We start from the raw sequence: 56192 nt of genomic DNA on the forward strand, positions 1-56192 counted from the left end.
CGCCAAGGCGGTGAAGGACGGCAAGCGCATGGTCAAGGAGCGCTTCGGCGTGGATGAGGACGTCTGCACCGGCGATCACGCCTGCATCCGCCTTTCCGGCTGTCCTTCGCTGTCGGTCAAGCATACCGACGATCCGCTGAAGGACGATCCGGTGGCGGCGATCGACAATAATTGCGTCGGCTGCGGCAATTGCGGTGAGGTCTCGGAGGCGGCGGTGCTCTGTCCCTCCTTCTACCGGGCCGATATCATCCATAACCCGACGGGCTGGGATCGCTTTGTCGCTCGCATGCGTTCCGGCGTCATCGGTTGGCTGCAGGCACGCCGCCGCGCCGGCCGCATCGTCTTTTCAGATTGAGAGGGCGAGATGAACGAGCATGTGAGCATGAGTGATCTCGGCGCTGCCAGGCTTTCGACGGACAAGCCGCTGTCGCTTGCCATCCTCGCCATGGGCGGGCAGGGCGGTGGCGTCCTGGCCGACTGGATCGTCGGACTTGCGGAAGCCGAACGCTGGATGGCGCAGACGACGTCTGTGCCGGGCGTTGCCCAGCGTACGGGCGCGACAATCTACTATATCGAGATGCTGCCGGCGAAGGATGGTCACGAGCCGATCTTCTCTCTGATGCCGACGCCGGGTGATGTCGATGTCGTCATGGCGGCAGAGCTGATGGAGGCTGGCCGCTCTGTGCTGCGCGGCCTCGTCACCCCGGACAAGACGCTGCTGATCGCCTCGACGCACCGTTCCTTTGCGGTTGCGGAAAAGGAAAAGCCGGGTGATGGCATCGGCAATGCCGAGGTGGTGGTCGATGCTACGGATTTCGCCGCCAAGCGCACCATCGCTTTCGACATGGAAACGATGGCCGTCAGGAACGGCAGCGTGATTTCGGCCTCCATGTTCGGCGCGCTGGCCGGCTCCGGTGCGCTGCCGTTCGGCAAGCAGGCTTTCGAAGCGATGATCCGCGCCGGCGGCAAGGGCATCGAGCCCAGCCTGAAGGCGTTCAATGCCGCCTTCGACCGCGTCAAGGAAAAGCCGCGCGATGCCGTTTCGGCAACGCCGCCCAAGCATTTCGATGCGCTGCCTGAAACCGCCGGCCATCCGGCGCTCGATCGGCTGGTCAATCGCATGCGTTCCGAATTTCCGGAAGTAGCCTGGCCGCTGCTGTTTGCGGGCGTCAAGAAGCTGACCGATTATCAGGACCCGGCCTATGCCGACGAATATCTGAGCCGTGTCGCGGCACTTCATGCGCTGGATCGCAAGGCTGGCGGCGCAAGCAAGGATTTTGCCTTCACCGTGCAGGCGGCGAAGTATGTCGCAGTCGCTATGGCCTATGACGACGTCATTCGCGTTGCCGATCTGAAGGTGCGTGGCTCGCGCTTCGAGCGCGTTCGCAAGGAGGTCGGCGCCAAGGACGATCAGATCGTCTACATGACCGAATACATGCATCCGCGCATGGAGGAGATCTGTGGCACGATGCCGAAAGGAATGGGTCTCTGGATCGAAAACCGGCCGCGCCTGTTTGCCCGGCTCGACCGCTTCGTCAACAAGGGGCGTCGCGTTCAGACGGGTACGCTGTTCTGGTTCCTCGGCCTCTATATGGTCTCGGCGCTACGCCGCATCCGTCGCGGCACGCTGCGGCATGCCCGCGAAGTCGAGCATCGCGAGGCCTGGCTTGCAGCGGCCTCCAATCTGCTGGCCGTGAATTACGATCTCGCCGTCGAGGTGCTGGGCAATCGCCGCCTCGTCAAAGGTTATTCCGATACGCATGCGCGCGGGCTATCCAAGTTCGATCGCGTCATGTCGGCGCTGCCGCTTCTTCGCGACCGCGACGATGGAGCTGCGTGGATGAAGCGGCTGCGCCAGGCGGCGTTGCTGGATGAGCAAGGTACGGCGCTCGATGGCGCATTGAAGACTGTAGCGACGCTTTGAGGTTCCCGCGAGCGCGGAATCTTATCTCGCCCTTGGCGGGATAAGCGTTGCCTCAGATCTCGTGCTTCCTGATATTCTGCAGCACCTTGTGCAGGGTCGAGATGAAGGTGCGATATTCGGCCTCGTCGACGCCATCGAACATTTGCAGGAAGAGGTCGTACATGGTCGGCCACACCTTCTCGAAGGCGGCGCGGCCTTCCTCGGTGATCGAGACGTCGCGAATGCGCATGTCTTCGGCGCGGGGTTGGCGGCGGATGTAGCCCTGCTGTTCGAGCGAGTCCAAGGTGCGGCTCATCGTCGACTGCTCGGTCACGGCGAAGACGGAGAGCTCGTTGATCGTAAGGCTGGAAGAGACGCTGAGAACGGCGAGCGTCCGCATCTTCGCAGTCGTCATATCGTATTCGCGCAGCTCCTCCAGCAGATTGGCGTTCCAGCGCGCCATCAGCCGGTTCATCAGATAGGGCGCGAAGTGATTGAGGCCGATTTCGCCCATGGTTGGACGTTTTGCGTTCTCATCTCGATTGCGCCGCAAAACGGTGCCTGAAAACCGCTCCTCCATCGACGATGTTCCTCCGGAAACTTGTTATTTCAGCGATGCTGCGAGCAGGAAGCCGGAGCCCCCACCAAGGCCTGGACCGGGATGCGCGGAAGCGCCGATGTGGTAAAGGCCGGATATGTGGGTGCGGTGGTTAACAGATGACTTGAAGGGACGCCAGATGAAAAACTGGTCGAGGCCGCAATAGCCCCCGTAGGGATCGCCACCGACGAGGTTCATGTTCATCGCTTCCAGATCCGCCGGAGAGTAGGCGCGGCGCGCGAGCTTGACGTTTGCAAAATCCTCGATATGGCTCGCAAGCAGAGCTTCGATGCGGTCGGCGTAGCGCTCGCGCACCTCTTCCGTCCAGCGGCCGTCTTCAGGCGTTTCGATTTCGCCCGCGGCATCGCCCTTGATGCGGCGTGGAGCTTCAGGAAGTTGCAGCCAGAGGATCGATTTACCTTGCGGGGCGCGGGTGGGGTCGAGTGCGACGGGCTGGCCCACACAGACGGTGGGTTCGGCGGGCAGAAGCCCGCGTTCGCATTCATTGGCGGCGCGCGAGACGCCGTCGAGACCTGGGGTCAGGTGCAGCAGCGCCACCTTGCCGAGTTCGGCGTTGGCTTTCCAGCGCGGCGGCTCGGAAAGCGCGTAGTGTATCTGCATGTCGCCCTTGCCGTAGCGATAGCTGGCAACGCCCGATTTGACCTCCGGCGGCAGCGGATCCGGCCAGTCCTTCATCAGCCGTTCGTAAAGCTGGTTGGGCGTTGTCGAGCAGATTACCCCCGCCTTCGCCTTCAATATTTCGCCATTCGCAAGACGCACGCCATCGGCGCTGCGATTATGGTCCGGAATGATGGCCGCGACATCCGCGTTCACACGAATTTCACCGCCATGATCGGTAATCAACCGTTCGAAGGCCGTGAGCAGTTTGTCGGCGCCGCCCTTGACGATCGGCGCGCCGCCGAGTTCCAGCGCGAAACCGATCACCTTCAGCATCTCGGCGGAATAGGCGCTTTCCGGGCCGAGGCCGCAGTGGAGCACCCAAGGCGCCCAGAGGGCATGAATATCCTCGGACCTGTAACTGGTTTCGAGATAGCCGCGCGCTGGCGTCAGGGCCTCGCCAAACCATGCCGCGAGCTTCCGCAACCCGCGGCTCCAGCCTTGCTTTGCAACGGTCTTCAGGGTCGATCCCGACCATAGCGCACCGCCAAGCAGGGAAAACAGGAATGGCGCGTCGGCCGCAAGGGCTTCCATCTCACGGGAAAAGGTTTGCCCGTCACCAGGCGACAATTTGTCGAAAGCGGCGATATTTCGCTGCCTGTTCTTGGAAAAGATCACATGCGAACCGTCGGGACGGAGCACGCCCGTGGGAAGGTCGGCATGGGCGAATTCCAGGCCTCGCGCCTCAAGATCCTTGCCGATGGCGCCATAGGCCGGCGAGGTGAGGAACAGCACCATGGTCGTTGCCATGACATCATGGATGAATCCGGGCTCGGTGATCTCCTCGGTGCGCAGGCAACCGCCGATGCGGTCGTTGCGCTCAAGGATGAGTACCTTGTAGCCCTTCTTGCCAAGCATTGCTGCTGCGACAAGCGCATTTATGCCGCTGCCGACAATGATGTAATCATGTTCGCCCATTGCTGCCGCCCCTCGCTGACAAGATGAACGGAAAGGTGGAGCCTGCCCTCAAGGCTCCACCTTTCCAGCCAATCATGCAATCAATGCCAGTGCGCGAACCGGCGAGCCGGTGCCCTTGACGAACTTCAGTGGGGCAGCGATCAGCACGGCGCCCTTGGCAGGAAGCTGGTCGAGATTCGAGAGGCTGGCGAGGCCGTACCGGTTGGCCTTGTGCATGAGGTTGTGTGCCGGGAAAGGCGGGTTCATGCCGCCGGCAGATCCGGCATCGGTGCCGATCGTTTCGGAACCCCAGCCGATGATGCCCTTGGTGAGCAGGTATTCGATCGCTTCCGCCGTCGGGCCGGGAGAGTGCGGGCCGTTTTCATCAGCGTTCAGGAAGGTTTCCGTCGAACCGTTGCGCTTGTACCAGTCGGTGCGCAGCAGCACCCAGCTGCCGGCCTCGATTGCGCCATGCTGGGCTTCCCATTCCTTGATGTTCTCGACCGTCAGCAAATAATCGGGATTCGCGGCGGCTTCCTTGGAGCGGTCGATGACATTGACCGGTGCCACGAAGTTCTGCGGGGGGATGGTGTCGGTCGTGTTGTTCGGATTATCTTTGCCGGTGATCCAGTGGCAGGGCGCATCGAAATGTGTGCCGGTGTGCTCGCCGAGCTCCAGCCAGTTCCAGGCCCAGAACGGGCCGTCCTGGTTGTATTCGGAGATGGTATGGACCTTGACGCTGGGCGTGTTCTTACCGAACTGTGGCGGCAGGTAGAGCACCGGTGTGTCGGGTCCGAGCGGCGCGGTGAGATCGACGACCTTGACGGAGCCCGAAAGCAGGGCCGAGGCGAGGCTGGCGAGTGTGGTAGCGGTCATTTTTTGAGTTCCCCTTGTTGTTGCAGGATCCCGTGCGAAGAGCCTTTTTGCAGGTCTTTTGCTTAGGATCAGGCATGAAATCGACATCGCCAGACGCGGGTGCCTTTCCTCCTGGCACCGGGTCCGCGCGGCGGCGGAATGAAGGGAGCCTATGTCACAATATATGATATTGCAAGCATTCGGCTGGGGTTCGCGGCGCCAATTTTGACATAAAATCGGCGGCCATCATGAGTTTGTAAGCTACTGAAGCAAAACGGTATTCCTCGACGTAATTCGATGAAATGCTATCAATGGTTGCTTGCCTATCTTGCGATTCGCGCCGGCAGATACTTGAAGCTTAAAACTCAAAATGTATGCATGTGATAATAATAATCACAAATCAAAAAGGGGCAGATGATGAGCTATGATGCAATCATAGTGGGGGCCGGTCACAATGGCCTGGCGGCGGCGGTGCATCTGTCTGCCAAGGGCTGGAAGGTTGCCGTCATCGAGGGAAATGCGGAGCCAGGCGGCGCCGTTAAGACCCGCGAGGTGACGTTGCCCGGCTTCCGGCACGATCTTTGCGCGATGAATCTCTCCATGTTTGCCGGCTCGGCTTTCTTCGCGCAGTATAAGAACGAGCTATCGGCCGAAGGGTTGGACTTCGTGCCTGCCGCGGATTGTTTCGCCAGCGTCTTTCGCGACAACACCTATCTCGGCGTCAGCACCGATCTGGAAAAGACAGCAGGCGCTATCGCCGAGATCTCGCCGCAGGATGCTGCCGCCTGGCGCACTATGCTTTCTACGTTCGGTGCGGATGCCCCGCATATTTTCGGCCTGCTCGGCTCGCCCATGCCTTCGATGGCCGCCGCCAAGGTCGTCTGGAAAGCCTGGCGCGAGAAGGGGATGGGGTGGGTTTACGATACCGCGCGCATGCTCTTTGCCTCGCCGCGCGATTTTCTCGATGGGCGTTTTCAGAATGCGAAGCTCAAGACGATGATGGCCGCCTGGGGGCTGCATCTCGACTTCGCGCCCGATGTCGCCGGCGGTGCGCTGTTTCCCTATCTCGAATCCATGGCCAATCAGGCATTCGGCATGGTGATCGGCAAGGGCGGTGCCGATACGATCATCAAGGCTATGGCGGCCGTGCTGAAAAACAAGGGCGGCGAGCTGATGCTTGGCACGCGCGTGGACAAGATCACGACCTCGGGCGGCAAAGCGACGGGCGTTGTGCTGGCCGATGGACGACGTTACGAAGCGAAGCGTGCGGTCATCGCCAATGTCCATCCGCAGATCCTGTTCGGCAAGCTTCTGGATCAGGATCCGGCGCGCCAGGAGTTTGACGGCAAGATCAAGCGCTTCCGCGCCGGACCGGGTACGATGATGATCCATCTGGCGCTGTCGGGCCTTCCGGATTGGACGGCGGGCAAGGCGCTCCAGAATTTTGCCTATGTGCATATCGCGCCGGATCTCGAAATGATGTCGCGTGTCTATGCCGAGGCCATGGGCGGGCTGCTGCCGGCTGAACCTGCCCTGGTGGTAGGCCAGCCGACAGCCATCGACCCGTCGCGCGCGCCGGACGGGCAGCATGTGCTTTGGATACAGGTGCGTGTCCTGCCGGCGGAATTCCATAGTGATGCCGCCGGTCAAATCAGCGGCGCGGGCTGGGACGAGATCAAGGATATCTATGCCGAGCGCGTTCTTGATATCGTCGAACGTTATGCGCCCGGCTTGCGCAGCAAGATATTGGGGCGCTCGGTCTTTTCGCCCGTCGACCTGGAGCGAGAGAACCCGAATCTCATCGGCGGCGACAATCTCTCCGGCAGCCATCATCTCGACCAGAATTTCCTGTTCCGCCCGGTTGCCGGCTATTCGCGATATAAGACGCCGGTGGCATCGCTCTACATGTGTGGGGCCTCGACATGGCCTGGCGCGGGAACGGGTGCAGGTTCCGGTTTCATGCTGGGGAAAATGCTGGCCAAGTGAACGCCATATGACTTGACGTTCAAACCTTTGACATTTCAAATATCGTCCCCTAGATCGCTGGGATTAGCGGTGCGGAACGATAGGCCGAGGCGACGTTATGACAGAGTCCGAGAGTGCAAGCGTTGATCTGGAGATCATCGTTCAGGGCGCGCAAGAAGGCAAGAAGCTCGAACTGCGGCTCTGGCTGCGCATGCTGTCGACGACCAAGCTGATCTCGCAGGAAATCCGTCGCCGGCTGCGTAACGAGTTCGGCGCGACCCTGCCGCAATTCGACCTGATGGCGCAGCTCTATCGCGAGCGTGAGGGCTTGCGCCTCGGGGAGCTTTCGAAGCGCACCATGGTCACCAACGGCAATGTCACCGGACTGGTCGAACGGCTGGAGGCGGATGGCCTTGTGTTGCGCGTAACACCCGATGGCGACCGGCGCGTCACGGTCGCGAAGCTGACGGAAAAGGGCGAGACCCAGTTCAGCGCCATGGCAGCCGCCCACGAAGGCTGGCTGCGCGACATGATGGCGGATGTGGAGCCCGCGATCGTCAGCGAGCTGTGGCGGGATATCGGCGCGGTGAAGTCATCGGTAAGCAATCATCTTTCAGGCACCGATTTCGATTGATGGTAAAGCATGTCGCGCAAAAGTGTGTAGCGGTTTTGCGGTGGCGACATGCGTCAACGAGGAACTATCTCGCCCGCTCGTCCTTGAACTTCTTTTCGAGCACGCTGACGAGGCGGACCATTGGCCAGAGCAGGATGATGTAGATCAACGCGGCCATGATGAGCGGCGAGGGGTTGGCGTAGAAGCCTTGAGCGTTCTGTCCTTCCTTGAGCAATTCGGGAAGGGCGACGGTCGAAGCGAGCGACGTATCCTTGAACATCGACACGCAGTTGCTCGTCGTCGGCGGAATGACGATACGCACCGCCTGCGGCAGCACAACCTTGTAGAGGGTGATCAGGAAGGGGATGCCGAGGGCTGCGGCCGCCTCGAATTGCCCGCGCGGCACACTTTCGATCCCTGAGCGAAAGACTTCGGCCGAATAGGCGGCAAGCACGACCGAGAAGCCGAGGATCGCCGACCACCACGCGGAAAAGCTGATGCCGACGAAGGGTAATGCGTAATAAATCAGGATCAGCACGACCAGCATGGGCATGGCGCGCATGATGTCGATATAGGCAATCGTCAGGAGCTGCAAAGGTTTGGGAGCATAGAGGCGGATCAGGCTGATGACAAGGCCGCCGGTCACGCCGATCAGGATGCTTACCACGCCGAGCGCGATGGTCATCCAAAGCCCGCGTAGCAGCTGCGGAAAGGCCGAGATCATGACGTCGGAGTTAAGGAAGGTGTCGACGAAAGACATTGGCACTCCCGCGTGCGAAACGAAGACGAGGTTTCTTGCATCCACGCCGGTCGTTGCGACCGGCGTGGTTTTATTTCGATAATGATCTTTTGATCATGCCTTGGGGATAGGCAATTCGGTGACGGTGGAGGAGCCTGCCGGCGCCTTGCCGCCGAACCATTTCTCGTGGATCTTTTCCAGCGTGCCGTCCTTCTTCATCGCGGTGATCGCATCGTTGATCTTGGCGACGAGCGGCGAATCCTTGGTCATCATCAGGCCGTATTGTTCGCCTGTCTTGATGCGATCCTTGATGGCAAAGCCCTTGGTCTTGACGAAGAGATACTGCATGCCCGGAATATCGCTGACGACGGCATCGATACGGCCGGCGCCGAGATCGAGGAACATATCCTGCTGCGAGTTGTAGCCCTTGACGTCGGCAAAGCCTTGAGCGGCCTTGTTGTCGTTGGCCCATTTTTCACCCGTCGAACCCGAAAGCACGCCGATAGTTTTGCCTTTGAGATCGGCAAGCGCTTTGATCGAGCTGCCGTCCTTGGCGGCGACGCCCATATCGGAATCGTAATAGGGCTGGGTGAAGGACTGCGATTTCAGGCGTTCCGGCGTAATCGTGATGGACGAGATCGCCACGTCGATGCGCTTGGAACTGGTTGCCGCAAACAGGGCCTGAAAGCCGTAGTCGGCGATATTGGTCGTCATGCCCGCGCGCTTGGCCGCTTCGTTGACGATATCGACCTCGAAGCCTTCGAAGCCGCCATTCGTGGTCTTATATTCGAAGGGCGGGTTGTTGGGGTAGGAGCCGACGTTCAGCACATCGGCGGCATAGGCAAAATGGCTTCCGCCGGCGAGGCCGACGGCGGTCGCCAGGATCAGCAGACTGCGACGAGTAATGGGCATTTTCTTGGTCTCCCTCTGGTTATGACTGCGGGCTTTTCCTCTCACCCGCGGGGGTATTCCGTCCGCCCGACCGGCGGCCGTCTCATGTCATCGCGTTGACCATGCGATCGAGTGCAATGCGCATCTGTTCGGTTTCGCGGAAGGTGCACATGCGCAGGAAGGCGCGCGATGCCTCGCCGAAGTGATATCCTGGCGCCAGGCCGACGCGGGCTGTCTCCAGGATGCGCTCGCAGAGTGCCGTCGCATCGGGCTCGCCCTGCAGCGCGAAGAAGGCATACATGCCGCCGCGCGGCTTTTCCGGCAGGATGATGCCCGGTATCTTCGGCAGCTTCTCATAGGCCAGATCGAGGCCGGCCTTGATACGTTCGCGGATTTCTGAAACCAGCGGCTCGCCTTCGCGCAGAGCGGCAGCGGCACCCGCCTGAACCATGGCCGAGGTGCCGCTGTTGATATATTGCGTCATGGCGCCGAGCTGGTCGGCGACGGCCGATGGGTGCGTCAGCCAGCCGACGCGCCAGCCAGTCATCGCCCACGCCTTGGAGAAGCTGTTGATCGCGATCACGCGATCGCCGTCTTCGGCCACCTGCAGGATCGACGGGGCGATGTCGCCATCGAAATAGAGGCGGGCATAGACCTCGTCGGAGATGATCCAGATGCCGGTGCGGCGGCTGAAATCGAGTAGCGCCTGCATCTCTTCGCGCGAGGCGGTCCAGCCCGTAGGATTGGAGGGTGTCGACAGGAAGATGGCTCGGGTGCGGGCATCGCAGCGGGCGAAAAGCTTGTCGAGGTCGAGGCGCCAGTCGGTATCGAAATCGAGTGACACGGCGCGCGGCTCGCCGCCGATCAGGTGGATGGCGTTATGGATATTCGGCCATTGCGGGGCGACGTAGACAACATTGGTGCCGACATCGACGAGCAGTTCAAGCGCCATATAGAGCGCCTGCATGCCGCCGGGGGCGACCGTGGTGCGCTCGATCGGGATGGGGCGCTTATGCCAGTGCGTCTGATAGTCGGACAACGCCTCGTTCAGCGTCGCCAGACCCCGCATATTCGGGACGTAGAAGGTTGCGCCATCGTCGAGCGCCTTCTTCGCAGCATCCCGGATGAACTCGGGGGTCACGATATCCCCTTCGCCGAACCAGAGCGGAATGACGCCGCCGAGTTCGCGGGCGCGCTTGGCAAGCACGGCGATATTGTCGGTGCGCATGTCGCGGATCTGGGCGCGAATGCCTTCGAGAGCATCGCGGCCCGTCATCACGTTCGGCAGGTTATGCTGCGGTAGAAGAGACAAGAAATTTCCCCTGGGAATTCTGCATTGGAGGGTTCAAACGGCTGCGGCAATTTTCGCTTTTGCAGCCCCTCAATTTCGAATGGTTATCCAAAAACAACGGCATTTCAAGGACAAATTTTAAGCTTAAAAAGTCTACCTTCCTGCTCAATTTCGCTTTGCCCTTTGAAATGGTAACACACTGAGAGAAATCAGCTTTCCTTGTTCCCTGGCGCATGCTTGCCTTGTTTTGCGGCATCGACGCCGGCAGCCAGGCTGGCGCCCAGAAACATCGTATCGCTTGCCAGTATGAAGAAGCTGATGCCGGCTTCCGACCATGCGCCGACATCGTCTGCCGAAGGTCGAAAGATACCGACCGCGCGACCGGCGGACAGAGCGGCTTGCGTGATGGTTCTGATCGCCGCGTCGAGCCTGTCCTTGCCCGCAGGACCCATGGCGTCGATCGAAACGGAGAGATCGCCAGGCCCGATGAAGATGAGGTCGACGCCATCGACGGCGGCCATCTCGGCGATATTGGCAAGCCCTTCGGCTGTCTCGACCTGGATGGCAAGCACGAGTTCGGCATTGGCCTTGGTGAGGTAGTCCGGAATACGGTAGCCATAGGCGGCCGCGCGACCCGGACCGACGCCGCGGGCGCCGAGCGGGGGATAGCGGGTGGCCGTGACGACTGAGCGCGCCTGCTCCGCCGTCGAAACACGGGGCACGAGAACGCCTGCCGCACCTGCATCCAGAACGGCTGCAATATCCTCCGCCGCATGGCCGGGGACGCGGACCATGGCTGGAACGCGATGGATATCAGCGGCGCGGATCAGATCCTCGATGCGCTCGCGGCTGATCTGCGAATGCTCCCAGTCGATGCAGAGGAAATCGACGCCTGAGGCTGCCGTGACTTCGATGGCGACGGGATGCGGAATGGCCGCAAATGTACCGACGAGCAGCTTCTGCTCGATACAATTCCGGCGGAAATCGCTCATCGTCTTCCTCATTCTGGCGGTCTCTCAACGAGGGGTAGGTCGAAAGATACAACTGCGAAACGGCTATCTGCTCCGTGCTCAGAACAGTTTTCCGTACCGATCCGGCACCGGCACGGGGACATTGCGGTGGCAGAGTTGTTCGGGCGCCGCCACCGCTCTGGGGCACGGCTTACTTGCGCCGCGCCATGATCTCGGTCAGGACCGCGTCAAACCGGGCGATCTCCTCGACCTTGTTATAATGCACCAGCGACACGCGGATGGCACCCGTTTCCATGGACAAGCCAAGGCGCTTCATCAGGCGCGGTGCGAACATGTGACCATCACGCAGACCGATGCGCTGCTTACCCATCTCGTCGGCAAATTCCTGCGGTGTGATATCAGGCATGTTGAAGCAGATTGTGGGCACACGCTGTTCGAGACGCGCCTCGTCGGAGATGCCGTAGATGGTGGCGCCATGGCGCTTTAGCACCGCGATCATTTCGCGCGAGAGCATCAGTTCGTATTGGCGGATTGCGCCCATGGCGGCGGCAAGCGCCTCGCGGCGACTATGGTCACCGCTCGGCAGGAAACGGCGACCAAGGCCTTCGAGATATTTGACCGCCGCGTTCATGCCGGCGACGTTCTCATAGGTGAAGGTGCCGACTTCGATCTTGTAGGGCGGCACGTCCGGAATGAAGTCTTCCTTGAAGGTGGGAAGCTTGACCAGTGCGTCGTAGCGGCCCCAGAGGAAGCCCATATGCGGCGAGAAGTTCTTGTAGCCGGAGCAGACAAGGTAGTCGCAGCCCCAGGCCTGCACGTCGATCAGGCCATGCGGGCCGTAATGGACGCAATCGAGGAAGGTTTCAGCACCGGCGGCCTGCGCCAGTTTGCAGACGGCGGCCACATCGACGATCGTGCCGATCGAATGCGCGGTGACGGTGCAGGCGACAAGGCGAGTCCTGTCGTTCAGCAGCGGCTTCAGGTCTTCCACATGCAGCGTGCCGTCGTCGCGCATGCGCCACCAGACGATCTTGGCGCCATCGGCTTCCAGCGCCATCCAGGTAGCGATGTTGGCGTCATGATCCATATCGGTGACGACGATTTCGTTACGCTCGCCGAGCAGCTTAGCGATGCCGAGGCTGACAAGGCGGATGAAAGAGGTGGCGTTCTGACCGAAGGAGATTTCTTCCGGGCGATAGGCGTTCACCAGCATGGCGACGCTTTCACGCGCTTCTTCCAGATTGCGGTCGACGCCCTGGCTGTGCTGGTATTTCGCCATGCGCTGGACGTTGAAATCGATGAGGTGATTGGCAACCGCATCGACGACCGCCTGCGGCACCTGCGCGCCGCCCGCATTATCGAGAAAGACGAAATCGCCAGCCTTCCGGATGGCCGGGAACATGGCGCGGATCTCGTCAACCGGGAAGCTGTTGTGGCCGGCGAATTGCGATACGGAAGCGGCGGAGCTCATGGGATCTCGCTCTGAATATTGGGATTGAAATCTTATTTTGATCATTTGATCACAAAATACTTTAAGGTTCAATCAAATTCCTTGGTCTCTTTCTTGGGGGCTAACGGCGGCTGGAGCTTGAGCCCTTGCGGGGCTCGTCCTGTGTGACCGGACAATAATCCTGCAGGATTTCGTGGGTGCGGCTGATATCGGCGACGATTCCGTCGCGGGCGGCGGCGAAGTCCCCCGCCTTCAAAGCATTGACGATGGCAACATGCTCACCGGCGGGATCGAGTTCACCGCTGCGCATCAAAGGTTCTGCCGAGGCGGAGAGCATGCGCATATAGGGGCCGAAGCGCAGCCACAGGGTCTCGATCAATTGCAGCAGCACCTCGGAGCCCGAGGCGCGATAGATGGTGAAGTGGAACTGCTGGTTCTTGGCCATGAGATCATAGACATTAGCGCCGCGGCCGATCACATACTGCTCCCCGGCGATGCGATCGAGCGTCGCTATGTCGCTGACAGTGAGGTTGGGAAAACCGAGCTCTGCGGCCAGACCTTCGACGGCGATGCGGGCGCGGCAAAGATCGTTCAGCCGGGCAAGAGTAACGATCGGGATGCGGGCAGAGCCGTTGGCTGCGACCTCTAAAGCATTTTCAGCCGCCAGACGGCGCAGAGCCTCGCGCACTGGCATATTGCTGGTTCCGAAGGTTTCAGCGAGCGAGGCGATGGTCAGGGTCTGGCCAGGATCGAAATTGCCTACCATGAGCGCGTTCCGCAGCTGCTGATAGACGCTCTCCTGGATCGTCGTTCTGGAGGACACCGGTTCCAGGGCTATGCGCACGCTTGTTTCCTCTCCGCTCTCGGGACTCGTTCATGGTAGAACGAAGGGTGGGCGAAAGGAAAGGGCCCCGGAGCCGCGGTCAGGCTTCTTCGGTTTCCCAGCTTTCATCAGCGGCCGGATCATTCTTCTCCCGAGGCTTGTGTAAGCCGAGCCCAACGCCGATGAGGGCAAGCGCACCGCCGATCGCATGATAGGAATGCAGCTGTTCTCCAAGTAGCGCCCAGGCCAGCGCTGCAACGACGATTGGCAGGAGATTGATCAGCAGCGAGGTGCGGCTCGCGCCGAGCCTCTGGATGCCGATCATCCAGCAGAGCGGTGCGAGGAGAGAGGTCGGGATCGCAGCATAAAGGATCAGCGGTAGATTGGCCGATGTGATCGGTGAGATATCGCCCATCAGGAAAATCGGGATCAGCAACAGGGTTGAAAAGCCGATCTGCCAGAAAAGCTGCTGCCACATGGGAAGCGGCATCGCCCAGCGTCTCAGCATGACCCCATAGAGCGCATTTGAGAGAACGGCGATGATCATCAGGCCGTCGCCAATGTGGAAGCCGCCATTCACAAGGCGCATCGGATCACCCTGCGACGTCAAATAGACGAGCCCGATCAGCGAGATGGCGCCGCCTGCCAGGCTCGCCACGGTGAGCTTTTCGCCCGCTAGCAGGCCGGCTAGCACCGTCGAGAGAAGCGGCATTAGAGCGATCGTTACACCCATATTGACGGCAGATGTCGTCTTGGCCGCCTCGTATGCGAGACTCTGATAGATCACCATGCCGAGGGCGCCGAGAATAGCGAGTTTCAGCCAGTGCTGCCGTAGCAGGGAACGATTGCGCCATGCCGCGCGGCCGACAAAGGGCAGGAGCACGAGAAAGGCCAGCAGCCAGCGATAGAAGGAAATCGAGCCTGGCGAAATCACGCCCGCGGATGCCTTGGTGACGACGGTGTTGCCGGACCAGATCAGCACCGTCAGCAAGGGCGCAAGGCCCGCCGCGCTGACGATGGATGCGGAAGCATTCTGCTCGGTGCTCATGTGAATGGTCTCTCGTCGTCTTGTGGCTTGGGGCGAAACGGAGGAGGGCGCATTGAGTTCGCCATCCCAAAGACTTTGTACTGCCTGTCCGAATTCTGGTATATAGCGAGAATAAGACAATCAGTAGCGAAATGAAGACATGTCCAGCAGGCCTCCACGCATCGAGGGTGATCCGCCCAACCCGGTTTCCTTCCGAACCGAGAATTACAGAGCGGGTACGGTTTTCCCCAAAAAGAGCCAGCCATGGGGCGAGCTTAATTATGCGATTACCGGCATCTGCGAGTTCGATATCGAAGGCATGCGCTATCTCTCGCCGCCACATTATGCCATCTGGCTGCCGCCGCAGACGATGCACGGCGCCGCGATCCAGCACGATCTGCGCTATGCGACGGTCTATGTCGAACGCGCTCTTTGCGCGAACCTGCCTGACAAGCCGTCGACGCTCAGCATCAGTCCGCTGCTGAAGGCAATTCTGGCGGATTTTGCTGCGCGTGATGTCACCATACCTGAAACAGCCGAAGATTTGCGGCTTGCACAGGTTCTGGTCGATCAGATTCGACTGGCGCCGCGGTGCGAGAGCTACTTGCCGCTTTCCGACGATCCGCTGCTCGGCCCGCTACTGAGCGCCTTGCAAGCCGATCCCGGCGACCGGCATTCCCTTGCGGAATGGGCGCGCCGGATGGGGACGACCGAGCGCACGCTGTCGCGCCGGTGCCAGGATGATCTCGGTCTTTCCTTCAACGAGTGGCGGCAGAGACTGAAACTCGTTGCTGCACTGTCGATGATCGAGGCCGGAGAGCCCGTGCACCGGATTGCAACGCAGCTGGGTTACAGCAACGCGTCGGCCTTCATTGCCATGTTCCGCCGGCTGACAGGCACGAGCCCGACACAGATGCGCTAATTTCAGGTTTCAATCAAAACGATCTCCAGCTTGCGCAGTTCTTCCGGATCGGCCATCGCGTCGATGACGGTAATCATGCCATCTGCATTGAGGGTGCAACGAAGCGCGATGCGTAGCTGTCCGCCGATGACGACGATGGCACCGACCGCGCCGTTGATGACTGCCAACCGGGCTCCCCGCGCACGGCCCTGGAAGGTCTTGGCGACATCCATGCGCCCGCGGATTTCGCCAGCGGCCCCCATGCGTGCGGCAACCGCATCCGGACGGAAGACGGCTTCGGGATCGAGGACAGCGAGCAGCGCCTGCAGGTCGCCGTCACGCGAGGCTGTGAAGAAGGCGTCGACGACATGGCGCTGATGGGTGAGATCGGCCTCCGTCGTTGATGGCGTGTCCTGCACGCGGCGGCGGGCGCGGCTCGCAAGCTGGCGTGTCGCGACCGTCGTGCGTCCCAGAATCGGGGCAATGTCATCGAAAGGGACGTCGAACATATCGTGCAGGACGAAGGCAAGCCGCTCGGCCGGGTTCAGCTTTTCCAACACGACCAGAAGAGCGAGGCCGACGGAGTCCGCGAGCAAGGCATCCTGCTCAGGGTCGGTGCCGTTACCAACTTCATGCACCACGATCGGCTCTGGAACATGGACGGTCAGCGGCTCCTCACGGCGGGATTTGCGTGATCGCAGCAGATCAAGACAGATGCGCGCCGTGACAGTCGTCAGCCAGCCGCTGAGATTCTCAATCTCCGATGTGTCGCTCCGGACAAGACGCAGCCACGTTTCCTGCACCGCATCTTCGGCCTCAGCGCGCGAGCCGAGCATGCGGTAGGCGACGGCGCGCAGATGCGGCCGGTTCGCCTCGAATTTCTCTGCCTGCCACTTTTTTTCGTCCATCGGTCACATCTCCTCATCCTGATCCGTCAAACCCATGACGAACGAAATCCGGCCGGTGTGACATCGGATCGGCAGGAAAGTGCATCGTCGGGAAATGAGCCGCAACAGGGCTCTCACAACCAGAGGAAAGAAACATGCAAGCTCGTATGAAGAACCCAGTCCTCGTTCTGCCCGAAACGCTGCAGGCGCTCTTGGCCGTCAGCAATTCGATTAAAGATCGCGGCCTGTCGGAAAATACCATGGACCTCGTCCATCTGCGGGTCAGCCAGATCAATGGCTGCAGCGTTTGCACCGATATGGGCTTTCGCAAGCTGCAGAAGGCAGGTGAGACGATGGAGCGCATCGTCGGCGTCTCCGCCTGGCGGGAGATGCCCTATTTTTCCGATGCCGAACGCGCCGCTCTGGCACTCGGGGAAGCCGTTACCCGGCTCGCTGACCGGCCGGATGCCGTCACAGACGAAATCTGGAACGAGGCCGAAAGACACTACGACGAAAAGGCACTCTCTGCCCTCATCGTTGCCATTGCGATCGACAATGTCTGGAACCGGCTGAACTCGACGGTTCGTCAGCAGGCCGGTGCGTCCTGGAACTGATCATCTGCAGTGAGCGCCACCTTCTTCTCCCAGTATGGGGAAGAAGGTGGCCCGCATGCTTAAGCCTCGCCTACTCGCGAGGTCACCAGCAGTTTCGCCATCCAGTCCACGAAGACACGCACCTTGTTGCTGAGGTGTCGGTTGGGCGGATAGACGATATGAAGGGGCAGCGATGGCCGGGTCCAGCCGGAAAGAATGGGAACAAGCTCGCCGCTTGCAAGCGCATCCCGAGCCATGAAGCTCGGAACTTGCGCAATGCCGAGGCCCATCAACGCCGCCTGGAGATAGCTGCGGCTGTCATTCACCGAAAGGATATAGCGCGGGCTGATTTCCAACGCCTCGTTGCCGTGTTCGAACAGGAACGGAATCGTGCGACCGGTTTGCGCGCGAAAATAGCTGACCGCATAATGGCTGGTTTCCAGATCCTCCGGCCGTTCCGGGAAGCCGTGCTTCTCGATGTAAAGCGGAGCCGCGCAGGTGATGAGGTGGATCTCGCCGACGCGGCGGGCGATCAGCGACTGGTCGCTCGGCATGCCGGCGCGCAGCGCGCAATCGACATTTTCGGCGAGATAGTCGACGAGCCGGTCGCCGACACCGAGATCGATATGGATATCGGGATAGCGCTGGTGGAAATCGCAAAGCGCCGGCATGACTATTTTTTCGGCAAAGGCGCCGGCCATTTCCACGCGCAGGCGGCCGCTTGGCAGGCTCTGTGAATTGCTGATGCTGCCGTCCAGCTCTTCTATCTCGGAGAGGATCTGAATGGCGCGCTCGTAATAGAGAGCGCCATCGGTCGTCACCATGACGCGCCGTGTGGTACGATTGAGAAGCTTGGCGTGCAGATGCGCCTCAAGCGACTGGATGAGCGTCGTCACCGTCGCCTTCGGCATGGAAAGGGCTGCCGCGGCGCGGGTAAAGTTACCCGTCTCCACCACACGCGCGAATGCCCGCATTGCTGACAACTGGTCCATTCCATGATGCCCCTCGGCCGAAAATGAAGAGGCCGATTGTTTGTTATTCTGAATAGTCTGATCGAATGTAGGCTACTTATTCTCAGAGCGGAATAACAATATGTTGTTTCGTAAGTTGTTGCAATGCGGCATGGGGGCGCCAAAGACCGCATTTCGAGAATATGGTCACGAAGCGTAGTAAACCGCTTTTTGGATTGGGACATATTCGCTCGAGCAGACAGGGATTTGGGTCGATGAGTGCGCCGTGGAAAGATGTTGTGCTGGAAAACGTGCCTACGGGGCCGGTGGCAGCTCGGATCTACAACGGTGATGGTTTGAAGAAGGCTGCGCCGCTGGTGCTTTACCTGCATGGGGGTGCCTTTCTCGATACCGACCACGCGACCAACAGACCGGTGGCGGCAAGCCTCGCTGAGGCCGGCGCCATCGTGGTTGCAGCGGATTATACGAGCTGCAATCAGAATGCTTTTCCGAAGGTGCTGGAATGCGCTTACGGACTTCTCGCCTATCTCAGCAACAAGCGGAACATGCTTGCGCTGGGCGGGGCGAAAAAATCGCTGCTGTTTGTCGCCGGAGAGGAATCGGGTGGCAATGTCGCAGCGGGCGTCGCTTTAAAGGCGCGCGATCAGATACCCGGTTCGTTGGACGGACAGGTTTTGATATCGCCTTTGCTTGATCCCTTCATGGGGTCGAAATCTTTCCTCCAGGCGGAGGAAAGCGGCATGCGCGAGCGCTGGACGGAGGGTTGGAACCGTTACCTGGGTTTCCTGGGCGGTGTCTGTCACCCCTATGCAGCGCCTCGATACTGTTCGCGGCTTTCGGGCCTCGCGCCGGCATTGGTGCTCACGGCCGAGGACGACCCGCTCCGCGACGAGAGCATGGAATACGGCAGTCGGCTGAAAGCGGCTGGCGTCCGTGTTCGCCAGCAAGTCCTTCCCGCCGGGACAGGCTGGCCCACCCTCTATGGCGGGCAGTCGAAGGACAGGCCTTCATGGCAGCAGGATATCTGTTGTTGTTTCAAGGGTTTTGTCGAAGACGTGCAGGCTTGATCGACTAGAGTATCCCGTTTGCGAGGGATGAGCGCGGATTGGACTGATGTCGAAGGCATGAGACCGGAGCGATGGTCACGCGGATGCGCGGTGCTTCGGCCCCTGATTTTGTTGAGACGATAGGAATTTGCGGTCCCGTATCCCAAGACGGGGCCAAAGGAGAGACTGACATGAAGTCCAACGATAAGCGCTGGGCCCTGTGGGGCGCCGGCATGGGTGTTGCTGCGGCTGTTGCAGGCGCGGCCTTCTATCTGGATCTGCCGCGCGGCGCCCAGGCGACCGAGGCGGCAAGCCAGGCTGCGAAGCCGGCTATCCCTGTTACGGTCGCAGCTGTCGAGCCGCGTGACGTCACATCCTGGCAGGAATTTTCCGGCCGTCTGGAGGCTATCGACCGTGTCGAGATCCGTCCGCGTGTCGCCGGGGCGATTCAATCAGTGCATTTCCGCGAAGGCGCGCTGGTCAAGCAAGGCGATCTGCTTGTGACGATCGATCCGGCGCCCTATGAGGCGGTGGTTGCCCAAGCTCAGGCGCAGGTGGGGGCGGCAAAAGCCAAGCTCGATCTCGCCAAAGTCGAAATCGATCGCGGCCGGAAGCTCTTCGACAACAAGACGATTTCGCAGAGCGACATGGATACCCGCACAAGCAACTCTGCCGAGGCAGAAGCCAATCTGAAGGCAGCGCAAGCGGCCCTTCAGACCGCGCAGCTGAACCTCGACTATACGCAGGTTCGTGCCCCGATCGCCGGCCGCGTCGGCAAGATCGCCGTTACTGTCGGCAATCTTGTGGCGGCCGGCTCGACGTCGCCGGCATTGACGACGCTGGTTTCGGTCGATCCGATCTATGCGAGCTTCAGTGCCAACGAGCAGACCGTCACCCAGGCTCTGGCCGAACTGCCGGCAACCGGAGGCGCTTTTCCGCCGGTCGAGCAGATCCCGGTTCAGATCGGTACGGCAAGCGACAATGGCACGCCGATCAAGGGCAAATTGCAGTTGATCGACAACGAGGTCGATGCGGCGAGCGGCACCGTCAGCGTTCGCGCCGTCTTTGATAATCCAGGCGGCCGTCTTATCCCCGGTCAGTTCGTGCGGGTCCGTATGGGTCAGCCGAAGGCCGAGAATAAGATCGTCATCGACGATCGTGCAGTCGGCACCGACCAGGACAAGAAGTTCGTCTTCGTCGTGGATGGCGAGAACAAGGTCAATTACCGGCAGGTCCAGCTCGGATCGCTGGTCGACGGCCAGCGGGTGATCGAGAACGGCCTGAAAGCCGGCGAAAAGATCGTCGTCAACGGGTTGCAGCGCATCCGTCCAGGTGCAGTCGTCGCGCCGCAGTTGGCCGAGAAGGTTGCGACCGCGCAGTAAAACTTCGCCTTCTGCCCGTGGGCAGAAGGCCGACATTCCGAAATCACATGATCCGCCGGCGGCTCTCAAATCGTCGGACAGGAATTTTGCATCCGTTCTCACCCCAGAGGGGGCTTTGATATGAACATCTCCAGATTCTTTGTCGACCGTCCGGTCTTTGCCGGTGTTCTTTCGGTCCTCATCGTGGTCGCCGGCCTGATCGGCCTCAGAGCGCTGCCGATCTCCGAATATCCAGAGGTCGTGCCTCCCTCGATTGTCGTGCACGCCACCTATCCCGGCGCCAACCCGACCGTCATCGCCGAAACGGTGGCGACGCCGCTCGAAGAGCAGATCAACGGCGTTGAGGGCATGCTCTACATGTCCAGCCAGGCGACATCGGACGGCGCTCTCAACGTGACGGTCACTTTCAAGCTCGGCACCGATCCGGACAAGGCGCAGCAGCTCGTACAGAACCGCGTTTCGCAGGCCGAGCCGCGCCTGCCCGCGGAAGTCCGTGCTCTCGGCATCACGACCATCAAAAGCTCGCCCAACTTCATCGTGGTCGTCAACCTCGTCTCGGACGGAGCCGACCACGACATCACCTATCTGCGAAACTATGCGACCCTGAACATCAAGGATCGACTTGCCCGGATCGAAGGCGTCGGGCAGGTGCAGGTCTTCGGCGCCGGCGACTATTCCATGCGCGTATGGATCGATCCGCAGAAGGCGGCCGAGCATAATCTTGCGGCCAGCGACATCAGCAATGCGATCAGCTCCCAGAACGTCCAGGCTGCGGCCGGCATCATCGGTGCCTCACCCAGCCGGCCGGGCGTGGATCTGCAGCTCAACGTCAACGCCCAGGGTCGCCTGCGCACGCCTGATGAGTTCGGCAACATCATCGTCAAGGCGGGCGCCAATGGCGAAATCACCCGCCTTCGCGACGTCGCCCGCGTGGAGCTCGGCGCGGAAGACTATACGCTGCGTTCGCTGCTCGACGGCAAGCCGGCCGTCGCCGTCGCCGTTCTCCAGGCGCCCGGTTCGAACGCGATCGAGATCGCGAACAATGTGCGCTCGACCATGGACGTGCTGCAGCAGGCCATGCCTGCGGGCGTTAAGTACGAGATCGTCTACGACACGACGAAATTCGTCCGCGCCTCGATCGAGAAGGTGATCGACACGCTGCTCGAAGCCATCGCGCTCGTCGTCCTCGTCGTCATCCTGTTCCTGCAGACATGGCGTGCCTCGATCATCCCGCTGATCGCCGTTCCGGTGTCGATCATCGGCACCTTTGCGGTGATGTATGTCTTCGGCTTCTCGATCAACGCGCTTAGTCTGTTCGGCCTGGTGCTGGCGATCGGTATCGTCGTGGACGACGCGATCGTGGTGGTCGAGAACGTCGAACGCAATATCGAGAACGGACTCAGTCCGCGAGACGCCACCTACAAGGCCATGAAGGAAGTCTCCGGTCCGATCATCGCGATCGCGCTGGTTCTCGTCGCGGTCTTTGTGCCTCTCGCCTTCATCTCCGGCCTGTCCGGCCAGTTCTATCGCCAGTTCGCGCTGACGATCGCCATCTCGACGGTCATCTCGGCCTTCAACTCGCTCACCCTGTCTCCGGCACTGGCATCCCTGCTCCTGAAGGGTCATCATGCGCCGAAGGATGGGTTGACGCGGGTCATGGACGCGATCTTCGGCTGGTTCTTCCGCGGCTTCAACCGGGCGTTCGGAGCCGGTTCGAAATACTACGGCAAGGGCGTCGGCGGCCTGCTGTCGCGCAAGAGCATCGTCATGGTGGTCTATCTCGCGCTGGTGGGAGCAACCTATAGTCTGTTCACCACGGTTCCAGGCGGTTTCGTGCCGTCGCAGGACAAGCAGTATCTGATCGGCTTCGCACAGTTGCCGGATGCCGCAAGCCTCGACCGTACAGAAGACGTGATTAAGCGCATGACGGACATTGCGCTGAAGCAGCCGGGCGTCGCCAATGCGATCGCCTTCCCGGGCCTGTCGATCAACGGCTTCACAAATTCCTCGAATGCCGGCATCGTTTTCGTGACGCTGAAGGACTTCGACGAGCGCAAGACGCCGGACCTTTCGGGCGGGGCGATCGCCATGGCACTGAACCAGAAGTTCGGCGCCATCCAGGATGCCTTCATCGCCATGTTCCCGCCGCCGCCGGTCAACGGTCTCGGTACGACAGGCGGCTTCAAGCTGCAGATCGAAGATCGCGCCGGCCTCGGCAACCATGCGCTCGACCAGGCGGCCAAGGCGGTGATCGGCAAGGCCTACCAGACACCGGAACTCACCGGGATCTTCTCGAGCTTCCAGATCAACGTGCCGCAGCTCTTTGCCGATCTCGACCGCGCCAAGGCCGAGCAGCTCGGGGTTTCCGTCACCGACGTCTTCCAGACGCTGCAGATCTATCTCGGTTCGCTCTATGTGAACGACTTCAACGCCTTCGGCCGCACCTACAGCGTCCGCGTGCAGGCCGATGCCAAGTTCCGTGCTCAGCCGGAAGATATCGGCCAGTTGAAGGTTCGTTCGGCATCGGGTCAGATGATCCCGCTTTCAGCCCTGCTGAAGGTGGATGCTACGACCGGTCCGGAACGCACCAACCGCTATAACGGCTTCCTGGCGGCTGACATCAATGGCGGCCCGGCGCCCGGTTTCTCGTCCGGCCAGGCACAGGCAGCGATCGAGAAGATTCTGCATGAGACGTTGCCCCCCGGTATAGACTTCGAATGGACTGATTTGACCTATCAGCAGATCCTGGCCGGCAATTCCAGCGTCGTCGTCTTCCCGCTGGCGCTGCTCCTGGTCTTCCTCGTGCTGGCCGCCCAATACGAGAGCCTGACCTTGCCGCTCGCCATTGTCATGATCGTGCCGATGGGCGTCTTGGCGGCGCTGACCGGCGTCTGGCTCACGGGTGGAGACAACAACATCTTCACTCAGATCGGCCTGGTGGTGCTCGTCGGTCTATCAGCCAAGAACGCGATCCTGATCGTGGAATTCGCCCGCGAGCTGGAATTCGAGGGTCGCACCCCGGTTCAGGCTGCGATCGAAGCCAGCCGCCTGCGTCTGCGCCCGATCCTGATGACTTCCATGGCCTTCATCATGGGTGTCGTGCCGCTGGTCACCTCGACCGGTGCCGGTTCCGAAATGCGTGCTGCCATGGGTATCGCGGTGTTCTCGGGCATGATTGGTGTCACCTTCTTCGGCATCTTCATGACGCCGGTCTTCTACGTGCTGATTCGCAGGCTGACAGGCAACCGTCCGCTCAAGCAGCATCACCACAACGACAACGAACATTCGGCGGAGGTACTCCCGATCGCCGCCGAATAGGGGCCGTGCCGAGACTTAACTCCAGTACTCGACATGCCAGGCGGGGCCGTAAGGTCCCGCCTTTTCTATGTTCATATTTTCGTTCTAGCTAATTTACCCTTATTTCGAAGAATTTGCTGGGTGGTCGCTGATTTCCTTTGCATGATGGCACCAGAGGTTTATCAAGCTTTGGGAACAGTTGATTGACGTACATCGGGCGTGGAGGCGCCCGTGGAATATGGGAGTTGAGGCCACCGCAGCCGGAAGACCGTCGCCGCATTCGCACGGCGAAAATGCTCCGTTGTTCTGTTTCGGTGTCCGATGCGGTCCTATTCGGAGGATAGTTTATGCAGGGCAGGAAGATCGCTTTTCTCGGAACGGGATTGATGGGCGCACCGATGGCACGGCGGCTGCTTGCTGCTGGTTTTGCGGTGACGGTCTGGAAACGCGACCGGAGCAAGGCCGAGCCTCTGGCGGCAGATGGTGCGACGGTCGCCGATACTGCCGTAGAGGCTGCTCGAGGAGCGTCTGTTCTTTTCACCATGCTGACCAACGGCGGCGCCGTTGGTGAAGTCCTGTTCGGCAGCGGTGTCGCCGATGTGCTGGAGGCTGGGACGATCGTAATCGACCATAGCTCGATATCGCCGGCCGTTGCCCGCGAACACGCCTTCAAACTCGCCGAGCGCGGCATACGGCACATCGATGCGCCGGTCTCCGGCGGTGTGGTCGGGGCAGCTGCCGGGACGCTCGCGATCATGGCCGGCGGCGATGCCACGGTCATCGACAGCGTCCGCGATATTATGGCGCCGCTCGGGTGTGTAACCCGCGTTGGTCCGAGCGGAACAGGCCAGCTCGCAAAGCTGGGCAATCAGCAGATCGTCGCAGTAACCATCGGGGCCGTTGCGGAAGCGATGCTGCTGGTCGAGGCCGGTGGCGGTTCGCGTGAGGCGTTTCGGGATGCCATTCGAGGCGGCTTTGCGGAAAGCCGGATTCTGGAGCTGCATGGGCAGCGCATGATCGAACGCAACTTCGAGCCGGGCGGCACTGCTCGCAACCAATTGAAGGATCTCGATACGGTCCTGGCGGCGGCACAGAACCTGTCACTTCATCTGCCGCTGACCGAAGCCGTCCGTGCCGAGTTTGCCGAATTCGTCGAGAATGGCGGCGGCGAGCAGGATCACAGCGGTTTGCTGCAGCATCTGGAAGACAAGAATGCCCGAGGAAAGGCTTGAGGAAGAGATGAGCGATAAGGGTGCATCCAAGCGTCGTCTGCGTTCGCAGGACTGGTTCGACAATCCCGATCATATCGATATGACGGCGCTTTATCTCGAACGCTTCATGAATTACGGGATCACGCCGGAGGAGCTGCGGTCGGGCAAGCCGATCATCGGCATTGCCCAGAGCGGTAGCGATCTTACGCCCTGTAACCGCCATCACCTCGATCTTGCAAAGCGCGTGCGCGACGGCATCCGCGATGCGGGCGGCATTCCGATTGAATTTCCAACCCATCCGATCTTCGAGAACTGCAAGCGCCCGACGGCCGCGCTCGATCGCAACCTCGCCTATCTCGGCCTAGTGGAGGTGCTCTATGGCTATCCGCTCGATGGCGTCGTGCTGACGACCGGCTGCGACAAGACCACCCCCTCGGCGCTGATGGCGGCTTCGACCGTCAATATTCCTGCGATCGTTCTGTCCGGCGGCCCGATGCTCGATGGCTGGCATGAGGGCGAGCTTGCCGGCTCCGGCACGGTGATCTGGCGTTCGCGCCGCAAGCTGGCGGCAGGCGAGATCGATGAGGAAGAGTTCATGGAGGCCTCGCTTGCCTCGGCGCCCTCCATCGGCCATTGCAATACGATGGGGACGGCCTCGACGATGAACGCCATGGCCGAAGCGCTCGGCATGTCGCTCACCGGCTGCGCCGCCATTCCCGGCGCCTATCGTGAGCGCGGCCAGATGGCCTACCGCACCGGACGGCGGGCCGTGGAACTGGTGCTGGAGGATATCAAGCCTTCGGATGTGCTGACGCGCGGGGCTTTCCTCAATGCCATCAGGGTTAATTCCGCCATCGGCGGCTCGACCAATGCACAGCCGCATCTTGCCGCCATGGCCAAGCATGCCGGCGTCGAGCTTTTTCCGGACGACTGGCAGGTGCACGGCTTCGACATTCCGCTGCTTGCCAATGTGCAGCCGGCAGGCGCCTATCTCGGCGAGCGTTTCCATCGCGCCGGTGGCGTTCCGGCTATCATGTGGGAGCTGCTGCAGGCCGGCAAGCTCGATGGCAGCTGTCCGACGGTCACAGGGCGGACGATGGCGGAGAATTTGAAGGGCAAGGAAGCGACCGATCGCGAGGTGATCCGCCCCTTTGCCGATCCGCTGAAGGAGCGCGCCGGCTTCCTGGTGCTCAAAGGCAATCTCTTTGACTTCGCCATCATGAAGATGAGCGTCGTCTCGGAAGAGTTCCGCAGCCGCTACCTGCAGGAGCCGGGGCACGAGGGCGTGTTCGAGGGCAGGGCGGTCGTCTTCGATGGCTCTGAGGATTATCACAAGCGCATCAACGATCCCGATCTCGGTATCGACGAAAAGACCATTCTCGTCATTCGTGGCGCGGGGCCGATCGGCTGGCCGGGATCGGCGGAAGTCGTGAACATGCAGCCACCAGACGCGCTTCTGAAGCGCGGCATCCGCAGCCTGCCAACGATCGGCGACGGACGTCAATCGGGTACGGCCGACAGCCCTTCGATCCTCAACGCCTCGCCGGAAAGTGCGGCCGGTGGCGGCCTTGCCTGGCTCAGGACCGGCGACATCATCCGCATCGATTTCAATCAAGGGCGGTGCGACATGCTAGTGGAAGAGGCAGAGATTGCCCGCCGCAAGGGCGATGGAATTCCGCCGGTGCCGCCGGACGCGACGCCATGGCAGCGAATCTATCGTCGTTCGGTCACGCAACTTTCCGATGGAGCCGTGCTCGATGGGGCCGCCGATTTCCGCGACATCGCCGCCAATCCGCCGCGGCATAATCATTGACGGGGCATGGCCGGCGGCAGGGATTGCGGCGTTGCTGTTAATTTGGGTAGCTTGCGCAGCCATTAAAGTTCGCGAAAGGGAGTAGTGCAACTATCATTGGCTGCGGTTAGCTAGTCTCTTCAGTTTCCGAAGGGGGTGGAGCTCTTTGGCAGAGACGATATCAGGGCGAAGCGAAGAAGAGTTCCAGGACCTTTTGAGGAGGCTGGAGCTGGCGCTGGAGGCGTCTCAAATCGGCGTGTGGCAGCATAACGTCAATGAGCAACAACTGCTCTGGGACCAGCAGATGCATAAGCTCTACGAAACCGGGCTCCAAGAGCGCAAGGTTTCCTCCGACGTCTGGATGAATGCGTTGCATCCGGAGGATGTCGAAGGGGCCATCCAAGACTTCGATGCCGCGCTGGCCACGAAGGGTTTCTATAATTCCCAATTCCGCATCATCCTGCCGGGAGGCGAGGTGCGCCATCTGCGTTCGCGCGCGCATTACTATGAGGACGCCGAGGGGGCACCTTCCTTCATCGGCGCGGAATGGGACGTCACTGCCGACGTCCTGCTCAATCGCGAATTGTCCGGCCAAAAGGCGATCGCCGAAGCACGCGCCATTGCCTTGGAGCACAGCCGTGCGCGAATAGAGCATGCCGCCGATCACGATTATCTTACGGGTCTTCCGAACCGCCGCTATTTCGACCGGCGTCTGGCCGAGCTGCGCAAAGACGCCTCTATCGAAACTTTGGCGATACTCCATATCGATCTCGATGGATTCAAGGAGATCAATGATAAATGGGGCCATGCGGCCGGTGATGCTACGCTGCAAAGCGCTGCCGCCCGCATTTCCGGAGCGATCACCGCCAACGATGTCGTTGCCCGCATCGGGGGCGACGAGTTCGTCGCCGTGCTGGTCAATATCGGCAGTATCGAACGGATCCAGGTGATCGCTGACGATATTTTATCGCGCTTACGCCGGGAAGTGCGTTTCGGCAACGAGATGCTGCGGATCCGCGCATCCATCGGCGTGGCGGTAGGTAAGACGAGCGGCACCGGCAATCTTTTGGCAGAATCCGATGTCGCTCTTTTCCAGGCCAAGAAACTCGGCCGCAACCGGGTGGAGTTTTTCACGCCGCAGCTCCAGTCCGATCTGCATGCGGAACGCCGTCTGGCCGACGAGCTGCGATTGGCGCCGATGCTGCGGCAGATCGAACCTTTCTATCAGATCCAAGTGAATGCGCAGACCCGACACATCGTCGGACTGGAGGCGCTGGCACGCTGGCGCCACCCGGTGAGGGGATTGCTCAGTCCCGTCGCCTTCCTCAAGGTCGCGGACGAATATGGGGTTACAGCAGAAATCGATGCGGCCGTGTTGAAACGGGCGCTGGCAGATCGGGCAGCTTGGGTTTCGCGGGGGCTTTCGCCGCCGCGCATTGCCGTCAATATCTCCGGCCGCCGGCTTGCTGACCCCGATCTGATCGATGGATTGCGTGCGCTCAGAATACCGCGCGGCGCCATAGCCTTCGAGCTGGTGGAGACCATCTTTCTGGATGAGCCGGACGAGGTGGTGCTCGCCAATATCGCTGCTATCAAGGCGATGGGGATCGATATCGAGATCGACGACTTCGGCTCGGGTCACGCGTCGTTGATAGGGCTCGTCAAGCTGAAGCCGAAGCGGTTGAAGATAGACCGGCAACTGGTGACCGCCGTAACGGTATCCGAAGAGCAGCGGCGTCTCGTCGGCTCCATCGTTGAAATCGCACGCGCATTGAATGTCGAGGTGGTCGCCGAGGGGGTCGAGACCGAGGACCACGCGCGTGTTCTGGCCGAGGTCGGCTGCGACGAACTTCAGGGCTATGCCATCGGCTATCCTTCTTGCGAAAGCGAGACCGCTGCTTTGCTGAAATCAGCCGAAGCATTGAGCCCAAGCTGATCCTCTGTCAGGAATGCGTCCTATGCTACTGGATCTGCAGGACGACGATCAGACCATAACTGATGGCGCCGAGAGCCAAAAGCGATAGCGTCGCCGCAGCGATCACCTTGCCGCCGGCATGGGCGACCGAGCGAATGTTCACCGATAGGCCTAGAGCCGCCATCGCAACGACAGTGAGAATGCCGGAAGCCGTTTGCATCGGGGCCACCAGCGCATCGGGAATGAGCCCGAAGGAGCGAAGTGCCATCAGCCCGAGAAAGCCGCAGATGAACCAGGGAACCAGCGAATGATGGCCGCTGCGTCCATCCGGCGCTGTCGTCTCGGTCTTGGTGAGGATGCCGAGCAGAAAGATGACCGGGCCTAGCATCAGAACGCGGACGAGTTTGACGAGCGTGCCGGTCTGGACGGCGAGCATCCCGACAGGGGCTGTCGCCGCCAGCACCTGCGGTACAGCATAGACCGTCAGTCCGGCGAGGGTCCCATATTGCGGTACGCTCATGCCGAAGTGAAAATAGAAAAGCGGCAGGAGAAATACGGCGGCAATGCCAAGCACAGCGGTGAAGGCCAGTGCGGCGGCGATCTCCTGCGAGTCAGCCTCGATCACCGGCGCCACGGCCACGATGGCGGAATTGCCACAGATCGAATTACCGCAAGCGATTAGCGTTGCGAGCTTCGGCGGCAGGCCGAGCGCGCGGCCGATGAGATAGGTGGCGGCGATCGACAGCACGACGACAATGGCAATGCCGGCGATCAGCCAGACGCCGGCGCCGCGGATGGCCGAAAGGCTGATGGAGGCGCCGAGAAGCACGATGGCGATTTCCAGAAGGAACTTGGCGCTGAAATCGATGCCTGGCTTCATGGCCGGTTTTAGCGGCTTGATCGTGCAAACCGCAATGCCGAGGGCGATGGCAAGCACCAGGCTTTCGATCCACCGCGCACCGAGAAGATCGGTTTCTATATGCTCTGCAACAAAGGCCAGAAGAGCAACGGCCGAGCTAAGCGCGAGGCCGGGGAGAATTTTGTTTGCGCGTTGAGCGAGAGACATCGCGTGCCGTCATTCGTTTCTGATGATTGCTGACGGCTGGAAAGTCTCATCTGTCGATGTCGACATCCATCGAATATTATTCTATGTTTCGTTCGATAAATTAGAATGATTTCCCATGACTTTCGAACAGCTCGCAATCTTCGTCGCCGTCGCCGAGCGAGAGCATCTGACCAATGCCGCTGAAGCCATCAACCTGACGCCTTCCGCCGTCAGCTCTGCGATCAAGAATCTTGAAGCCTATTACGGCGTGGAGCTGTTTCACCGCGTCGGTCGGCGGATCGAGCTGACGGAGACGGGACGATCCTTCCTCGGAGAAGCCAAGGCGACTCTCGCACGCGTACGTGCGGCGGAACTCATGCTTTCGGAATTGGGCGGGCTGCAGCGCGGCCGCCTTGGCCTCTATGCCAGCCAGACCATCGCCAGTTATTGGTTGCCCCCCTTGCTGATGCAGTTTCGCCGCGATTATCCCGGCATCGAGCTGGACCTTACGATCGGCAATACCAGAACCGTCACCGAGGCGGTTATCGACGGTGCGGCCGAGCTGGGTTTCATCGAGGGCGAGGTGGATGCGCCGGCATTGTCGATGAAGATCGTTGCGCAGGATGCGCTTGTCATCGTCGTGCCGCCACACCATCCATGGGCGGACGGGCGAGAGCTTGGCGCTGCCGACCTCGTAAGCGGGACATCCTGGGTAATGCGGGAAGAGGGGTCGGGTACGCGTTCCGAATTCGAAAATGCCGCCGCAAGGCTTGGTGCTTCACCGTGTGACCTCGACGTGACGCTGGTCCTTCCCTCGAATGAGGCAGTGCTCTCCGCAGTCTGCGCGGGGCAAAGTGCTGCGGCCATTTCGAGTACTGCGGCCCAAGCCTATCTCGGACAGGGTCTGCTGGTTCAGGCAAAATTCGATCTGCCCGCCCGGAGCTTCCGGCTGCTTCGCCACAAGGAGCGCCATGCAAGCAAAGCCGCGCAGACGCTCGAGGCGATGTGTAAGGGCTGAGTACGGCGGACCCGCTATCGCCGTTCATCCCGTTGCCGGTTGGCAATGACGAGCTCGATCTCGTTGCGCTCCAGCATGGCGCGAATGTCGGCCGGCGGTTGTTCGTCCGTAACCAGAACGTTGAAGTTTTCCGGCTCGTTCAAAACGATCGGCGCGCTGCGGCCGAACTTGGCGCTGTCGGCAACGATGATGCAGTTTTCGGCGCGGCTGGCCGCTTCCCGCGAATATTCCGCTTCTTCGAGATCGTGCAGCATGAAGCCCGAGGCGGCGTTGATGGCGCCGACCGAGAGGATTGCGTGGCGTACATTGAATCGGCGCAGGAAATTGGCGGCTTCCATGCCGAAGGTGCCGCCATCATGACCCCGCAGTTCGCCGCCGGCAAAGAAGACGCGATTGCCGTTGCGGGTCGCGAGCGCATGGGCAACCGCGACGGCATTGGTGACGACGAAGAGGTTCTGATGCTTCTGCAGCGCGACGGCGATGAAGGCGGTCGTCGAGCCGACATCGAGGAACAGTGCATCGCCGTCCTCGATCATGGCGGCGACCGAGGCGGCGATCATCCGCTTGGCTTCGGCATTCTCGTTCATGCGCAGATGCAAGGGCGGCTCGATCATCGAGTCCTTGATATGGACCCCGCCATGCACCTTGGTCACGAGGCCGTTGGCCTCAAGGCTGCGGATGTTGCGGCGGATGGTTTCTTCGGAAACGCCGAGCCGTTCGGCCAAGAACTGGATGCGGCTGGCGCCGCCGGCTAACCGCAATTCCTCGAGAATCTCGCGCTCGCGATGGTTGGAGTGCTGCGGTGGCTGGGATGTGCCCGGCATGGTTTCTGATCCTGTTGTGGGTATTGATCCCAAACTTCGTGGCTCCAACTGGCTGTCCTACTGCCCCCGGGGCCATAATGCGCGCAGCCTTTATCCGGCTGCTTCGCGCCTGAGTTTTTAAGACAAATCTCACCTACGGTGAAGCGCAGTCTTCAGAATATTCATAGCTCATCCTATTGGGGATGGCTGACCAATTCCAACAAAAAACCAAATATTCGTTTCATTTTGTGGGTCGGTTCTTGACAGCCTTACGTTTGTGGGGAACCTTTCACATCCGAAGGATGCTCAGCAGCAGGACCGGAGGGGGAATGACTGCGACAGCGGAAGACAGGATACATTCTCTCAGCATCTGGCGCGGGCCGATCGACATCGAACCGCTTGTCGGCGGCATTACCAATCGCAACTATCTGGTCGGCAATGATGGTCGCCGCTTCGTCGTGCGGCTTGGATCGGATATTCCCGTTCATCACATCAGCCGCGCAAACGAGGTGGCTGCGAGCAGGGCTGCGCATGCCGCCGGTCTTTCGCCTGCCGTCATACATCACGAGCCCGGCATATTGGTGCTCGACTATATCGATGCAAAACCGCTATCGGCCGATGATATAAGAAAGCCGGCAATGATGAGCCGCGTCGTGCCGCTCGTCCGGTCCTGTCATCGGGACGTCGCCAGGCATTTTCGCGGACCGGCAGCCATCTTCTGGGTCTTTCATGTAGTCCGGGATTATGCGGCTCTCCTGGAGGCCGGCGATAGTCGGCACAAGCGGTTGCTGACTTCGTTTCTGGAGATTGCCGAGTGGCTCGAACGTGAAGCCGGTCCTTTCGAGATTGCCTTCGGTCACAACGATCTGCTGGCGGCGAATTTCCTTGATGACGGCAAGCGGCTCTGGCTGATCGATTGGGATTATGCCGGCTTCAACACGCCGTTTTTCGATCTCGGCGGCCTTGCCTCCAACAATGAATTCTCCGAGACGCAGGAAGAGGCAATGTTGGAGGCCTATTTCGAAGCTTCCATCAGCGACGATCTGCGCCGGCGCTATCAGGCGATGAAATGTGCTTCCCTCCTGCGCGAGACGATGTGGAGCATGGTTTCGGAAATCCATTCCGACATCGAATTCGATTATTCTTCCTATACAGCTGAAAATCTGCGGCGCTTCGAAAGCGTCTGGCAGGATTTTCGCAATTCCTGAGGTGACATGATGAAGGAACTGCCGGCTACCGCAAAGACCGTCGTCATCGGCGGCGGCATCATCGGTTGCTCGACCGCTTACCATCTCGGTAAGCTCGGCTTTACCGATACCGTGCTTCTGGAGCGCAAGAAACTGACCTCGGGCACGACCTTCCATGCCGCCGGTCTCGTTGGCCAGCTGCGGACAAGCGCCAACATCACGCAGATGCTCGGCTATTCCGTCGATCTCTACAAGAAGCTCGAGGCAGAGACCGGGCTTGCCACTGGCTGGAAGATGAATGGCGGTTTGCGTCTCGCCTGCAATGAGGAGCGCTGGACCGAGGTGAAGCGCCAGGCGACGACGGCGCAGTCCTTTGGCCTGCAGATGCATCTGCTGACGCCCAAGGAGGCTTTCGATCTCTGGCCGCTGATGAATATCGACGATCTCGTCGGCGCGGCCTTCCTGCCGACGGACGGACAGGCAAATCCTTCCGATATCACCCAGGCGCTGGCAAAGGGCGCTCGCATGAGCGGTGTGTCGATCTTCGAGGATACGGAAGTTCTCGATCTGGAGATCGACAAGGGGCGAATCCGCGCCGTCATCACCGAGAAGGGCCGCATCGAATGCGAGCGCGTCGTCGTCTGCGCGGGGCAGTGGACGCGGACCTTTGCCGGTCGTTTCGGCGTCAACGTGCCGCTCGTCTCAGTCGAACATCAATATCTCATCACCGAATCCTTCGGCGTACCCTCCAACCTGCCGACGCTGCGCGATCCCGATCGGCTGACCTATTACAAGGAGGAGGTCGGCGGGCTTGTCATGGGCGGCTATGAGCCCAATCCTATCCCCTGGGCGCTCGACGGCATCCCTAGGGATTTCCACTACACGCTGCTCGACAGCAATTTCGATCACTTCGAGCAGATCATGGAGCAGGCGCTGGTGCGCGTGCCGGCGCTGCAGACGGCCGGCGTCAAGCAGCTGCTGTGCGGGCCGGAGAGCTTTACCCCTGATGGCAATTTCATTCTCGGCGAGGCGCCGGAACTGAAGAACTTCTTCGTCGGCGCCGGCTTCAATGCTTTCGGCATCGCATCCGCCGGCGGGGCCGGCATGGCGCTTGCCGAATGGGTCGCCAAAGGCGAACCGCCCTACGATCTCTGGCCGGTCGATATCAGGCGCTTCGGTCGCCCGCATTTCGACACTGACTGGGTGCGCACCCGCACGCTCGAGGCCTATGGCAAGCACTACACCATGGCCTGGCCTTTCGAGGAGCATTCCAGCGGCCGGCCGTGCCGCAAGTCGCCGCTCTATGATCGGCTCAAGGCACAGGGTGCCTGCTTCGGCGAAAAGCTCGGCTGGGAGCGGCCGAACTGGTTTGCCGATCTCTTTGCCGGCGAGGAGCCGAAGGACGAGTATACATATGGACGGCAGAACTGGTTCGATGCCGTCGGCCGGGAGCACAAGGCAGTGCGCGAAGCGGCCGTCATCTTCGACCAGACCTCCTTCGCCAAATTCGTGTTGAAGGGCAGGGATGCCGAGGCGGCGATCTCCTGGATTGCTTCCAACGACGTCGCCAAGCCTGTTGGTGCCCTGACCTATACGCAGATGCTGAACGACCGGGGCGGCATCGAATGCGACGTCACCGTTGCCCGCATTGCCGAGAACGAATTCTACATCACCACTGGCACCGGCTTTGCCACCCATGATTTCGACTGGATCGCCCGAAACATTCCGGCAGAGATGCATGCGGAGCTGGTGGATGTGACCTCTGCCTATTCCGTGCTGTCACTGATGGGGCCGAAGTCGCGTGCGATCTTGCAGGCCGTAACCTCGGCGGATGTTTCGAACGCCGCATTCCCCTTCGGCAAGGTGAGGACCGTCGGCATCGCCGGCTGCCCTGTACGGGCGCTACGCATCACCTATGTCGGCGAACTCGGCTATGAGCTGCATGTGCCGGTGGAATATGCCGCTACCGTCTACGACGTGCTGATGGCGGCCGGCCGCGAACACGGTCTCGTCAATGCCGGCTACCGCGCCATCGAGAGCTGTCGGCTGGAGAAGGGCTATCGCGCCTGGGGCTCGGACATCGGGCCGGATCATACGCCTGTTGAAGCCGGGCTTGCGTGGGCGGTGAAGACGAGGAAGGATGTCGCATTCCGCGGCAGGGAGGCTGTAGAGCGGCAGCTGGCTTCCGGTGTGAAGAAGATGCTCGCCTGCTTCGTGCCCGACGATCCCGAGATCGTGCTTCTCGGCCGCGAGACGATCTATCGCGACGGCAAGCGCGTCGGCTGGCTGTCGAGCGGCGGTTACGGCTATACGATCGGCAAGGCCATTGGCTACGGCTATGTCCGCAATCCCGAGGGTGTCACGGAGGATTTCGTGCTTTCGGGGCGCTATGAGCTCGATGTCGCGCAGCAACGTGTCCCGTGCCAGGTGTCGTTGAAGCCGCTTTATGACCCGCAGATGGTGCGGATCAAGGGGTGATGGAGGATGGGTCGAAGCGGCCTTTGGAGCTGATCCACTGGCGCGCAATTTCCCAACATGCTTCTTCAATTTTTCCGAAGCCAATGTTGTTTTTGGCGGGCCGTAACCTAGTTGGCAACGCCAAGGGGACACGCTAAATTTGCATTTGCGGAGGGATCATGAGGCTCAGGCGAATACTCGCGGGATCGGTGGATCTTATTCTCTTTGTTTTCATGGCGCTCGCGCCCACTTTCGCGGCAGACGCATGGTTCCCTGAATATATGGATTCTCCTGCTGGGCAACCACCAACGCCTCTTATGGGCGTGACGCTCCTTTGGCTCATGATCACGCTGCTTTTTTACTTCCCGGCGTTTGAAAGCAGCATACTCCAAGCGACCCCTGGAAAGCTTCTTTTTGGGTTGAAAGTCGCCCTACCCAATGGTGATAGGCTGAGCTTTGTGCAGGCCTTTTACCGCGTGGTATTCGGTCCGCTTGCGATATGGTATTTGCCGTCATATCGCAGGAAATTCTCGGGCGACTCAATCGTAACGTATCGTTGACGAGAGGAGAGCGGTGAGATCCCTATCGCCTGCCTGGCAGATCCCACGCCTGATAAAGGTTATTCAGAGCCTCCGCCGTATGGCATTCCACCGTCGGCAATTCGGCTTCTTGCAGGATTTTTGCGTATTTGGCGCCGCTGTTGCGGGTCTTCACGAGTATCCAGTGAATCATCTCCCATTTGATGCTGTCCTTGGCGCCTTCGAGATGCCCTGCTCGGTCTGAGCGGTTGATCAGGGTCCGCTTGAGGTAGCGGGAAAAGCGCAGCCAATGATTGGAGGTGATGAGGATGGCGCCGGTGGCGCGAGCCAAACGTTGCGGCATCAGGCGCGTATAATTGCCTTCCATGATCCACTGGTCGCCAAGAATGGCCGCATCATGAAGTGCTGCGAATTCTGCGTCTGGGCGCTGTTGCCAATCGGTATGGGGCAGATGATGAAGCTGATCGAGATGGATCGTTGGAAAGCCAAGTTTTTTGGAAAGTGCAACCGCCAGGGTTGACTTGCCGGCATTGGAAGGGCCGAGCACGACAATGCGCTCGCCAAGGGAATGCAAGGGAAGCATGGGGCACCGGTCGGAAAATTGGGATGGTTTCCAATGGCCGAAGCGAACCACCTTGTCAACGCTTGCGTGTCGTATTTTCATCATTGCGCCATTTACGTGAAGATTGGAACCAAGCCGCGCCATCTGCCGAAAACTGTGATCTGTCCCCTGTTGTCCCAGCCATTTTCTTGACACGCCGGCGCTTTCATCCTCAATCGACAGGCTGACAACTGACGGAGGCCGGAAACGATGGCTGAGGCGAACATCAAGCTGGAGGAGAGCTGGAAAGAGGCGCTGTCTCCGGAGTTCGAAAGCCCCTACATGCAGCAGCTTAAGGCTTTTCTCGTCGAGGAAAAGCAGCGCGGCAAGGTGATATTTCCCCGTGGCAGCGAGTATTTCCGGGCTCTGGATCTGACCCCGCTCGACGAGGTGCAGGTCGTCATTCTTGGGCAAGACCCCTATCACGGCTTCGGACAGGCGCATGGGCTCTGCTTCAGCGTACGCCCCGGCGTGCGCATTCCGCCATCTCTGGTCAATATCTACAAGGAATTGGAAACCGATCTCGGCATCCCGCCGGCGCGCCACGGTTTTCTGGAAAGCTGGGCGAAGCAGGGCGTGCTCCTGCTCAACAGCGTGCTGACCGTCGAGGAGTCGCAGGCCGCCTCACATCAAGGCAAGGGCTGGGAGCGTTTCACCGACGCCGTCATCCGCCAAGTCAACGACGAATGCGACGGCGTCGTCTTCATGCTCTGGGGTTCCTATGCTCAGAAGAAGGCTGCCTTCGTCGATACCGAACGCCATCTGGTGCTGAAGGCGGCGCATCCGTCGCCGCTATCGGCCCATAACGGTTTTCTCGGCTGCCGGCATTTCTCCAAGGCCAATGCCTATCTGGTCGCGCATGGCCGGGATCCGATCGACTGGGCGCTGCCGAGCAATCCTGAGGCTCAGTAAGGTGTCTCGTCCCATGGGTTGCTGATCGAAGCGCCGGTGTCGTCGAAATCTCCGACGTTGCGGGTGACGACGATAAGATCATGAACGATCGCCGTTGCCGCGATCAAACCATCCGCGTCGCCACGCGGGCGCTGTGCCGCGATACGTCCCCATTCGACCGCAATCTGATCGGTAATGGGAAGGATGCGATTGCGATGATCGTGCCGCAGCTTACGCAACCATTCTTCCAGATGTGCTGCGGTACGCGGATCCGATTTTCGCTTGAGCGCAATCCCGCGCATGATCTCTCCAAGTGTGATGACGCTCAGATAGATGGTGGAGGAATCGACCGAGCGCATCCATGCAATCGCTTGGGAATTGCTACGCCTAATTTCCGAGATGACATTGGTATCGACGAGGTACATCAGAAGAGGATATCCCGGCTTGGCGTTTTATCTCGTTTAGATACGGCCTCGGCCATTTCATCGTCCCAAGCCGGCCCAGACAGCAGATCGTCGGCGAGGCTTGGTTTGCCGGCTGAGAGGGCATCATAATCTTCGGCAGATAGGACGACAGCCGCACGTTCGCCGCGCAAGGTGACGATTTGCGGACCCTCGCTACGCGCTTTCTGCACGACTTTTGAAAACTGGTTCTTTGCATCCTGCAACGGCCAATCCATCGAAAATCCTTTCTGGCTAGACTGTCTAGATTGATTTAATGCCGTTGGTATTTGGAAACAACCCCATTGGATGATTTTCTCCCTGGTGTGAACGATCTAATTTCGTCGTTCACTGATTGAAGACAATCCGTTTGGCTATTAAGGGCTATCGAAATGCTGCCCACAAGACCATCTTCTGCCCATGACAAACGCCTGCCGGTGCAGGCGAGAAAAGGGGTTTAAGATGCTTAACCAGATCAAAGGTCTTCACCACGTTACCTCGATGGCGGAAGACGCCCGGACCAACAACAAGTTCTTCACGGATACGCTCGGCCTGCGCCGCGTCAAGAAGACGGTGAATTTCGACGCTCCCGATGTCTATCACCTCTACTATGGTGACGAGATCGGCACGCCCGGCACGATCATGACCTACTTCCCGTTCCCGAAGATGGCGCGCGGCCGCGCGGGTACTGGTGAAGTCGGCAATACGGTTTATTCCGTTCCCGAAGGTTCCATCGGGTACTGGACCGAGCGGCTTGGCCAGCGCGGTATCGAAGGCTTGAAGGCCGACGAATCCTTCGGCCAGAAGCGCCTGCATTTTGCCGGTCCGGATGGCGATGGCTTCGCGCTCGTCGAGGTCAAGGATGACAAGCGTCAGCCCTGGACGCATAACGGGGTCGATGCCGAGCATGCCATCAGGGGCTTCCATTCCGTTGCCATGCGGCTCAGGGACGAAGGTGCGACGGCCGAATTGCTGAAGTACATGGGCTATGAAGTCGTCGACACGCATGATGGCATCAAGCGGCTTGCCATTCCCGGCGGCAACGGTGCCGACTATGTCGACCTTGAGACGATGCCGAACATCAATCGCGCGCTTCCGGGTGCGGGCTCCGTCCACCATGTCGCTTTTGCCGTCGAAAACCGCGCAAAGCAGCTCGAAGTGCGCAAGGCGCTGATGGATACGGGCTATCAGGTGACCCCGGTCATCGACCGCGATTACTTCTGGGCGATCTACTTCCGTACGCCGGGCGGCGTGCTGTTCGAAGTCGCCACCAACGAGCCCGGTTTCAACCGCGACGAGGATACGGCTCATCTCGGCGAGGCGCTGAAACTGCCTGAACAGCATGCGCATCTGCGCGGCCTGATCGAGCAGCATCTCGAACCGCTGGAAGGCTAATCCAGGAGAGATATCATGACCGACAAGACTTATGTGCATCGGCTGAAGGCCGGTGCATCCGGCAAGCCTATTTTCTTTACCTTTCATGGCACCGGCGGCGACGAGAACCAGTTCTTCGATTTCGCCACCCGCCTGTTGCCGGACGCCACCATCATCTCGCCGCGCGGCGATGTCTCGGAATATGGCGCGGCGCGTTTCTTCCGTCGGACGGGTGAGGGTGTCTATGACATGGCCGATCTTGCCCGCGCCACGGCAAAGATGGCGGCCTATGTCTCGGAGCTAGCGGCCGAATATGGCGCATCGCAGGTGGTGGGCCTCGGCTTTTCCAACGGCGCGAACATCCTTGCCAACGTGCTTATCGAGCATGGCGATCTGTTCGATGCGGCCGTGTTGATGCATCCACTGATCCCCTTCCAGCCGAAGGACAATGCCAGGTTGGCTGGAAAGCGCGTGCTGATCACCGCGGGTGAGCGCGATCCGATCGCGCCGGCGCCGGTCACCAAGGCGCTCGCCGATTATTTTGCGCGGCAGGATGCGGAATTTACGCTCGAATGGCATCCGGGCGGCCACGATATTCGTCCCAACGAGATCGAGGCTATTGGCAAATTCCTCGTCCCGTACGCGTAAGCTCGAAAAATGACCAAGCCACGCGGCAGACAGCTCCTGCCGCGTGGCCTACTATTTGCCGATGAGGCGCAGCATCGCCTTTGCTTGCGAGGCGGCTGCGAGTTTTCCGTTCTCGTCGAGATAGCCTGTTCCGCAGAAGCGGTTGAGATTGGCGAAATCCATACTGTCCGGCAGCGCATGCCTTGTTTCAATAATGACCATGCGCCAGGCGCAACCGAGCATTTTGTCAGGCTGGATTGCCTGATCGCAGCCTGTGCTCAAGCATAGGGCGACATGCTTCTGCGCGCGATACCCGCCTGCGGTGGCTTCCTCATAATCGGCCTTCCAGCTATCGCGTGTGTGTCCGCAGCGGGCGGGATTGCTGCTCTGACTGCATTGCACCGTCTGGTCGACATAGGTTTGCGCCGGCGGCCATAGCGGACCGTCGACCAGGCTGACGCAGCCGCACGCAAACAAGGTGGCCGACAGTAAGCGCAATTGATTCTCCTTCGATGAAGCCGCCAGAACCGTAGAGCGATCGTAAAGATGTGCAAGATCAAAGCGATCTGCCAATAATAACGGTGAGCCGACGCCCCTTGCTTGCTCACCGCAGGGTGTGGTGTGGCGTTCCTGCAACCATCATCATCTTCCTGCGTCAGCGACACGCTGCGACGCAAGCTCAGCTTGTAGGCATCATGGCCACCCGCTAATGATCTGCCTCGATGGGGCAGGGGGTTTTATCGTGACGCTGGCGGAACAGCAGCAATACAGGCTAGGCGTTGTCTATGTGGCGCTTTCGGCGCTCGCCTGGTCGACTTCCGGTCTCTTCGTGCGGGCGATCCATGCCGATCTCATGACCATTCTGTTCTGCCGCGGCATCGTCTCCGGCCTCGGCGTTTTCGCGCTGTTCTTCTATATCGAGCGCCGCAACGCCTTTCGTATTCTGCGCTCCATGGGTGGTCCTTCGCTGGCGGCGACGATCTTTTCCACCGCGTCGATGATCAGCGGCATTGGCTCGATCTATTATACGTCGGTCGCCGATGCCATGGTCATCTATGCGACCGTGCCCTTTGTCACCGCGGGCGTTGCTTTTTTCTTCATCCGCGAACGTCCCAACATCAGGACGCTGATTGCCAGTGGCGTTGCCTTCATCGGCGTGCTCGTCATGCTTTCCGGCCATGCAAGCGATGGCGGCAGCTGGCTCGGCAAGGGGCTTGCCGCCGTCATGACGCTGACCGTCGCCTGCCTTGCCGTCGTCATGCGGCAGCATCGCAATGTGCCGATGCTGCCGGCCATGGCGCTTTCCGCCTGGTTGTGTTCCTCCATCACCTTCTGGTTCGCCTCGCCGCTTTCGATCTCCGGGCAGGATCTCGGGCTGATCATCGCCTTCGGCATTATCCAGAACGCCATGGGCCTCAGCCTCTATACCTTCGGCTCGCGGCTGGTTCCGGCGTCTGATGCCGCCCTGCTGACAGCGCTCGAAGTGCCGCTGACGCCACTCTGGGTCTGGATGATCTTTGCCGAGCGCCCTTCGACGGCGACACTCATAGGCGGGCCGATCGTGCTTGCGGCACTTTTCGGACATATCCTGTTGGAAGTGCGGCGGAATCGAGCGGTGACATCGGCTCAGGCCTACTGACCGCCTTGCCCCTTCCATCACAAAATGCTGATATCGGCATGGTCATCAGGAGTCGGAATCGATGAAAAAGGTCTTCAATCCCGCATCTGTCCGCCGCCCTTTCGGCAATTACAATCACGGCCTGCTGGTGCCGCCGGGCGCGAGCCTTCTGGTCACCTCCGGCCAGCTCGGCATCGGTATCGACGATCGCATTCCGCCTGACGTCACCGGCCAGGCCGAACTGTGTTTCAAGGCGATCGGCGCTATCCTCGAGGAGGCCGGCATGGGGTTTGCCGACGTCATCCGCATCGGCGGCTTCGTCACCACGCGCGAGGATTTTCCCGCCTATATGGCCGTGCGCGATCGCTATGTCCAAAATCCCGCACCGGTCTCCACCTTGCTGATCGTCGGCGGGTTTACGCGGTCCGAGTTTCTGGTCGAGGTCGAGGTTACGGCGGCAAAGGTAATGTGATGACGATCGGTTATGCCGAGCGTTCGGCCGATCCGTCGATGCCGCGTATTCTAGGACTCTACGAGACGCATCTGACGGTTGCCAATCTCCAACGCTCCTTGAGCTTCTATCGCGACGTCCTGAAGCTCGAAGTCGGGACGGTCATCGAGAGCAGGAATGTTGCTTTCCTCTGGATCGACGATAAACGGATGGGCATGCTCGGCCTCTGGGAAACGGGCAGCTCCCCTCTCAAGATGCGTCTCCATATTGCCTTCAGAACCTCTCTCGCCGATGTAGTCGGCTCCGCCGCTGCATTGAAGGCTCATGGTGTTCAGCCGAAGGGTTTCAATGGCGAGCCGCTGGATGAACCCGTCGTCCTCGGTTGGATGCCGGCCGTGTCGCAATATTTTTCGGATCCCGACGGGCATTCGATCGAATTCATCCATGTGCTTGAGGAGGCGGCCGATCCGGATTTCGGTGTAAAGCCGTATTCGGAGTGGTTGTCGCGGCCGAAACCGTTAGCATGATAGGCACTGGTCGAGGCTTCCTCGTGATCGACCTTTCGCGTGCCTCTGTATTGTCTATGTGAAGAGATGCCACCGATATTGCCGATCCAATTGCAGGTTGCGGAGAGGCATGGAAGACAAATATGACGCAGAATATCTACGACGATCCGGGCTTCTTCGAGGGCTATAGCCGGCTACGGCGTTCCATCAACGGGTTGGCGGGTGCCGCAGAGTGGCCGGCGATCCGTGCCTTGATGCCGGGCATTAAGAACCTCGACGTCGCGGATCTCGGCTGCGGTTTCGGATGGTTCTGCCGCTGGGCAGCAGAGCAGGGCGCAGCCAGCGTGCTTGGGCTGGATGTCTCCGAGAACATGCTGGAACGTGCCCGGGCGGAGACGGCGGATGGGCGGGTTCGTTACGATCGGGCCGACCTCGAGAAACTTCAGCTTCCGAAAGCGAGCTTCGATCTCGTCTACAGCTCGCTGGCCTTCCATTATATCGAAGGCTTTGCCGGACTGCTGACGACGATCCGCCAGGCGCTGAAGCCGGGTGGTCGGCTGATCTTTTCAATCGAGCATCCGATCTATATGGCGCCCCGGCGGCCGGAATGGCTCGATGACGCCGAGGGTGGCAAAATCTGGCCGCTCAGTGCCTATCAAATCGAGGGGCCACGCGTGACGAACTGGCTCGCCGAGGGCGTCGTCAAGCAGCATCGCACCATGGGTACGACGCTCAACCTGCTGATCGAGTCCGGCCTCATCATTGCCCATGTCGAAGAATGGTCGCCGAGCGATGAGGATCTTGTAGCCCATCCGGAATGGGCAATCGAGCGCGAGCGGCCGATGTTTCTCCTGATTTCCACTCGGACCTGAGGCATCCCCAGCATGCCGTCGCAGCGTAGAAGCCCGAGGCGATCTGTTTTTCTTTTTGTTGATAGATTTTATAGAAAATTAATTGCTCGCGAAGGGCTACTTCCGCAAAATGTCGTTTCTTGAGGCGCATGCTCCCCATCGATAATGTGAGGCTGTCTGCGCGAGTTAAGGAAGAGTGCGATGAACATGAAAACTTCCGTGGCAATCGAGAAGGCGGTGCCTGTCGCCGATCCCGACATTGCGCGCACCGAGTTTCGCAATGCTATGGCGCGAATGGCAGCGGCAGTGAACATTGTCACGACCAATGGTCCTGCGGGGATCGCCGGCTTTGCCGCGACCGCCGTCTGCAGCGTTACCGATAACCCGCCGACCCTGCTCGTTTGCCTCAATCGTGGCGCTTCCGTTCATCCCGCCGTCACGCAAAACGGCGTGCTCTGCGTCAATGTGCTGTCGGAAGCGCATCAGGACCTGTCGCGGCTTTTCGGCGGCAAGACCCCGGTTGCCGAACGCTTCGCCGGTGCCTCCTGGTCGGAACTATCGACAGGCGCGCCGGTGCTTGAGGATGCTCTTGTCTCCTTCGATTGCCGCATCGTCCGCCAGGCCGACGGCGGGACGCATGATATCCTGCTCTGTGAAGTCGATGCTATCCGTCAACGTGATGAGGGGCAGGGGCTTATCTACTTCGATCGGGCCTATCACTCTGCGGGTCGGGCCGAGTAAGCCGGTTTTCTCGTCGTTTCACGCCAGAAAGTTTTCGATGGCCTGCAAGACCTGGGCGGGGTGTTCACGATGCGGCGAATGTCCGGTATTCGGCAGGATATAGGCCGATCCGCGTCCGGCCGCGATCCGGTGGGGATGAGCCTCGGAGCCATACTCGTCACGTTCGCCGTGAATGGCAAGCACCGGGCAGCGGAGTTTTTCGAGGGCCGGATCGAGCGACCAGCCGGCGCGTTCGGGAGCAAGCCACGTATCGATCCATGCATGCAATACCCAATCGGTCTTACTGCCGTGATATTTTTCAAGCCGGGCGAAGGTCTCGGCCGATCTGAAATCCTGCTGTGCGATCCTGATGCCTTGCAGGGTTCTCTCTTCCACGAAAGCCTGCGCTGCGATGGTGATGACGGCCTGGCAGCGGTCGCCAAAGCGGGCTCCCGTTTCAACTGCCATGCCGCCGCCGACGCTGTGCCCGCAGGCGACGAACTGTTGAACGGAAAACTGCTCGCATAGCAACGGAACGGCCTGCTCGGCCTCCCGGGCCACGAAATTCTGCTGCAAAATGTCGATGCGGGCGTCGGAGCGACCGAAGCCCAGTCGATCATAGGCGATCACCTGACGGCCGAGGGAATGAGCGAGCTGTCGCGGGAAATCCCTCCAGAGCGCGATGCATCCGAGGGAATCATGAAACAGGATGACCGGCGGCAGGAAGGTCTCGGCATGCGGTTTCCATGATTTGGCATAGAGGCGCCCGCCGGGGCTTTCGATCCAATGTTCCGTTTCGACGATGCCTGCCATTTCGCTCAATAGTTTTCCTGATACCACTCGACGAAGCGCTTCACGCCTTCATCGACTTCGATCTGCGGCCTGAAGCCGGTCAGCGCCACCAGCAGATCCGGTACGGCATAGGTGTTGTGCACGTCGCCGGGCTGCATAGGCAGCATCTTGCGGATCGCCTGCTTGCCCAGCATGGCCTCGATGGTTTCGACGAAACTCATCAGCCCGACGGGCTGGCCGCCGCCGATATTGACGACGCGGAAGGGAGCGTTTTTCGACAGGGTGTCGATGACCGTATCCGACACCACGCGGTTTTCCTCCGACGGTATAACGCCGATGAGACGCACGATGCCTTCGACGAGATCGTCGATATAGGTGAAATCGCGGCTCATCTTGCCTTCGCCATATATTTCGATCGGCCTGTCGTTGCGGATGGCATCGACGAATTTGAACAGCGCCATGTCCGGACGGCCCCAGGGGCCATAGACCGTGAAGAAACGGAAAGCGGTCGTTGGTATGTTGAAGAGATGGGCGTAGCTGTGCGCTATCAGCTCCATGCTCTTCTTGGTCGCCGCATAGATCGTCATCTGCTCGTCGGCCTTGTCGCTTTCGGCAAAGGGGATCTTTTCGTTGGCGCCATAGACCGACGAGGTGGAGGCAAGGAGCAGGTGCTTCGGCTGCAGGTTTCTCGCCAATTCCAGGATGTTGAACGAACCGACAAGATTGGAATCGACGTAGGAACGCGGATTTTCGAGGCTGTAGCGGACGCCGGCCTGTGCGGCGAGATGGACGATCACATCAGGTTCGGCGAGTTCGGCGGCGCGATCCAGCGCCGCCTTGTCTTCAAGCATGCCAGTGACGGCCTTGAAGCCGTTGGAGCGGGCGAGAATGGCGGTGCGCTTTTCTTTGAGCTTGACGTCGTAATAGGGCGTCATGCCGTCGAAACCGACGACGAAATGTCCCTCGTCAAGCAGGCGCCTGGCAAGGTGGAATCCGATAAAGCCGGCGGTGCCGGTGATGAGATAACGCATTGATCGGCCTTTGCTTAAAGCATTTCCAGGAAAGGTACGTAGGGGTTTTCCGTTCGGAATGCGTAGACGCTCTAAAGTGTGTCGTCGCTTGAGGGTCTGCCGACACTTGTATAGGCAAAGCCGTGCTTTGCGACCTCGTCATGGCGATAGATGTTTCTGAGGTCGACGAGGACCGGAGCCTTCATGATGGATTTGAGCCGGGCAAAATCCAACGCGCGGAACTGATTCCATTCCGTCACGATGACGAGCGCATCTGCGCCGCGTGCGGCGCTATAGGCATCCTCGGCATAGGCGATGTTGTCGATCACCTGGCGGGCATTCTCCATGCCTTCGGGATCGTAGCCGGTCACCGTGGCGCCGGCATCCTGCAGCGTCTGGATGATCGAGATGGCCGGGCTGTCTCGCATGTCGTCGGTATTCGGCTTGAAGGTCAGACCGAGGACGGCTACCGACTTGCCTCTGATATCGCCGCCCATGGCCGTGACGACCTTGCGCCCCATGGCGCGCTTGCGGTTGTCGTTGATCGATACGGTCGTTTCGATCAGGCGCACGGGGCTGTCGTAATCCTGAGCCGTCTTGGCGAGGGCCAGCGTATCTTTCGGGAAGCAGGAGCCGCCGTAGCCCGGGCCGGCATGCAGGAATTTTGAGCCGATGCGGCCGTCGAGACCGATGCCGCGCGAGACTTCCTGCACATTGGCGCCGACCTTCTCGCAGAGATCGGCCATCTCGTTGATGAAGGTGATCTTCATGGCGAGGAAGGCGTTGGCGGCGTATTTGATCAGCTCCGATGTGCGGCGGGAGGTAAAGAGCAGCGGCGCCTGGTTGAGATAGAGGGGGCGGTAGACTTCGGTCATGACGCCACGGGCACGCTCATCATTGAGCCCGATGACGATGCGGTCGGGACGCTTGAAATCCTCGATGGCCGCACCTTCTCGCAGGAATTCCGGATTGGAGACGACGGCGACATCGGCTTGCGGATTGGTTTCGCGGACGATGCGCTCCACTTCGTCGCCGGTGCCGACCGGTACGGTCGACTTGGTGACGATGACGGTGAAGTCCTTGACGTGCTCGGCAATTTCGCGAGCAGCGGCATAGACATAGGAGAGGTCGGCATGGCCGTCGCCGCGCCGGGAAGGGGTGCCGACCGCAATGAAGACGACATCGCTTGCGGCAACGCTCGTCTCTACATCAGTAGTGAAGGAGAGGCGGCCGGCGCGCACATTGTCGGCAACGAGCTGTTCGAGGCCCGGCTCGAAGATCGGTATCTCGCCACGTTGCAGCGCGTCGATCTTGTTGGCGTCCTTGTCGACGCAAATGACATCGTGTCCAAAATCGGCAAAGCAGACACCCGATACAAGCCCCACATAACCTGAGCCGATCATCGTGATGCGCATGAAACTTCAATCCTTTTGCTGGCGCCGGGCGTCGCGTTGAAATGCAACGGCGGCATGGGCGATCATCTGCGTATATACACAGGATCGTGAGCGGCGCCTATATGCGATGCCGGCTTTAAGAGGATTGCAACAGAAGTATCACGGAAGCTTCGTCGACCTCCTGCATGGGCGATCATCTTGTTTTTCAAGTGAAACGAAGCCTTTGCACTTTAAATCTATGATAGCCTATTGCTTGTGATTGGCAGCATGTTGCCACATGATGAATTGGGTGCGGTCGTGCGGCAGGGCGGCGGCGATACAATGGGCGGTTCGGGACTTTTGCATGAAATCGACTTTTGCCGTGCGGACAATGCGGGCTGGCGAGCTGGAGCTTGCTCTGGAATGGGCTCGGCAAGAAGGCTGGAATCCCGGCATTGACGACGCACAGGCCTTCTGGGAGGCGGACCCGGCCGGCTTTCTGATCGGCGCCATCGGTGAGGTCCCCGTCGGTTGCATATCCGTAGTCCGCTATGGCGAGGCTTTCGCTTTCCTCGGTCTTTATATGCTTCATCCCGAGTTTCGCGGGCGGGGATATGGCAAGCAGCTCTGGAACAAGGGCATGACGCTTGCCGGCAATCGCGTCGTCGGGCTGGATGGGGTCGTCGCACAACAGGAAAATTACCGGCGGCACGGTTTCGAGATGGCCTATCGGACGCTCCGCTATGGCGGTATCCCCAAAGTACCTCAGGTGGATGAAGCGCAGGCAAGGCAGGTGATGCCCGTCGCGGACGGCAAGCTCGAGGCGCTGGTGCATTATGACGCGGAAATTTTCCCCGGCTTGCGTCACTCCTTCATCCGGGCCTGGTGCGGCGCTCCCCAAAGACGGGCATCATTCATCGTCGGGGGTGGTAGCAGGGTTCGCGGTTACGGCACGATCCGCCGCTGTTTCGAGGGTTACAAGATCGGTCCGCTGTTTGCCAACAAGCCGGAGGTCGCGCTTGCATTGATGAGCAAGCTGCTTGCCAAGACCAATGGGCAGCCGGTCTATCTTGATGTGCCTGTTGATAATGCCCAGGCGATCAGGCTTGCGGAAGATTGCGGTCTGGCTCCGGTATTTGAGACGGCGCGCATGTATCTCGGCAAGGCGCCGGGAATCCCGCTTGATCGCGTCTTCGGTGTCACCACGCTCGAGCTTGGTTAGCTGCTCTTGATCCAGTTCCGAACGGGGCCCCAACGATGGCGTTGCCCTAACAGTCAAGCCGAGTTTTGATGGGCAGGTATCGCCTTCGGAGTGGGCCGTTGAAAGGCCATCGGAACCGCGACAGGGGAAAAATCCTGTTGGAGGCGCTGATTCGTCATGCAAAAAGCCGAATCTCCTGAGACAACAGGGTCGCTTTCCCAAAAACAAAGCTTTATAGATGCGCGGGTTTGAGCAAGGCGCGCCGCCGCGCGCAGGAAGCGGGATTGGATAAATGACGAATGTTGTAGTGATCGGCTCGCAATGGGGTGACGAAGGCAAGGGCAAGATTGTCGACTGGCTTTCGGAACGCGCCGATGTGATTGTACGCTTTCAGGGCGGTCATAATGCCGGTCATACGCTTGTTGTCGACGGTGTCAGCTACAAGCTTGCGCTACTGCCCTCCGGGCTCGTGCGCGGCAAGCTCAGCGTCATCGGCAACGGCGTGGTCGTCGATCCCCATCACTTCGTCGCCGAAGTGGAAAAGCTGCGCGCCCAGGGCGTTGCCGTTACCCCCGACGTGCTGCGTATTGCCGAAAACGCGCCGCTGATCCTGTCGCTGCATCGCGATCTCGATGCCATGCGCGAAGACGCTGCTTCCAATAGCGGTACGAAGATCGGCACGACGCGCCGCGGCATTGGCCCGGCCTATGAGGACAAGGTCGGCCGCCGCGCCATTCGCGTCATCGATCTTGCCGAACCGGAAACGCTGCCTGCCAAGATCGACCGGCTGCTGACGCATCACAACGCGCTGCGCCGCGGCATGGGCGTCGACGAAATCTCCTTTGACGCCCTGCACGAGGAACTGAGCTCTGTTACGGAGCATATTCTTCCCTATATCGATCAGGTCTGGCGCTTGCTCGACGAGCAGCGCAAGGCTGGTGCCCGCATCCTTTTCGAAGGCGCGCAGGGCGCTCTTCTGGACAATGATCATGGCACCTATCCGTTCGTGACCTCATCCAACACAGTCGCCGGTCAGGCCGCTGCCGGCTCGGGTCTCGGCCCGACGGCACTTGGCTATGTGCTTGGCATTACCAAGGCCTATACGACCCGCGTCGGTGAGGGACCTTTCCCCTGCGAATTGCATGACGAGATCGGCAAGCATCTGTCGACCGTCGGCCGCGAAGTGGGCGTCAATACCGGCCGTCCGCGCCGCTGCGGTTGGTTCGATGCCGTACTGGTGCGCCAGACCGTGAAGACTTCTGGTATTACCGGCATTGCGCTTACCAAGCTCGACGTGCTCGACGGTCTGGACGAGCTGAAGATCTGCGTCGGTTACAAGCTGGACGGTAAGGAAATCGATTATCTGCCGGCAAGCCAGGCAGCGCAGGCCCGCGTCGAGCCGGTCTACATCACGCTTGAGGGCTGGAAGGAATCGACTGTCGGCGCCCGCAAGTGGGCCGATCTGCCGGCGCAGGCGATCAAATATGTGCGTCAGGTGGAAGAGCTGATCGGCGCGCCGGTGGCGCTGCTTTCGACCAGTCCGGAGCGCGAGGACACCATACTTGTGACCGACCCCTTTGAGGGCTAGAGTTGCGTATCTATGACGAATCCCGGCCCGGCTGCACACTGGGCATCATGAGAAAGTACTGATGGCGGATTTTGTAGCAGTTATTCGACGGGCCGTTGACGGCCTGACGGACAATACTCCCGAAATGCGGGTCAAGGTTTACGATCGAGCTCGTGGTGCCGTGCAACGGCAGCTCGAGAGCATGAAGCCGCGCCCGCCCGAGGAAATGCTGCGTCGCCAGCTCGATAAGCTTGAGGCAGCCATCGTCGAGGTCGAGGCCGAACATGCCGAGGCTTTGCCGGGCAGCGAGGAGCCGCCGGTTGCGGAAGCGCCCGCGCCGCATGAAGAAGTCGCTTCCGAGCCCGCTCACGACCATCATGAGCCTGAGGAAGCCCATGCCGAGCCGCATGAGGAAGAGCCTGCGCCGGCACCGGCCGAGGTTCATGCCCATGAGGAGCCGGACGCTGTTGCTCCGGTCGAAGAAGAGCCAGCTTATGATGCGCCGGCCGCGCACGTCGAAGAGGGGCATGCGCAGGAACACCAGCCCGTCGAGGAATGGAGCGAGCCGCAGCCATCAGACGAGCCTTTTGCTCCGGCTGCCGAGCATGCCGGCGCGGAACATCATGCCGAGACTCACGAGGAACCGGCCCCTGAGCCGGTTTACCATGAGGAGCCGCAGAGACACTGGGAAGAGCCGCAACAGCATGCGGAGCCGCACCATGTGGAAGAAGCGCCGGCAGTCGCTGCAGCAACCGCGCCGCATGTGCCGCCAAAGGCGGTTGACGATGTCATAAGCCAGGTCGAGCAGATCTGGGCGGAAGTGGATGCGCCTGCCTCCCACACCGCGCCCGAACTGGAGACGGCCCGTCATACCGACCCGGTCATGCCGGCCGCAGCTTTTACGGAAGCGCCCTTTGGCCAACCGGTCGAAGGTCCGGTCAATTCCAAGGCACCCGCCGTCAACACGGGCTTTACCTGGGACGCGGATGTTTTCGAGGAAATGCAGCCGGCATCGGCGGTTTCCAAGCCCGCGCAGCAGCCAGCTCGGCAAATGCCCGAAAATGCCTTCGATGACGTCGATCTCTTTGCGGATGTGCATCCGTCCAGGAAAGCGGCGTCCGAAGCCGATGCAACCAATGACGGCTGGCGCGAACTCAAGGAGCTTGCCGGCTTCGACAAACGCGCTGAAGACGACCGTGGCGATGGCCCCGCCGTTCCGCCCGATCTCGATCAGGCGATGGCGGCGAAGCTGCAGGGCCGCAGCTTCCGCATGGAGCCGAAGCGTCGCCGGATCAATGTTACCGGTATCATCGTCACGCTCGTCGGTCTTGCCGTTGTTGGAGGCGGTGGCTACGCAGCTTGGCTGAACCGCGACGCACTCAACAATATGGTGACGAAGCTCGTCAGTTCCGCACCGAAGAATGCGACGGCACCCTCGACCTCGGATACGGCCAGCAGCAATACGCCGAACAACGGCAATGCTGCAGCCCCTGCCCAGCCGGCGACCGCGCCCCAGCACCCCAATACCGCCGCTCAGCAGCCGGGTGCCGCTGCCGGCAAAACGGATACCGCAGCATTGGCCAGCGATCCGAATACGGTCAATACGAAGTTCACGCAGCGTCTCCTGGCGAATGGTACCGAAGAGGATAAAGGCCCCGCTCCAACCGGGCAGCCCGGCGTCGTTGAAGGCAAGTCCGTAGCTGAACAGAATGTTGCCTCTGCGGCACCTGCCGCTACGGCAACGCCGCCGGCCGGCAACCCGGCCGCCAACAATGCCGGCGCGGCTGCTCCACAGACCCAGGCGCCCGCAACCGCTGCACCGAATACGCCATCCGCCTCGACGGATCAGCAGGCGCCTGCCGCCAACCAGCAGCAGGCAGCCGCCAACCAGCCGCCGCCCGTGACGCAGCAGACGGCTCCGGCAACAGACGGACAGAAGGTTTTCCTCTATGAGGAGCGCCTCGGCCAGACGTCGCCCACGGCCTTCCAGGGTACGGTCAGCTGGTCGCTGCAGGAAGGCAAGGGGGCCGACGGCCGGCCGGAGCCTTCGGTGCAAGGTCTCATTACCGTTCCGGATCGCGGCCTGACAGCGACGATCACAGTTTCGCGGAACTCGGATTCCTCGCTGCCGGCCAGCCATCTGATCGAGCTTGCCTTCCAGGTGCCGCCGAATTTCGAAGGTGGGGCGATCGACAACGTCCAGCGCGTCGCATTGAAGGCGACCGAGCAGGATCGCGGCGATGCGTTGATCGCGGTTCCGGCCAAGGTCACTGACGATGTCTACATGGTGGCGCTCAACGATTTCCCGGATGCGCGCAAGACCAATCTCGACCTTTTGAAGAGCCGCAACTGGATCGATATTCCGGTGGTCTATCGTAACGGTCGCCGGGCGCTGTTGACCATGGAAAAAGGCCCGACCGGAACGGATGCCTTCAACAAGGCGATTTCGGAGTGGCAGGCGCTTGGCGGCGTTGCCTCGAGCGGCCAGTAAGCCAGCGGACATCTATGGATATGGAAAAGGCGGGCTTTTGGCCCGCCTTTCTTTTATCGGTCAAAATCTTCTGTGAAGGAAACGTTACGCTGTTGCTTCGACGACGCGCAGGGCCTTGGCACGTTCCAGCGCATCCTTCTGGACGGCTTCCTGCACCTTTTCGAAGGCGCGAACCTCGATCTGGCGCACGCGTTCGCGGCTGATGTCGAACTCGGACGACAGGTCCTCCAGCGTTACCGGTTCCTCGGCGAGGCGGCGTGCCTCGAAGATCCGGCGTTCACGGTCGTTCAGCACGCCCATGGCGCGCGCCAGCATGCGGCGGCGCGTATCGAGCTCGTCCTGTTCGATCAGCACGTCTTCCTGGCTGTCGTGATCATCGACGAGCCAATCCTGCCACTGGCCGGAATCACCTTCGGAGGCCTTGATCGGCGCGTTCAGCGAAGCGTCGCCGGACAGGCGGCGGTTCATCGAAACGACCTCTTCCTCCGAGACGTTCAGCTTGGTGGCGATCTCAGTGACATGCTCCGGCTTCAAATCGCCGTCATCGATGGCCTGGATGCGGCCCTTCAGGCGGCGCAGGTTGAAGAACAGGCGTTTCTGGTTGGCCGTCGTGCCCATCTTCACCAGCGACCACGAGCGCAGGATATACTCCTGGATCGAGGCCTTGATCCACCACATGGCATAGGTTGCTAAACGGAAACCGCGTTCCGGGTCGAACTTCTTGACGGCCTGCATCAGGCCAACATTGCCTTCAGACACGACTTCGCCAATCGGCAGGCCATAGCCGCGATAGCCCATAGCAATCTTCGCCACGAGGCGCAGATGGCTGGTGACGAGCTTATGCGCAGCCTGACGGTCGGCATGTTCCGCGTAGCGCTTGGCGAGCATATACTCTTCCTGCGGCTCCAGCATCGGGAACTTGCGGATCTCGTCGAGATAACGATTGAGGCCGGCTTCTCCGGCAGCGATGGACGGTAAGGTATTACGGGCCATGATCTTGCACCCTCCTATTCGAGATTTGGTTCCTTCTGGGGGCGTATTTTGAGCGCCTTCTGCGAAGCGGACCAAGGCGTACGGGTCCTGGGACCCCGCACTTAACCAATGTAAAGATAAGTACGGCGAAACGGTGATTCAAGGATGTGGTCACGCAAGTGTTATCTCGGCGTGACCGCAGGTCTCGCCGGAACATCGCCCTTGGGATTATCCTCCCGAACAATCCAGCGCCATGTGGCATGACCATGTCGACCTCCCAAACGCAGTCGCGTTTTCGGTCAGTACAGGCGCTCGGACATCGGTCCTTCATACGCGATATTATAGGGCGGAAGGGGGCGAGCGTCCAGTCATTGTGATGTTCGGCACCTATCCTCTGAGCGCCGCCGCCAGTTCTTCCATGTCGTCAGGCAAAGGTGCCTCGAAATGCATGACTTCGCCGGTACGGGGATGCTCGAATTGCAGCATATAGGCGTGCAGTGCCTGGCGCGTGAAGCGATGGACGGCCTGTTTTGCAGCTTCCGGCAGGAGATTGGCCTTGGTCTTGAAGCCACCGCCGTAAACGGCGTCGCCGAGCAGCGGGTGGCCGATATGCGCCATATGCACGCGGATCTGGTGCGTTCGGCCGGTTTCCAGATGGCACTCGATCAGTGAAGCAAGCGCCGTGGCGTCCGGTGTCTCGTGAAAGCGCTCCAGCACCTCGTAATGCGTGATCGCCTCGTCGGCATCCTGCGAATCCGGGCGCTTGACGGCGCGGCGCGTGCGGTCGCTGCTTGACCGGCCGAGAGGGGCATCGATGGTGCCGACGAGTTGGCGAGGGCGTCCCCAGACGATCGCCTGATAGGCACGCTCGAGCGAAGTCGTGCGGCCGTGATCGGCAAATTGTAAAGAGAGATGCCGGTGAGCCACGTCATTCTTGGCGACGACCATGACACCGGTGGTATCCTTGTCCAGCCTATGAACGATGCCCGGGCGGCGGACGCCGCCGATGCCGGAAAGGCTGTCGCCGCAATGATGGATTAGCGCGTTGACCAACGTTCCGGTCCAATTGCCTGCGCCGGGATGAACAACCAGCCCGGCGGGCTTGGAGATGACGATGACATCCTCATCCTCGTAGAGCACGTCGAGCGGGATATCTTCGCCCTGCGGTGTCGGATCTTCAGGCTCGGGCAGCGTGATCTCATAGACGTCGCCGGGGCGCACCTTGCGCTTGGCGTCTGTCACCGCAGCGCCCTTGAGCGTAACGGCGCCGTCCTTGATGAGTCCTTGCACGCGGCTGCGGGAAAATTCCTCGCCGATCTCGGCCGTCAGCCAGGAATCGAGCCGTCCTTCAGCATTTTCATCGGCGGTTAGGACTTTTCTATTGTCCGCGGCTTCTTTAAAGGGGTCGCTCAAACATATTCTCCGGCGCACAAAGCGCTCTACTGGAAGCAAGGACGCATCGATGACGAATCTCGAGCCAGACGATCAAGAGGAAAAGCCCCTCGATCCGGCCCTGGAGAAAGTCCGACGCAAGATGATCCGCCTGCAGATCGTCTCTGCGGCCGTCATGGTGGTGAGCCTTATGGCCGTCTTCGGCGCCGTTGTCTACAAGACGATGAAACCGGCGGCCAAGCCTGCGGGCCAGGCGACGTCCAGCATCCCGTCCGATGCCCCGGTTGCCGTGACGGCTCTATTGCCGGCGGGCTTTACGGTGCAGTCTACGGCGCTGTCGGGCAATCAGGTGCTATTTTATGGCACGCTTGCCAGCGGCCAGCGCCAGGCCATCGTTTTCGATTACGGTGTCGGCCGCATCGTGGCGACCATATCGCTATCCAACTGACGGCTTCATGATGGCGAGTGAGCGGCCAATCGAGATTACGCATCCCGACGATCCGCGTATCGCCGAATTCCGCAATATCCGCGAACGCGATCTGACGGGTCGAGAGAACCGCTTCATAGCAGAAGGGACCGTCGTGCTGCGGCTTCTCGCCGGCGTGCATGCGGCGGCCGGAGATTTCCTCGCTGAGAAAGTGCTGTTGCTCAAAAACCGCGTAGCTGGCTTGAGCGATATCATCGACACCTTCCCATCGAATGTCCCGATCTATGTCGCCGAAGCTGAGGTACTCGACGGTATTGTCGGCTTCCATCTCCATCGCGGTGTTCTGGCGCTGGGGCGCAGAACAGCGGAAGATGGGATGAGCGGTCTATTCGATCGCCTTCCAAAGCAATCGCTCGTGCTCGTCGGCTGCGGCATTTCCAATCATGACAATATGGGCTCGATGTTTCGCAATGCCGCCGCCTTCGGCGCCGCTGCCGTGCTGCTGGACGAAAGCTGCTGCGATCCGCTCTATCGCAAGGCTTTGCGGGTTTCGGTCGGCTCGATCCTGACCGTGCCGTATCGGCGGCAATCAGGCAGCGTTCAGTTGCTTGCGGGGCTTGCCGAGCGCGGATTTGCGATCTGGAGCCTGTCGCCGCGAGGTGCGGTCGATATTCGCAATGTCCCCGCTTCGGAGCGCATGGCGCTCGTGGTCGGCACGGAAGGGGATGGCTTGCCCGAAAGCATTCTCTCCGCTTTCGGCAGCGTGCGGATTCCGCAGGCGCCGGGATTGGATAGCCTCAATGTTGCGACGGCGAGTGGTATCGCCCTTTTCGAGATGGCCGCGAAGAACGGGCGCATCTGAGCAGACTGCTCCTTAGAGCTCAGGGATGCTTCGGCAGTATGGCGGCGACGCGGTCGGCGAGGCTGATGCGGGCGCCGGGTTCGGCGGGCTCCCGATCCTTGGGCAGCAGATCGAAGATCGGCGAGCCATCGCCTTCCCTGAGCGCCGTCAGGGCGACCATGTTGGCGGCGATCTTGGCGATTTCCTCTCGCATGGCATCGTCATGGGCCGGCGTGCGGGCTTTCAGCAGGCGGTCCGACAAGGCGGCGGCTCGATTGCGAACCTCTTCTGTCATCAGAGCG

Annotated in this window: 53 protein-coding genes (2 of these 53 running past the window's edge); 29 read left to right on the top strand and 24 right to left on the bottom strand. The window is 60.4% G+C overall.

The annotated features are described in order from the left end of the window. Together AC13QE_RS21230 and AC13QE_RS21235 are read left to right on the top strand one after the other, a co-directional pair. Nucleotides 1-355, top strand: the 3' end of a protein-coding gene (locus AC13QE_RS21230) for a thiamine pyrophosphate-dependent enzyme (RefSeq protein ID WP_488485136.1). Its footprint begins 1799 nt before the window's first position; only the last 355 of its 2154 coding nucleotides appear in the window; the start codon falls outside the window, past its left edge; the stop codon is at nucleotides 353-355. A gap of 9 nt (nucleotides 356-364) precedes the next feature. Continuing rightward, nucleotides 365-1924, top strand: coding sequence for an indolepyruvate oxidoreductase subunit beta family protein (locus AC13QE_RS21235; RefSeq protein ID WP_488485137.1), 1560 nt, complete (start codon nucleotides 365-367; stop codon nucleotides 1922-1924). Nucleotides 1925-1976: 52 nt separating this feature from the next. Here AC13QE_RS21235 and AC13QE_RS21240 read toward each other — a convergent pair whose 3' ends face one another. The 3 genes from AC13QE_RS21240 to AC13QE_RS21250 all read right to left on the bottom strand — a co-directional run bounded on the left by AC13QE_RS21240 (nucleotide 1977) and on the right by AC13QE_RS21250 (nucleotide 4952). Next, complete coding sequence (locus AC13QE_RS21240; RefSeq protein WP_015340911.1) at nucleotides 1977-2483, bottom strand: MarR family winged helix-turn-helix transcriptional regulator; 507 nt, start codon at nucleotides 2481-2483, stop codon at nucleotides 1977-1979. Nucleotides 2484-2507: 24 nt separating this feature from the next. Continuing rightward, nucleotides 2508-4097, bottom strand: coding sequence for a phytoene desaturase family protein (locus AC13QE_RS21245; protein ID WP_488485138.1), 1590 nt, complete (start codon nucleotides 4095-4097; stop codon nucleotides 2508-2510). Nucleotides 4098-4169: 72 nt separating this feature from the next. Then, complete coding sequence (locus AC13QE_RS21250) at nucleotides 4170-4952, bottom strand: cyclase family protein (RefSeq protein ID WP_488485139.1); 783 nt, start codon at nucleotides 4950-4952, stop codon at nucleotides 4170-4172. A gap of 393 nt (nucleotides 4953-5345) precedes the next feature. Here AC13QE_RS21250 and AC13QE_RS21255 point away from each other — a divergent pair, with 393 nt between their 5' ends. Further along, entirely contained in the window at nucleotides 5346-6917 is a 1572-nt protein-coding gene (locus AC13QE_RS21255) for a phytoene desaturase family protein (protein ID WP_488485140.1), read from the top strand. 97 nt (nucleotides 6918-7014) lie between these two features. Next, entirely contained in the window at nucleotides 7015-7530 is a 516-nt protein-coding gene (locus AC13QE_RS21260; RefSeq protein WP_132717395.1) for a MarR family transcriptional regulator, read from the top strand. A 64-nt stretch (nucleotides 7531-7594) separates the two neighbouring features. Here AC13QE_RS21260 and AC13QE_RS21265 read toward each other — a convergent pair whose 3' ends face one another. The 7 genes from AC13QE_RS21265 to AC13QE_RS21295 all read right to left on the bottom strand — a co-directional run bounded on the left by AC13QE_RS21265 (nucleotide 7595) and on the right by AC13QE_RS21295 (nucleotide 14722). Beyond that, nucleotides 7595-8269 (bottom strand): amino acid ABC transporter permease, encoded by a 675-nt coding sequence (locus AC13QE_RS21265; RefSeq protein ID WP_488485141.1) that lies wholly within the window; start codon nucleotides 8267-8269, stop codon nucleotides 7595-7597. Between the two features lie 93 nt (nucleotides 8270-8362). Next, nucleotides 8363-9160, bottom strand: coding sequence for an ABC transporter substrate-binding protein (locus AC13QE_RS21270; RefSeq protein WP_488485142.1), 798 nt, complete (start codon nucleotides 9158-9160; stop codon nucleotides 8363-8365). A gap of 82 nt (nucleotides 9161-9242) precedes the next feature. After that, nucleotides 9243-10451, bottom strand: coding sequence for a pyridoxal phosphate-dependent aminotransferase (locus AC13QE_RS21275; protein ID WP_488485143.1), 1209 nt, complete (start codon nucleotides 10449-10451; stop codon nucleotides 9243-9245). A gap of 188 nt (nucleotides 10452-10639) precedes the next feature. Continuing rightward, a complete protein-coding gene (locus AC13QE_RS21280; RefSeq protein WP_488485144.1) occupies nucleotides 10640-11422 on the bottom strand; it encodes an HpcH/HpaI aldolase family protein in 783 nt (260 codons plus the stop codon). Between the two features lie 169 nt (nucleotides 11423-11591). Next, nucleotides 11592-12872 carry a cysteine desulfurase-like protein gene (locus AC13QE_RS21285; protein WP_488485145.1) on the bottom strand — a complete coding sequence of 427 codons (1281 nt, stop codon included), beginning with the start codon at nucleotides 12870-12872 and terminating at the stop codon, nucleotides 11592-11594. A gap of 100 nt (nucleotides 12873-12972) precedes the next feature. Continuing rightward, nucleotides 12973-13695, bottom strand: a complete 723-nt coding sequence (locus tag AC13QE_RS21290) for a GntR family transcriptional regulator (RefSeq protein ID WP_488485146.1) — start codon at nucleotides 13693-13695, stop codon at nucleotides 12973-12975. Nucleotides 13696-13774: 79 nt separating this feature from the next. Further along, the gene (locus tag AC13QE_RS21295; protein ID WP_488485147.1) at nucleotides 13775-14722 is read right to left on the bottom strand and encodes a DMT family transporter; all 948 of its coding nucleotides are present in this window, start codon (nucleotides 14720-14722) and stop codon (nucleotides 13775-13777) included. 139 nt (nucleotides 14723-14861) lie between these two features. Between AC13QE_RS21295 and AC13QE_RS21300 the strand changes: the two genes are divergently transcribed. After that, nucleotides 14862-15623, top strand: a complete 762-nt coding sequence (locus AC13QE_RS21300; RefSeq protein ID WP_488485148.1) for an AraC family transcriptional regulator — start codon at nucleotides 14862-14864, stop codon at nucleotides 15621-15623. Between the two features lie 2 nt (nucleotides 15624-15625). Here the strand turns inward: AC13QE_RS21300 and AC13QE_RS21305 are convergent, their stop codons facing one another. Then, on the bottom strand, nucleotides 15626-16510 hold the full coding sequence (locus AC13QE_RS21305) for a sigma-70 family RNA polymerase sigma factor (protein ID WP_488485149.1): 885 nt from the start codon (nucleotides 16508-16510) through the stop codon (nucleotides 15626-15628). A gap of 134 nt (nucleotides 16511-16644) precedes the next feature. On the opposite strand from AC13QE_RS21305, the gene AC13QE_RS21310 reads away from it, so the two are divergent. Then, complete coding sequence (locus tag AC13QE_RS21310; protein WP_132717386.1) at nucleotides 16645-17103, top strand: carboxymuconolactone decarboxylase family protein; 459 nt, start codon at nucleotides 16645-16647, stop codon at nucleotides 17101-17103. Between the two features lie 59 nt (nucleotides 17104-17162). On the opposite strand, the gene AC13QE_RS21315 is transcribed toward AC13QE_RS21310, so the two are convergent. After that, the gene (locus tag AC13QE_RS21315; RefSeq protein ID WP_488485150.1) at nucleotides 17163-18074 is read right to left on the bottom strand and encodes a LysR family transcriptional regulator; all 912 of its coding nucleotides are present in this window, start codon (nucleotides 18072-18074) and stop codon (nucleotides 17163-17165) included. Nucleotides 18075-18307: 233 nt separating this feature from the next. Here AC13QE_RS21315 and AC13QE_RS21320 point away from each other — a divergent pair, with 233 nt between their 5' ends. The 6 genes from AC13QE_RS21320 to AC13QE_RS21345 all read left to right on the top strand — a co-directional run bounded on the left by AC13QE_RS21320 (nucleotide 18308) and on the right by AC13QE_RS21345 (nucleotide 28717). Then, on the top strand, nucleotides 18308-19120 hold the full coding sequence (locus tag AC13QE_RS21320; RefSeq protein WP_106998673.1) for an alpha/beta hydrolase fold domain-containing protein: 813 nt from the start codon (nucleotides 18308-18310) through the stop codon (nucleotides 19118-19120). 170 nt (nucleotides 19121-19290) lie between these two features. Beyond that, nucleotides 19291-20481: an efflux RND transporter periplasmic adaptor subunit gene (locus AC13QE_RS21325; protein WP_132717384.1), complete on the top strand. Its 1191-nt coding sequence runs from the start codon at nucleotides 19291-19293 to the stop codon at nucleotides 20479-20481. 120 nt (nucleotides 20482-20601) lie between these two features. Continuing rightward, the gene (locus AC13QE_RS21330; protein ID WP_488485151.1) at nucleotides 20602-23799 is read left to right on the top strand and encodes an efflux RND transporter permease subunit; all 3198 of its coding nucleotides are present in this window, start codon (nucleotides 20602-20604) and stop codon (nucleotides 23797-23799) included. 326 nt (nucleotides 23800-24125) lie between these two features. After that, nucleotides 24126-25010, top strand: coding sequence for an NAD(P)-dependent oxidoreductase (locus AC13QE_RS21335; protein ID WP_488485152.1), 885 nt, complete (start codon nucleotides 24126-24128; stop codon nucleotides 25008-25010). A gap of 7 nt (nucleotides 25011-25017) precedes the next feature. Then, the gene (locus tag AC13QE_RS21340; protein WP_488485215.1) at nucleotides 25018-26802 is read left to right on the top strand and encodes an IlvD/Edd family dehydratase; all 1785 of its coding nucleotides are present in this window, start codon (nucleotides 25018-25020) and stop codon (nucleotides 26800-26802) included. A 145-nt stretch (nucleotides 26803-26947) separates the two neighbouring features. After that, entirely contained in the window at nucleotides 26948-28717 is a 1770-nt protein-coding gene (locus tag AC13QE_RS21345; RefSeq protein WP_132717381.1) for a GGDEF domain-containing phosphodiesterase, read from the top strand. 25 nt (nucleotides 28718-28742) lie between these two features. On the opposite strand, the gene AC13QE_RS21350 is transcribed toward AC13QE_RS21345, so the two are convergent. Continuing rightward, nucleotides 28743-29762: a YeiH family protein gene (locus tag AC13QE_RS21350; protein ID WP_488485153.1), complete on the bottom strand. Its 1020-nt coding sequence runs from the start codon at nucleotides 29760-29762 to the stop codon at nucleotides 28743-28745. Between the two features lie 115 nt (nucleotides 29763-29877). Between AC13QE_RS21350 and AC13QE_RS21355 the strand changes: the two genes are divergently transcribed. After that, nucleotides 29878-30759 carry a LysR substrate-binding domain-containing protein gene (locus tag AC13QE_RS21355; protein ID WP_488485154.1) on the top strand — a complete coding sequence of 294 codons (882 nt, stop codon included), beginning with the start codon at nucleotides 29878-29880 and terminating at the stop codon, nucleotides 30757-30759. A gap of 14 nt (nucleotides 30760-30773) precedes the next feature. Here the strand turns inward: AC13QE_RS21355 and AC13QE_RS21360 are convergent, their stop codons facing one another. Further along, nucleotides 30774-31583: a DeoR/GlpR family DNA-binding transcription regulator gene (locus AC13QE_RS21360; protein ID WP_488485155.1), complete on the bottom strand. Its 810-nt coding sequence runs from the start codon at nucleotides 31581-31583 to the stop codon at nucleotides 30774-30776. 308 nt (nucleotides 31584-31891) lie between these two features. Here AC13QE_RS21360 and AC13QE_RS21365 point away from each other — a divergent pair, with 308 nt between their 5' ends. From AC13QE_RS21365 to AC13QE_RS21375, 3 genes are all read left to right on the top strand, one after another. Beyond that, complete coding sequence (locus AC13QE_RS21365; RefSeq protein ID WP_488485156.1) at nucleotides 31892-32770, top strand: phosphotransferase; 879 nt, start codon at nucleotides 31892-31894, stop codon at nucleotides 32768-32770. A 6-nt stretch (nucleotides 32771-32776) separates the two neighbouring features. Further along, a complete protein-coding gene (locus AC13QE_RS21370; RefSeq protein WP_488485157.1) occupies nucleotides 32777-35227 on the top strand; it encodes a GcvT family protein in 2451 nt (816 codons plus the stop codon). A gap of 158 nt (nucleotides 35228-35385) precedes the next feature. Further along, nucleotides 35386-35766, top strand: coding sequence for an RDD family protein (locus AC13QE_RS21375; RefSeq protein WP_132717374.1), 381 nt, complete (start codon nucleotides 35386-35388; stop codon nucleotides 35764-35766). Nucleotides 35767-35788: 22 nt separating this feature from the next. On the opposite strand, the gene AC13QE_RS21380 is transcribed toward AC13QE_RS21375, so the two are convergent. After that, nucleotides 35789-36502 carry a P-loop NTPase family protein gene (locus AC13QE_RS21380; protein WP_488485158.1) on the bottom strand — a complete coding sequence of 238 codons (714 nt, stop codon included), beginning with the start codon at nucleotides 36500-36502 and terminating at the stop codon, nucleotides 35789-35791. Between the two features lie 54 nt (nucleotides 36503-36556). On the opposite strand from AC13QE_RS21380, the gene ung reads away from it, so the two are divergent. Continuing rightward, nucleotides 36557-37258: a uracil-DNA glycosylase gene (gene ung, locus AC13QE_RS21385; RefSeq protein ID WP_488485159.1), complete on the top strand. Its 702-nt coding sequence runs from the start codon at nucleotides 36557-36559 to the stop codon at nucleotides 37256-37258. Here ung and AC13QE_RS21390 read toward each other — a convergent pair. Continuing rightward, entirely contained in the window at nucleotides 37252-37662 is a 411-nt protein-coding gene (locus AC13QE_RS21390) for a PIN domain-containing protein (RefSeq protein WP_488485160.1), read from the bottom strand. The genes ung and AC13QE_RS21390 overlap by 7 nt on opposite strands. Beyond that, nucleotides 37662-37916 carry a type II toxin-antitoxin system Phd/YefM family antitoxin gene (locus tag AC13QE_RS21395; protein ID WP_132717371.1) on the bottom strand — a complete coding sequence of 85 codons (255 nt, stop codon included), beginning with the start codon at nucleotides 37914-37916 and terminating at the stop codon, nucleotides 37662-37664. Before AC13QE_RS21395 ends, AC13QE_RS21390 begins: the two co-directional genes overlap by 1 nt. A gap of 223 nt (nucleotides 37917-38139) precedes the next feature. On the opposite strand from AC13QE_RS21395, the gene AC13QE_RS21400 reads away from it, so the two are divergent. Next, nucleotides 38140-39072: a VOC family protein gene (locus tag AC13QE_RS21400; protein WP_488485161.1), complete on the top strand. Its 933-nt coding sequence runs from the start codon at nucleotides 38140-38142 to the stop codon at nucleotides 39070-39072. A gap of 15 nt (nucleotides 39073-39087) precedes the next feature. Next, entirely contained in the window at nucleotides 39088-39699 is a 612-nt protein-coding gene (locus AC13QE_RS21405; RefSeq protein ID WP_488485162.1) for an alpha/beta hydrolase, read from the top strand. Between the two features lie 51 nt (nucleotides 39700-39750). Here the strand turns inward: AC13QE_RS21405 and AC13QE_RS21410 are convergent, their stop codons facing one another. Beyond that, entirely contained in the window at nucleotides 39751-40314 is a 564-nt protein-coding gene (locus AC13QE_RS21410) for a hypothetical protein (protein ID WP_488485163.1), read from the bottom strand. Between the two features lie 106 nt (nucleotides 40315-40420). Between AC13QE_RS21410 and AC13QE_RS21415 the strand changes: the two genes are divergently transcribed. The 5 genes from AC13QE_RS21415 (at nucleotide 40421) to rutF (ending at nucleotide 43845) form a co-directional block, all read left to right on the top strand. Then, nucleotides 40421-41317 carry a DMT family transporter gene (locus AC13QE_RS21415; RefSeq protein ID WP_488485164.1) on the top strand — a complete coding sequence of 299 codons (897 nt, stop codon included), beginning with the start codon at nucleotides 40421-40423 and terminating at the stop codon, nucleotides 41315-41317. Between the two features lie 61 nt (nucleotides 41318-41378). Further along, nucleotides 41379-41768 carry a RidA family protein gene (locus AC13QE_RS21420; RefSeq protein WP_015340875.1) on the top strand — a complete coding sequence of 130 codons (390 nt, stop codon included), beginning with the start codon at nucleotides 41379-41381 and terminating at the stop codon, nucleotides 41766-41768. Next, on the top strand, nucleotides 41768-42274 hold the full coding sequence (locus AC13QE_RS21425) for a VOC family protein (protein WP_165915214.1): 507 nt from the start codon (nucleotides 41768-41770) through the stop codon (nucleotides 42272-42274). Before AC13QE_RS21420 ends, AC13QE_RS21425 begins: the two co-directional genes overlap by 1 nt. A 122-nt stretch (nucleotides 42275-42396) precedes the next feature. Beyond that, on the top strand, nucleotides 42397-43125 hold the full coding sequence (locus AC13QE_RS21430; protein WP_488485165.1) for a class I SAM-dependent methyltransferase: 729 nt from the start codon (nucleotides 42397-42399) through the stop codon (nucleotides 43123-43125). Nucleotides 43126-43305: 180 nt separating this feature from the next. Next, nucleotides 43306-43845: an NADH-dependent FMN reductase RutF gene (rutF, locus tag AC13QE_RS21435; protein ID WP_488485166.1), complete on the top strand. Its 540-nt coding sequence runs from the start codon at nucleotides 43306-43308 to the stop codon at nucleotides 43843-43845. Between the two features lie 18 nt (nucleotides 43846-43863). Here rutF and AC13QE_RS21440 read toward each other — a convergent pair whose 3' ends face one another. The 3 genes from AC13QE_RS21440 to AC13QE_RS21450 all read right to left on the bottom strand — a co-directional run bounded on the left by AC13QE_RS21440 (nucleotide 43864) and on the right by AC13QE_RS21450 (nucleotide 47041). Continuing rightward, complete coding sequence (locus AC13QE_RS21440; RefSeq protein WP_488485216.1) at nucleotides 43864-44637, bottom strand: alpha/beta fold hydrolase; 774 nt, start codon at nucleotides 44635-44637, stop codon at nucleotides 43864-43866. Nucleotides 44638-44642: 5 nt separating this feature from the next. Further along, entirely contained in the window at nucleotides 44643-45647 is a 1005-nt protein-coding gene (locus AC13QE_RS21445) for an NAD-dependent epimerase (RefSeq protein ID WP_488485167.1), read from the bottom strand. A gap of 71 nt (nucleotides 45648-45718) precedes the next feature. Next, entirely contained in the window at nucleotides 45719-47041 is a 1323-nt protein-coding gene (locus AC13QE_RS21450; RefSeq protein WP_015340869.1) for a UDP-glucose dehydrogenase family protein, read from the bottom strand. A gap of 322 nt (nucleotides 47042-47363) precedes the next feature. Between AC13QE_RS21450 and AC13QE_RS21455 the strand changes: the two genes are divergently transcribed. From AC13QE_RS21455 to AC13QE_RS21465, 3 genes are all read left to right on the top strand, one after another. Further along, entirely contained in the window at nucleotides 47364-48221 is an 858-nt protein-coding gene (locus tag AC13QE_RS21455; RefSeq protein ID WP_488485168.1) for a GNAT family N-acetyltransferase, read from the top strand. Between the two features lie 271 nt (nucleotides 48222-48492). Then, nucleotides 48493-49788 carry an adenylosuccinate synthase gene (locus AC13QE_RS21460; protein WP_015340867.1) on the top strand — a complete coding sequence of 432 codons (1296 nt, stop codon included), beginning with the start codon at nucleotides 48493-48495 and terminating at the stop codon, nucleotides 49786-49788. Nucleotides 49789-49849: 61 nt separating this feature from the next. Beyond that, nucleotides 49850-52258, top strand: coding sequence for a hypothetical protein (locus tag AC13QE_RS21465; RefSeq protein WP_488485169.1), 2409 nt, complete (start codon nucleotides 49850-49852; stop codon nucleotides 52256-52258). An 84-nt stretch (nucleotides 52259-52342) separates the two neighbouring features. Here the strand turns inward: AC13QE_RS21465 and rpoH are convergent, their stop codons facing one another. Both rpoH and AC13QE_RS21475 read right to left on the bottom strand, forming a co-directional pair. Continuing rightward, nucleotides 52343-53251, bottom strand: a complete 909-nt coding sequence (gene rpoH / locus AC13QE_RS21470) for an RNA polymerase sigma factor RpoH (protein WP_015340865.1) — start codon at nucleotides 53249-53251, stop codon at nucleotides 52343-52345. A gap of 366 nt (nucleotides 53252-53617) precedes the next feature. After that, the gene (locus AC13QE_RS21475) at nucleotides 53618-54643 is read right to left on the bottom strand and encodes an RluA family pseudouridine synthase (RefSeq protein ID WP_488485170.1); all 1026 of its coding nucleotides are present in this window, start codon (nucleotides 54641-54643) and stop codon (nucleotides 53618-53620) included. Between the two features lie 49 nt (nucleotides 54644-54692). Between AC13QE_RS21475 and AC13QE_RS21480 the strand changes: the two genes are divergently transcribed. Beyond that, a complete protein-coding gene (locus AC13QE_RS21480) occupies nucleotides 54693-55070 on the top strand; it encodes a hypothetical protein (RefSeq protein WP_488485171.1) in 378 nt (125 codons plus the stop codon). A gap of 10 nt (nucleotides 55071-55080) precedes the next feature. Then, on the top strand, nucleotides 55081-55911 hold the full coding sequence (locus tag AC13QE_RS21485; RefSeq protein WP_488485217.1) for a TrmH family RNA methyltransferase: 831 nt from the start codon (nucleotides 55081-55083) through the stop codon (nucleotides 55909-55911). 19 nt (nucleotides 55912-55930) lie between these two features. On the opposite strand, the gene AC13QE_RS21490 is transcribed toward AC13QE_RS21485, so the two are convergent. Beyond that, nucleotides 55931-56192: the end of a hypothetical protein gene (locus tag AC13QE_RS21490; RefSeq protein ID WP_488485172.1), read on the bottom strand. Its footprint extends 950 nt past the window's final position; only the last 262 of its 1212 coding nucleotides appear in the window; its start codon lies off the right edge, out of view; the stop codon is at nucleotides 55931-55933.

Source organism: Martinezella sp. CNPSo 3957 (assembly GCF_057784395.1).

Bases quoted from the DNA above. Each gene is read 5' to 3' on its own strand.
- AC13QE_RS21235 (WP_488485137.1), top strand. From the start codon at position 365: ATGAACGAGCATGTGAGCATGAGTGATCTCGGCGCTGCCAGGCTTTCG.
- AC13QE_RS21240 (WP_015340911.1), bottom strand. From the start codon at position 2,483: ATGGAGGAGCGGTTTTCAGGCACCGTTTTGCGGCGCAATCGAGATGAG.
- AC13QE_RS21245 (WP_488485138.1), bottom strand. From the start codon at position 4,097: ATGGGCGAACATGATTACATCATTGTCGGCAGCGGCATAAATGCGCTT.
- AC13QE_RS21250 (WP_488485139.1), bottom strand. From the start codon at position 4,952: ATGACCGCTACCACACTCGCCAGCCTCGCCTCGGCCCTGCTTTCGGGC.
- AC13QE_RS21255 (WP_488485140.1), top strand. From the start codon at position 5,346: ATGATGAGCTATGATGCAATCATAGTGGGGGCCGGTCACAATGGCCTG.
- AC13QE_RS21260 (WP_132717395.1), top strand. From the start codon at position 7,015: ATGACAGAGTCCGAGAGTGCAAGCGTTGATCTGGAGATCATCGTTCAG.
- AC13QE_RS21265 (WP_488485141.1), bottom strand. From the start codon at position 8,269: ATGTCTTTCGTCGACACCTTCCTTAACTCCGACGTCATGATCTCGGCC.
- AC13QE_RS21270 (WP_488485142.1), bottom strand. From the start codon at position 9,160: ATGCCCATTACTCGTCGCAGTCTGCTGATCCTGGCGACCGCCGTCGGC.
- AC13QE_RS21280 (WP_488485144.1), bottom strand. From the start codon at position 11,422: ATGAGCGATTTCCGCCGGAATTGTATCGAGCAGAAGCTGCTCGTCGGT.
- AC13QE_RS21285 (WP_488485145.1), bottom strand. From the start codon at position 12,872: ATGAGCTCCGCCGCTTCCGTATCGCAATTCGCCGGCCACAACAGCTTC.
- AC13QE_RS21295 (WP_488485147.1), bottom strand. From the start codon at position 14,722: ATGAGCACCGAGCAGAATGCTTCCGCATCCATCGTCAGCGCGGCGGGC.
- AC13QE_RS21300 (WP_488485148.1), top strand. From the start codon at position 14,862: ATGTCCAGCAGGCCTCCACGCATCGAGGGTGATCCGCCCAACCCGGTT.
- AC13QE_RS21305 (WP_488485149.1), bottom strand. From the start codon at position 16,510: ATGGACGAAAAAAAGTGGCAGGCAGAGAAATTCGAGGCGAACCGGCCG.
- AC13QE_RS21310 (WP_132717386.1), top strand. From the start codon at position 16,645: ATGCAAGCTCGTATGAAGAACCCAGTCCTCGTTCTGCCCGAAACGCTG.
- AC13QE_RS21315 (WP_488485150.1), bottom strand. From the start codon at position 18,074: ATGGACCAGTTGTCAGCAATGCGGGCATTCGCGCGTGTGGTGGAGACG.
- AC13QE_RS21320 (WP_106998673.1), top strand. From the start codon at position 18,308: ATGAGTGCGCCGTGGAAAGATGTTGTGCTGGAAAACGTGCCTACGGGG.
- AC13QE_RS21325 (WP_132717384.1), top strand. From the start codon at position 19,291: ATGAAGTCCAACGATAAGCGCTGGGCCCTGTGGGGCGCCGGCATGGGT.
- AC13QE_RS21330 (WP_488485151.1), top strand. From the start codon at position 20,602: ATGAACATCTCCAGATTCTTTGTCGACCGTCCGGTCTTTGCCGGTGTT.
- AC13QE_RS21335 (WP_488485152.1), top strand. From the start codon at position 24,126: ATGCAGGGCAGGAAGATCGCTTTTCTCGGAACGGGATTGATGGGCGCA.
- AC13QE_RS21340 (WP_488485215.1), top strand. From the start codon at position 25,018: ATGAGCGATAAGGGTGCATCCAAGCGTCGTCTGCGTTCGCAGGACTGG.
- AC13QE_RS21350 (WP_488485153.1), bottom strand. From the start codon at position 29,762: ATGTCTCTCGCTCAACGCGCAAACAAAATTCTCCCCGGCCTCGCGCTT.
- AC13QE_RS21355 (WP_488485154.1), top strand. From the start codon at position 29,878: ATGACTTTCGAACAGCTCGCAATCTTCGTCGCCGTCGCCGAGCGAGAG.
- AC13QE_RS21360 (WP_488485155.1), bottom strand. From the start codon at position 31,583: ATGCCGGGCACATCCCAGCCACCGCAGCACTCCAACCATCGCGAGCGC.
- AC13QE_RS21365 (WP_488485156.1), top strand. From the start codon at position 31,892: ATGACTGCGACAGCGGAAGACAGGATACATTCTCTCAGCATCTGGCGC.
- AC13QE_RS21370 (WP_488485157.1), top strand. From the start codon at position 32,777: ATGATGAAGGAACTGCCGGCTACCGCAAAGACCGTCGTCATCGGCGGC.
- AC13QE_RS21375 (WP_132717374.1), top strand. From the start codon at position 35,386: ATGAGGCTCAGGCGAATACTCGCGGGATCGGTGGATCTTATTCTCTTT.
- ung (WP_488485159.1), top strand. From the start codon at position 36,557: ATGGCTGAGGCGAACATCAAGCTGGAGGAGAGCTGGAAAGAGGCGCTG.
- AC13QE_RS21390 (WP_488485160.1), bottom strand. From the start codon at position 37,662: ATGTACCTCGTCGATACCAATGTCATCTCGGAAATTAGGCGTAGCAAT.
- AC13QE_RS21395 (WP_132717371.1), bottom strand. From the start codon at position 37,916: ATGGATTGGCCGTTGCAGGATGCAAAGAACCAGTTTTCAAAAGTCGTG.
- AC13QE_RS21400 (WP_488485161.1), top strand. From the start codon at position 38,140: ATGCTTAACCAGATCAAAGGTCTTCACCACGTTACCTCGATGGCGGAA.
- AC13QE_RS21405 (WP_488485162.1), top strand. From the start codon at position 39,088: ATGACCGACAAGACTTATGTGCATCGGCTGAAGGCCGGTGCATCCGGC.
- AC13QE_RS21420 (WP_015340875.1), top strand. From the start codon at position 41,379: ATGAAAAAGGTCTTCAATCCCGCATCTGTCCGCCGCCCTTTCGGCAAT.
- AC13QE_RS21425 (WP_165915214.1), top strand. From the start codon at position 41,768: ATGACGATCGGTTATGCCGAGCGTTCGGCCGATCCGTCGATGCCGCGT.
- AC13QE_RS21430 (WP_488485165.1), top strand. From the start codon at position 42,397: ATGACGCAGAATATCTACGACGATCCGGGCTTCTTCGAGGGCTATAGC.
- rutF (WP_488485166.1), top strand. From the start codon at position 43,306: ATGAACATGAAAACTTCCGTGGCAATCGAGAAGGCGGTGCCTGTCGCC.
- AC13QE_RS21440 (WP_488485216.1), bottom strand. From the start codon at position 44,637: ATGGCAGGCATCGTCGAAACGGAACATTGGATCGAAAGCCCCGGCGGG.
- AC13QE_RS21445 (WP_488485167.1), bottom strand. From the start codon at position 45,647: ATGCGTTATCTCATCACCGGCACCGCCGGCTTTATCGGATTCCACCTT.
- AC13QE_RS21450 (WP_015340869.1), bottom strand. From the start codon at position 47,041: ATGCGCATCACGATGATCGGCTCAGGTTATGTGGGGCTTGTATCGGGT.
- AC13QE_RS21455 (WP_488485168.1), top strand. From the start codon at position 47,364: ATGAAATCGACTTTTGCCGTGCGGACAATGCGGGCTGGCGAGCTGGAG.
- AC13QE_RS21460 (WP_015340867.1), top strand. From the start codon at position 48,493: ATGACGAATGTTGTAGTGATCGGCTCGCAATGGGGTGACGAAGGCAAG.
- AC13QE_RS21465 (WP_488485169.1), top strand. From the start codon at position 49,850: ATGGCGGATTTTGTAGCAGTTATTCGACGGGCCGTTGACGGCCTGACG.
- rpoH (WP_015340865.1), bottom strand. From the start codon at position 53,251: ATGGCCCGTAATACCTTACCGTCCATCGCTGCCGGAGAAGCCGGCCTC.
- AC13QE_RS21480 (WP_488485171.1), top strand. From the start codon at position 54,693: ATGACGAATCTCGAGCCAGACGATCAAGAGGAAAAGCCCCTCGATCCG.
- AC13QE_RS21485 (WP_488485217.1), top strand. From the start codon at position 55,081: ATGGCGAGTGAGCGGCCAATCGAGATTACGCATCCCGACGATCCGCGT.